The 57671-nt window shown below is 62.2% G+C and carries 47 protein-coding genes, 1 pseudogene and 1 riboswitch (2 of these 49 only partly in view); of the genes and pseudogenes, 21 read left to right on the top strand and 27 right to left on the bottom strand.

What is annotated here, in order from left to right; genetic code table 11:
- Together IEY49_RS05295 and IEY49_RS05290 are read left to right on the top strand one after the other, a co-directional pair.
- Positions 1–140: the end of a hypothetical protein gene (locus IEY49_RS05295; RefSeq protein WP_189005231.1), read on the top strand. Its footprint begins 352 nt before the window's first position; 140 of the gene's 492 nt are visible here — the last part of the coding sequence; the start codon falls outside the window, past its left edge; its stop codon occupies positions 138–140.
- 419 nt (positions 141–559) lie between these two features.
- Positions 560–862: a redoxin domain-containing protein gene (locus IEY49_RS05290; RefSeq protein WP_189005229.1), complete on the top strand. Its 303-nt coding sequence runs from the start codon at positions 560–562 to the stop codon at positions 860–862.
- Between the two features lie 199 nt (positions 863–1061).
- Here IEY49_RS05290 and IEY49_RS05285 read toward each other — a convergent pair whose 3' ends face one another.
- Complete coding sequence (locus IEY49_RS05285) at positions 1062–2249, bottom strand: HD domain-containing phosphohydrolase (protein WP_189005227.1); 1188 nt, start codon at positions 2247–2249, stop codon at positions 1062–1064.
- A gap of 393 nt (positions 2250–2642) precedes the next feature.
- Positions 2643–3938 carry a TCR/Tet family MFS transporter gene (locus IEY49_RS05280; protein WP_268239006.1) on the bottom strand — a complete coding sequence of 432 codons (1296 nt, stop codon included), beginning with the start codon at positions 3936–3938 and terminating at the stop codon, positions 2643–2645.
- A gap of 40 nt (positions 3939–3978) precedes the next feature.
- Between IEY49_RS05280 and IEY49_RS05275 the strand changes: the two genes are divergently transcribed.
- Positions 3979–4500: a GNAT family N-acetyltransferase gene (locus IEY49_RS05275; RefSeq protein WP_189005225.1), complete on the top strand. Its 522-nt coding sequence runs from the start codon at positions 3979–3981 to the stop codon at positions 4498–4500.
- A gap of 492 nt (positions 4501–4992) precedes the next feature.
- On the opposite strand, the gene IEY49_RS05270 is transcribed toward IEY49_RS05275, so the two are convergent.
- The 3 genes from IEY49_RS05270 to IEY49_RS05260 form a co-directional block, all read right to left on the bottom strand.
- Positions 4993–6222 (bottom strand): alpha/beta fold hydrolase, encoded by a 1230-nt coding sequence (locus IEY49_RS05270; RefSeq protein WP_189005223.1) that lies wholly within the window; start codon positions 6220–6222, stop codon positions 4993–4995.
- Positions 6223–6498: 276 nt separating this feature from the next.
- On the bottom strand, positions 6499–6690 hold the full coding sequence (locus IEY49_RS05265; RefSeq protein ID WP_189005221.1) for a hypothetical protein: 192 nt from the start codon (positions 6688–6690) through the stop codon (positions 6499–6501).
- Positions 6691–6868: 178 nt separating this feature from the next.
- A riboswitch (cyclic di-GMP riboswitch) is annotated at positions 6869–6951 on the bottom strand.
- A gap of 528 nt (positions 6952–7479) precedes the next feature.
- On the bottom strand, positions 7480–11247 hold the full coding sequence (locus tag IEY49_RS05260) for a diguanylate cyclase (protein WP_229780644.1): 3768 nt from the start codon (positions 11245–11247) through the stop codon (positions 7480–7482).
- Positions 11248–11843: 596 nt separating this feature from the next.
- Between IEY49_RS05260 and IEY49_RS05255 the strand changes: the two genes are divergently transcribed.
- From IEY49_RS05255 to IEY49_RS05245, 3 genes are all read left to right on the top strand, one after another.
- Complete coding sequence (locus IEY49_RS05255; protein WP_189005219.1) at positions 11844–12842, top strand: hypothetical protein; 999 nt, start codon at positions 11844–11846, stop codon at positions 12840–12842.
- An 81-nt stretch (positions 12843–12923) separates the two neighbouring features.
- Positions 12924–13388 (top strand): response regulator, encoded by a 465-nt coding sequence (locus IEY49_RS05250; RefSeq protein ID WP_189005217.1) that lies wholly within the window; start codon positions 12924–12926, stop codon positions 13386–13388.
- A 134-nt stretch (positions 13389–13522) separates the two neighbouring features.
- Positions 13523–13924: a hypothetical protein gene (locus tag IEY49_RS05245; RefSeq protein WP_189005215.1), complete on the top strand. Its 402-nt coding sequence runs from the start codon at positions 13523–13525 to the stop codon at positions 13922–13924.
- Between the two features lie 249 nt (positions 13925–14173).
- Here the strand turns inward: IEY49_RS05245 and IEY49_RS05240 are convergent, their stop codons facing one another.
- Both IEY49_RS05240 and nhaA read right to left on the bottom strand, forming a co-directional pair.
- On the bottom strand, positions 14174–14989 hold the full coding sequence (locus IEY49_RS05240; protein WP_229780643.1) for an ion transporter: 816 nt from the start codon (positions 14987–14989) through the stop codon (positions 14174–14176).
- 305 nt (positions 14990–15294) lie between these two features.
- Positions 15295–16572 (bottom strand): Na+/H+ antiporter NhaA, encoded by a 1278-nt coding sequence (gene nhaA, locus IEY49_RS05235; protein WP_189005213.1) that lies wholly within the window; start codon positions 16570–16572, stop codon positions 15295–15297.
- Between the two features lie 187 nt (positions 16573–16759).
- Between nhaA and IEY49_RS05230 the strand changes: the two genes are divergently transcribed.
- Complete coding sequence (locus IEY49_RS05230; protein WP_189005211.1) at positions 16760–17302, top strand: DUF421 domain-containing protein; 543 nt, start codon at positions 16760–16762, stop codon at positions 17300–17302.
- Positions 17303–17470: 168 nt separating this feature from the next.
- Here the strand turns inward: IEY49_RS05230 and IEY49_RS05225 are convergent, their stop codons facing one another.
- From IEY49_RS05225 to IEY49_RS05210, 4 genes are all read right to left on the bottom strand, one after another.
- Entirely contained in the window at positions 17471–17845 is a 375-nt protein-coding gene (locus IEY49_RS05225) for a hypothetical protein (protein WP_189005209.1), read from the bottom strand.
- Positions 17846–17887: 42 nt separating this feature from the next.
- Positions 17888–18700 carry a hypothetical protein gene (locus IEY49_RS05220; protein ID WP_189005207.1) on the bottom strand — a complete coding sequence of 271 codons (813 nt, stop codon included), beginning with the start codon at positions 18698–18700 and terminating at the stop codon, positions 17888–17890.
- A 203-nt stretch (positions 18701–18903) separates the two neighbouring features.
- On the bottom strand, positions 18904–19407 hold the full coding sequence (locus tag IEY49_RS05215; protein WP_189005205.1) for a hypothetical protein: 504 nt from the start codon (positions 19405–19407) through the stop codon (positions 18904–18906).
- On the bottom strand, positions 19404–20594 hold the full coding sequence (locus tag IEY49_RS05210; RefSeq protein ID WP_189005203.1) for a S1C family serine protease: 1191 nt from the start codon (positions 20592–20594) through the stop codon (positions 19404–19406). Before IEY49_RS05210 ends, IEY49_RS05215 begins: the two co-directional genes overlap by 4 nt.
- 509 nt (positions 20595–21103) lie before the next feature.
- On the opposite strand from IEY49_RS05210, the gene IEY49_RS05205 reads away from it, so the two are divergent.
- Positions 21104–21883, top strand: coding sequence for a DUF1206 domain-containing protein (locus IEY49_RS05205; RefSeq protein WP_189005201.1), 780 nt, complete (start codon positions 21104–21106; stop codon positions 21881–21883).
- A 146-nt stretch (positions 21884–22029) separates the two neighbouring features.
- Here IEY49_RS05205 and IEY49_RS05200 read toward each other — a convergent pair whose 3' ends face one another.
- A complete protein-coding gene (locus IEY49_RS05200; RefSeq protein ID WP_189005199.1) occupies positions 22030–23469 on the bottom strand; it encodes a sensor histidine kinase in 1440 nt (479 codons plus the stop codon).
- Positions 23459–24133 (bottom strand): response regulator transcription factor, encoded by a 675-nt coding sequence (locus IEY49_RS05195; RefSeq protein ID WP_189005198.1) that lies wholly within the window; start codon positions 24131–24133, stop codon positions 23459–23461. Before IEY49_RS05195 ends, IEY49_RS05200 begins: the two co-directional genes overlap by 11 nt.
- Before the next feature lie 421 nt (positions 24134–24554).
- On the opposite strand from IEY49_RS05195, the gene IEY49_RS05190 reads away from it, so the two are divergent.
- Positions 24555–25409, top strand: a complete 855-nt coding sequence (locus IEY49_RS05190; RefSeq protein ID WP_189005196.1) for a hypothetical protein — start codon at positions 24555–24557, stop codon at positions 25407–25409.
- A gap of 257 nt (positions 25410–25666) precedes the next feature.
- Here IEY49_RS05190 and IEY49_RS05185 read toward each other — a convergent pair whose 3' ends face one another.
- The 7 genes from IEY49_RS05185 to IEY49_RS05155 all read right to left on the bottom strand — a co-directional run bounded on the left by IEY49_RS05185 (position 25667) and on the right by IEY49_RS05155 (position 35538).
- Entirely contained in the window at positions 25667–26941 is a 1275-nt protein-coding gene (locus IEY49_RS05185) for a DUF2254 domain-containing protein (protein ID WP_189005194.1), read from the bottom strand.
- On the bottom strand, positions 26938–27909 hold the full coding sequence (locus tag IEY49_RS05180) for a mechanosensitive ion channel family protein (RefSeq protein WP_189005193.1): 972 nt from the start codon (positions 27907–27909) through the stop codon (positions 26938–26940). Before IEY49_RS05180 ends, IEY49_RS05185 begins: the two co-directional genes overlap by 4 nt.
- 221 nt (positions 27910–28130) lie before the next feature.
- Positions 28131–29309 (bottom strand): hypothetical protein, encoded by a 1179-nt coding sequence (locus tag IEY49_RS05175; protein ID WP_189005192.1) that lies wholly within the window; start codon positions 29307–29309, stop codon positions 28131–28133.
- Positions 29310–29924: 615 nt separating this feature from the next.
- The gene (locus IEY49_RS05170; RefSeq protein WP_189005191.1) at positions 29925–30506 is read right to left on the bottom strand and encodes a family 1 glycosylhydrolase; all 582 of its coding nucleotides are present in this window, start codon (positions 30504–30506) and stop codon (positions 29925–29927) included.
- 430 nt (positions 30507–30936) lie between these two features.
- Positions 30937–31956, bottom strand: coding sequence for a cysteine hydrolase family protein (locus tag IEY49_RS05165; RefSeq protein ID WP_189005190.1), 1020 nt, complete (start codon positions 31954–31956; stop codon positions 30937–30939).
- Positions 31957–32007: 51 nt separating this feature from the next.
- On the bottom strand, positions 32008–33513 hold the full coding sequence (locus tag IEY49_RS05160) for a PQQ-dependent sugar dehydrogenase (protein ID WP_189005189.1): 1506 nt from the start codon (positions 33511–33513) through the stop codon (positions 32008–32010).
- A gap of 591 nt (positions 33514–34104) precedes the next feature.
- Positions 34105–35538 carry a mercuric reductase gene (locus tag IEY49_RS05155; RefSeq protein ID WP_189005188.1) on the bottom strand — a complete coding sequence of 478 codons (1434 nt, stop codon included), beginning with the start codon at positions 35536–35538 and terminating at the stop codon, positions 34105–34107.
- 424 nt (positions 35539–35962) lie between these two features.
- On the opposite strand from IEY49_RS05155, the gene IEY49_RS05150 reads away from it, so the two are divergent.
- From IEY49_RS05150 to IEY49_RS05130, 5 genes are all read left to right on the top strand, one after another.
- A complete protein-coding gene (locus tag IEY49_RS05150; RefSeq protein WP_189005187.1) occupies positions 35963–36370 on the top strand; it encodes a MerR family DNA-binding protein in 408 nt (135 codons plus the stop codon).
- 383 nt (positions 36371–36753) lie between these two features.
- A complete protein-coding gene (locus IEY49_RS05145) occupies positions 36754–37485 on the top strand; it encodes a DUF4396 domain-containing protein (protein WP_189005186.1) in 732 nt (243 codons plus the stop codon).
- 714 nt (positions 37486–38199) lie between these two features.
- Entirely contained in the window at positions 38200–38580 is a 381-nt protein-coding gene (locus IEY49_RS05140; RefSeq protein ID WP_189005184.1) for a response regulator transcription factor, read from the top strand.
- On the top strand, positions 38577–39815 hold the full coding sequence (locus IEY49_RS05135; RefSeq protein ID WP_189005182.1) for a HEAT repeat domain-containing protein: 1239 nt from the start codon (positions 38577–38579) through the stop codon (positions 39813–39815). The genes IEY49_RS05140 and IEY49_RS05135 overlap by 4 nt, the downstream gene beginning before the upstream one ends.
- A complete protein-coding gene (locus IEY49_RS05130; protein WP_189005180.1) occupies positions 39812–41218 on the top strand; it encodes a glycosyltransferase family 2 protein in 1407 nt (468 codons plus the stop codon). The genes IEY49_RS05135 and IEY49_RS05130 overlap by 4 nt, the downstream gene beginning before the upstream one ends.
- An 81-nt stretch (positions 41219–41299) precedes the next feature.
- Here the strand turns inward: IEY49_RS05130 and IEY49_RS05125 are convergent, their stop codons facing one another.
- Entirely contained in the window at positions 41300–41998 is a 699-nt protein-coding gene (locus IEY49_RS05125) for a response regulator transcription factor (RefSeq protein ID WP_189005178.1), read from the bottom strand.
- 480 nt (positions 41999–42478) lie between these two features.
- On the opposite strand from IEY49_RS05125, the pseudogene IEY49_RS05120 reads away from it, so the two are divergent.
- Positions 42479–43318 (top strand): annotated as a pseudogene (locus IEY49_RS05120) (extracellular solute-binding protein); the annotation flags it as partial.
- Positions 43319–43637: 319 nt separating this feature from the next.
- Here IEY49_RS05120 and IEY49_RS05115 read toward each other — a convergent pair.
- Entirely contained in the window at positions 43638–44903 is a 1266-nt protein-coding gene (locus tag IEY49_RS05115; RefSeq protein ID WP_189005177.1) for a glycerate kinase type-2 family protein, read from the bottom strand.
- A gap of 427 nt (positions 44904–45330) precedes the next feature.
- On the bottom strand, positions 45331–45597 hold the full coding sequence (locus tag IEY49_RS05110) for a TfoX/Sxy family protein (RefSeq protein WP_189005176.1): 267 nt from the start codon (positions 45595–45597) through the stop codon (positions 45331–45333).
- Positions 45598–46197: 600 nt separating this feature from the next.
- Here IEY49_RS05110 and IEY49_RS05105 point away from each other — a divergent pair.
- From IEY49_RS05105 to IEY49_RS05085, 5 genes are all read left to right on the top strand, one after another.
- Complete coding sequence (locus IEY49_RS05105; RefSeq protein WP_189005175.1) at positions 46198–46938, top strand: glycerophosphodiester phosphodiesterase family protein; 741 nt, start codon at positions 46198–46200, stop codon at positions 46936–46938.
- A 685-nt stretch (positions 46939–47623) separates the two neighbouring features.
- Positions 47624–47944 carry an ArsR/SmtB family transcription factor gene (locus tag IEY49_RS05100; RefSeq protein WP_189005174.1) on the top strand — a complete coding sequence of 107 codons (321 nt, stop codon included), beginning with the start codon at positions 47624–47626 and terminating at the stop codon, positions 47942–47944.
- 4 nt (positions 47945–47948) lie between these two features.
- Positions 47949–48413: an arsenate reductase/protein-tyrosine-phosphatase family protein gene (locus tag IEY49_RS05095; protein WP_189005173.1), complete on the top strand. Its 465-nt coding sequence runs from the start codon at positions 47949–47951 to the stop codon at positions 48411–48413.
- A gap of 1 nt (position 48414) precedes the next feature.
- Entirely contained in the window at positions 48415–49113 is a 699-nt protein-coding gene (locus tag IEY49_RS05090; protein WP_189005172.1) for an MIP/aquaporin family protein, read from the top strand.
- 415 nt (positions 49114–49528) lie between these two features.
- Positions 49529–50254: a metallophosphoesterase family protein gene (locus tag IEY49_RS05085; protein ID WP_189005171.1), complete on the top strand. Its 726-nt coding sequence runs from the start codon at positions 49529–49531 to the stop codon at positions 50252–50254.
- Between the two features lie 387 nt (positions 50255–50641).
- On the opposite strand, the gene IEY49_RS05080 is transcribed toward IEY49_RS05085, so the two are convergent.
- The 4 genes from IEY49_RS05080 to IEY49_RS05065 all read right to left on the bottom strand — a co-directional run bounded on the left by IEY49_RS05080 (position 50642) and on the right by IEY49_RS05065 (position 56120).
- A complete protein-coding gene (locus IEY49_RS05080; RefSeq protein ID WP_189005169.1) occupies positions 50642–50821 on the bottom strand; it encodes a hypothetical protein in 180 nt (59 codons plus the stop codon).
- Positions 50822–51027: 206 nt separating this feature from the next.
- Positions 51028–51960, bottom strand: coding sequence for a hypothetical protein (locus tag IEY49_RS05075; RefSeq protein WP_189005167.1), 933 nt, complete (start codon positions 51958–51960; stop codon positions 51028–51030).
- A 71-nt stretch (positions 51961–52031) separates the two neighbouring features.
- Positions 52032–52913, bottom strand: coding sequence for a PRC and DUF2382 domain-containing protein (locus IEY49_RS05070; protein WP_189005166.1), 882 nt, complete (start codon positions 52911–52913; stop codon positions 52032–52034).
- Positions 52914–53387: 474 nt separating this feature from the next.
- A complete protein-coding gene (locus tag IEY49_RS05065) occupies positions 53388–56120 on the bottom strand; it encodes a prealbumin-like fold domain-containing protein (RefSeq protein ID WP_189005165.1) in 2733 nt (910 codons plus the stop codon).
- Positions 56121–57009: 889 nt separating this feature from the next.
- Here IEY49_RS05065 and IEY49_RS05060 point away from each other — a divergent pair.
- A protein-coding gene (locus IEY49_RS05060; protein ID WP_229780642.1) for a LacI family DNA-binding transcriptional regulator crosses the window boundary here: on the top strand, positions 57010–57671 show its 5' portion. Its footprint extends 346 nt past the window's final position; only the first 662 of its 1008 coding nucleotides appear in the window; it begins with the start codon at positions 57010–57012; its stop codon lies off the right edge, out of view.

Genomic DNA, 57671 nt, shown 5'->3' with positions numbered 1-57671 from the left:
CACCCCTGGCCCTGGCGAATCTTCACGGCGTGTATGGGATGCGCCTGGACTCGGGCGTGACAGTTGAAGGCATGGTTCGCCTGCGGCCGGCGAGCGAGGGGGTAAGTGTGACCGCTCGCATCAGCTTCCCCCTGCGCTGAGGGCTGAACGCCCCTTCCCTGGCTGTCCTGATCAGAGGTTAGGCGTAGGCCGGGCTACCCCCTTCATATCAGGCCAGGCATGGCCTCCGTGGCGCTCTACTTCGGGAAATCCGGGTCACCGTGTTGACCTCACAAGGCCCGGGTCTGGGAGAATTCTGCCCACACCGCCGTTGCCGGACCGCTCATTGCCCACGAACGGCGCGAACGGGCCACAGGCCTCCAGGATGTGCGGAATACGGGTCCATTCACACTGCGCTGTATGGCCTTGCTTCCCGGTCATTCCGTGCCGCCGCTTTCAGCCACGCAGGACAGCGGCGCGCCCTTTGATCTCAGGCGCGGCACCTGGCGGGTACTGTTCTTCTTTCCGAATGTCGCTGCAACCCACTGTCAACTGCCGGCCAGACGGTATCAGGCACTCCATGGAGATTTTCCGTTCTCTGGGCGTCGATGTGGTGGGCGTGAACGGGGATTTGCGAAAGCAGCAGGTGGTCTTCCGCAACCTGTGCACGCTGAACTTTCCGATTGTTGCGGACAAGCGCCTCGCGCTCAGTGAAGTGTTTGGCGTGGTTGAAGAGCCAGGGCCTGGCGAAGACACGGCCCGTCCGCGAAGGGAGACTTTTCTGGTGGACCCTGAAGGCGTGATTGTCCGCCATTGGACCACCGTGGACCCCGGAAAGGATGCACAGACGGTGCTGGAGGAAGTCCGGCGACTCCTGGCGTGAGGCGGCAGACCACCGGGGCAGCCTTCAGGAGCCGGTAGAACGGAGGTCACGTTCTGGTGGTCGGGACCACATCAAGCGCGGGAATGCGCTACCCGACGTGTCGGCCCTCCACGTAGAAATGCTCTTCACTGCCGTCTCTTCTGAGGGGGATTTCCTGGGTTCCGGAGGGCCTGAAAGCCTCCATCGCCGGGGCCGACCTTCACCCGCCGGCTGGCAGGTCCGCACTGCTCAGGTGATCTGACCTGTCGCCTGGGAACCAGGGCTGGTCAGGCCCCATGGAATCGTCGAGCATGCCGAGGAATTCGTGCACCAGTTCAGGGTCGAAATGGTGTCCAGCCTGCGCCAGCAGTTCGGCCCGGGCGTCCGTGACCGTCCAGGCCTGTTTGTACGGGCGTTCGCTGGTCAGGGCGTCATAGACATCACACAAGGCAAAGATCCTGCCCGCCATGCTGATCTGAGCACCAGCCTTGCGGGCAGGATACCCTTCCCCATTCCAGCGCTCGTGGTGATCGACAATCACCTCCATGGCCTGCGCCGGCAGAAAGCGCAGTGCCTGTGCGAAACGCTGCCCTTCCTGAACATGTGACCGCATTACATCCCACTCCTGAGGCGTGAGCCGGCCGGGTTTGAGCAGGATGGCGTCAGGAATAGCGATCTTCCCGATGTCATGCAGGTATGCCCCCCATTGAAGCGATTCCCGGTCCCGGGCAGACAGTTTCAGTCGGTCTGCCATCTTCAGGGCCAGCGCCGTGACCCGGTCGGTATGGCCCTGTGTTTCACCGTCGCGGGCCTCCAGCGCCAGACCTAGGGCACGCAGCGCCGATTCGCGGGCCAGATGCGCGGCTTCTTCTGCTGCCAGCCGCCCCGCCAGCGCCGCGATCGTTCCTGAGACCAGACTGAACAGCGCAGCCTCCTCTGCGGCCCAGGTGTGGGGTTTGAACGTGTGCATAAGGAACGCCCCGATAAGTTGACCATTGGCCCGCCGGACAGGCGCGGCAGCCAGGCTCGTCACGCCAAGTGGGGAGAATCCCTCGGTCTCCGGGGCCGCCTGCGTGTCGTCAAAAAACAGGGGCACGTGGCTGCTCTCCAACGCGCGCATCAGGGGCATATCTGCGGGAAGTCCGTGGGCAGCGATAGCCTGCATGCCGGGGTTCTGGGGCATCTCGCCCGAGGCAGCGCGGACGTGGTAGGACAGTACCCGCTGTGTATCGGCCTGAAAGTAGGCCGAGCCGACCGCGGCGGTGTGTTGCACCAGGTGGTGCAGGGTCGGCGTCACTCCGGAAGGAAGATCTGGGGCTACCAGGGCAAGCTGGGTCAGGGTCAGAACCGACTCGGCCACCGGGGCTCGCGACCCGGTCAGGCCGGGCAGCCCCTGCTTTGGAGTCATGGACGGCGCTGCGGTCATAATTAAGACTAGATGGCTGTCTCTAGCAGAATTCTCACTTCAGGGAAGTGGTTTGATTAATATTTAGACTGTTGTTAATAACATGGGCTGGGCAAGGAGCTTCGTGAACGCACGAGTCTTTTGCACAACTGTATGTCCGGACCGTTTCGCTACAGTTTGTCTCTCGTGAACCAAGGGTAGAACAGGGCAGCATCAATCCTCTGGTCAAACGGGCAGGTCAGTCGACGCGTTTGCCGGCGGGGCCATGGCAGGTGAGTCCGCGACGTACCTTCCTGTAGCGGTTGAACGCGAGTGCAGTGTTCTGCCGACTGGAGACAGGACCGTGAAGATGGTTCAAAGAGACCATTCCGGCTCCACCTGGACGGTGCATACGCTTCATGCCCGCGCTTCCACCCGCCCGGTGCCGGGAATGCTGCGGAGCACACCGAGAATCAGCAGCGTGCCGCCGACCGAGAGCACCGCGGCCATCAGGTAAGCCGCGCCGGGGAATCCCCGGCTGAGTCCGGCGGCGTACACGGTCGTCGCGAGAATGGGACCGACGACTGCCACAAGGCTGTTCAGGCTGGTCAGGGCCCCCTGGACCCGACCCTGCTCGGTCTCGCTGACCTGCCGCGAGATCAGGCCCTGAATGGCGGGATTCGCGAGGCCTCCAAGCGCCCCGACGACCAGCGAGGCGTACAGCAGCGCACCGCTGCGGGCCACGCTCAGCACCAGGAATTCCAGGATGGACGCCACCAGACCGGTCATGATGGTGCGCCGGTCGCCGAAGCGCGCGATGAACGGCCCGATCAGGCCGCCCTGAACGGCCGCAGTGAGCAGCCCGAAAAACGCCAGCGCCAGGCCGTTTTGCCCGGGGCTCCAGCTCAGGACTTTCTCGGTGTACAGCACCCAGGTGCTGAAAATGACCTGCCCGGCCAACCCCAGCAGCACGAAGGTCAGCGCGAGGCTGCGAAGGATCGGGTACTTGCCCAGTGCCCGCAGGGGCAGCAGTGGATTAAGGTCACTGCGCTTCATGCCCTTGCCACGGGCACTGGCAGGCAGGGACTCGGGCAGCACAAAGAGACCGTACAGCACGTTCAGGCCAGTCAGGGCCGCCGCCACCAGGAATGGCACCCGCAGCCCGTACTCGCCCAGCAGGCCTCCAAGCGCTGGCCCCAGGATGAAGCCCACGCCGAAGGTGGCCCCCAGCAGCCCGAAGTTTTTCGCGCGCTGCTCGGGCGGCGACACGTCGGCGATGTACGCGTTGGCCACCGTCAGGCTTGCCCCCGTGATGCCGGCCAGAACACGTCCCACAAACAGCCACGTCAGGTTCGGGGCAAACGCCAGCAGCAGGTAGTCGAGCCCCATGCCGGTCAGGGCAAACAGCAGCACCGGCCGCCGGCCGAAGCGGTCGCTCAGGGCCCCCAGGATCGGCGCGAAAATAAACTGCATCACCGCGTATGCCGCCGTCAGCAGCCCGATGGTGCGCGCGCCCGCCACCTCCGACCCTGCGAGTTCCTTGACCAGCCCCGGCAGCACTGGAATGATCAATCCGATGCCGATAATGTCGATCAGGGCGGTCAGCAGGATGAAAACCATGGCAGCAGGACGGGAACGCATCAGGCCCACAGTGTAGTTCGCGTGCTTCAGGCTGCCCGACCGCCTCCCGCCCTGCTCAGGGCTGCTGGCCATCCCCGGGTTCCGTACACTCCACCGAAAGCAGAAGGAAGCCATGAACCCACCCTTCGATCTTCAACCCACGCTATCCGGGCCCCGTGTGATGCTGCGGCCCCTTCAGGCGCAGGACTTCAATCTGCTGTACGCTGCGGCTTCCGACCCGCTGATCTGGACCCAGCACCCGGACAACCGGCATGAACCGGCGGTCTTCCGCACGTTTTTCGAGGGCACCCTGGCGTCTGGTGGTGCGCTGCTGGCCACCGAGACCGGCACCGGCGCGGTTATCGGCACCTCGCGCTTCCACTGGAGAGACTCCCATCCGCACAGTCTCGAGATCGGCTGGACCTTCCTGGCCCGGCCGTACTGGGGCGGGGCATACAACGGCGAGATGAAGCGCCTGATGCTCACCCACGCCTTTGGCCACGTCGATCACGTGGTGTTCCTGGTTGCTCCCGGCAACCTGCGGTCTCAACGGGCCGTTCAGAAGATCGGAGGCAAGTTGCAGGAGCGCCTCTCCGACGGGCGGGACCAGGGCTATCTGGTCTTCAGAATAGACCGCTTCAGCTGGGCAGAGTGACCCACGGAATGTGACATGACGACCTGGACTACGCAGGGCCGCGACGGTTCTCTGGCGAGGCTTGACACGGCCGGCAGCACCTTCAGGGGTTGATGCACGCTGCCGGCCCTTCAGGTCGACCGGCGAATGAAGGCGATAGGACCTGGTCATACTCACGGGTGGCTGTCGCCGAGCTCCTCCTGCGGTGGGAGAGGCTCCATCCAGACCTGAGCGAAATTGACGGCTCCTGTCTCCGAAGTCAGATCGGATGTTCCCAAAGTGACATATACCGTCACCGGCTGGCCAGATGCATCCAGACTCACGCCAGGTGTTAATCCTTTCAGCGCCACCTGCCCGGCCGGCACCGTGGTCGTATGGACCGCTCCGGGAACACCTGGAACTGCACAGCCTGGTCGATGGAATCCACACCCCCTGCCACCACAAGCGAGAGGGACGAGGCGCCCAGTTCCAGAAGCGGGAGGCAGCCATGTATGCCTCACGGTAGGAGGGCAGTCAGATCCGTCCGCGGGCCATGTCGATCAGGCGGCCCAGCACGCGCCGGCCGTCTACCCGCAGCCCATCGTGTTCGAACTCGTTGGTCAGCCACACCCGGGCTCCCTGAATCAGGCTGGCCGTCTCCTCGGAAAAGCGGCGCTCGACGTACATGTCCTCGGCGTACACGGCGGCCGCCACCGGAACAGTGTTCCGCCGAAGCTGGTCCATGTCATACAGTGCGCCCCACGGCTCGGCCGCAAGCCGATCGGCGGCGTCACGCAGAGGCGAGAGCGCTGCGTATTCCTCGAACATCCAGGGATACACCATTTCGCCGGTGAGCATTTCCGGAGCCGCAAACTCCGTGGGGAAGGTCCGCTTCGCCGACCAGTTCGTGGTGTGTCCATCGGCCCAGCAGGCTTCGTGCAAAACCGCATACAGCGGGTTGCGGGCGAAGCTGAGGGCACCGGTCACGTCGTGCAGGAAGGCCGGAGAGTCGCTCGGGAGGTCGATCAGGTAATGCAGCTTCTCCAGACCGCTGCTCATGCCCAGCAGGTGCCCCAGCTGCCGGAAGCGCCGCGGGGTCAGCCGGTCGCCTGTAGGCAGCCGGACGTCATGTTCGTCCAGCCGCCGGAGCAGCGCGCGGACCCGCTCCAGATCCTGAGGATAGCGGGCATAAAAGCGTTGGTTTCTCTCCAGTACCCGGGCATACGTCGCGGCATAAACTTCATCTGGATGCCGGCCGACTGCTGGAAGGCCGCCGGTGATGAAGGCTTCCGCGAGGCTGTCCGGCGCCAGGCTCAGGTAGGTTGTGACGCAGAAGCCGCCGAAACTCTGCCCCAGTACACTCCAGCGCTCGACACCCAGGGCCTTGCGCACGGCCTCGGCGTCACGCACGATCGCCTCGGCCCGGAAGTGCTTCAGGTAAGCGGTCTGCTCGTCAGGCGTCAGGTGGTCCAGCGTCCCGACTGGGGCTGAGCGGCCGGTGCCGCGCTGGTCGAGCAGCAGTACCCGGTAGTCCTCCAGGGCCCGGGCCAGCCATCCGGGCTGCTGCGGCGAGAGCGGCCGGGGCGCTTCGGACCCCGGACCGCCCTGGAAGTACACCAGGAATGGCCGCGTCTGGCCTTCGGGGAGGGCAACCTCCCGCGCAAATACCGTTACGGACGCCCCCTGCGGACGGTCATGGTCCAGGGGAAGCTGGAATTCATGGTCGGTGACACTCAGGCCAGGCGTAGGGTAGGTCAAGGACACCCGTCGATTATCCATCTGGACATGGGCGAGTGTGCACTTCAACAGAGGGAACCGCAGGCCCGAGCGGTGTCATCCGGCACTGCCAGCCCGATCGGCAAAAACTCAGGCGGATGGGCGCCAGCAGGGGCTTCCAGTAGGAGAGATGAAGCTGTAGAGGCATTGACCGTCTGGCACAGGGCACGAATGTTTCATGCATGCTGCAGTAAAACGCCGACGGAGGCTCCCGTCGGCGTCTTGCTGGACAGCGGACTTCTGAATGCCCGCTTGGTCAGACTCTCAGTTGACCCAGGCCCCGAAGGAGCCCTCGACCGTGATGGGATCGGGGTCAGAATTCACCCAGGCACCAAATGAACCCTGGGCCGTGACCGGGTCGGGTGTGGCATTGACCCAGGCTCCGAAGGAACCGGCGCTGGCCCCGGGGGCAGCGAGCAGGGCGAAGGCGAGGACGGCAGCGATGAAGTGGCGCATGGTGGGCTCCTTGAAGGTCTGGTGGGCCCCGGAGTACAGACGATTTGCCCTGGAGAGCGTTGTTCTGGCTCGTCTGAACCAACGGGAAGACGATCTCTATCAGGCGCGGAAGCCTGATAAAGCTTGTACCTTTTGCCGGAAAAGGTCCCTGCTTCACCCGTCAGCAAAACATGACCGACGTGTGAAACGTCGGTCGCACCACTAGCTCCATGTTCGATAGGTGCCCGGTTACATCGAACATTTCATTGCTTCGTGCTCATAGTCTTAACGATATACCCACGTTCGTCAATGCCATATATACTTTATCAAGCCTTAATGTTTAAACGTGCCCGGATAATGATTCCGCTCGGAGAGGCAGGGGTCGCCGACCTGAATCTGTATGCATTGTTGGAGAAGAGGAAGTGCTCCTGGTGGACATATTCTGCTCATAGTGGCCGCTTTCACAGCATTCCCGGTGAGACTGATCGTTCAAGTGGACGTGCCCTGTACGCGGCCCGGAGTGGTCCACTCCTTTAATGCTTTCTCATAGGTGCAACATGGTGAATTGGTGCCAAAATAAAAATGTTGAAGGCGAGGCGGTTGATGCAGCAGACCTTCGCGCCGCGTCGGCCATAAAGGTGCGGAGGCACCAGCGCGCCAGTGGACGTCAACGAGGGGCGACCTGACTTGCCGGCGGGCTGGCGAGACACGGTCATGCTGCCACTCCATTCCTGAAGAAAGCTATTGGCAAGCCAGGATGGTCTGGTGCTTTAAAAGCATTCGGCGGCAATCACGTCAGCTGACGCGACATCAGGACGCGACGCAATTGCGACCAGCGTGCTTGGCCTCATACAGCTTTTCATCGACCAGAGATAGTAGGCGTTCGTGATTGGCGAAATCCATCCGCCCGCAGACACCCAGAGAGAGCGTCACGCGCAGTTTCGGATGGATCTCCCGCCAGGGATAGTCCTCGACGAGGCGCCGGATGCGCTCGGCCACTTCTGTGGCCTGCTGTACGGTCGTGTCCGGCAGGACGATCAGGAACTCCTCGCCACCGTAGCGGCCCACCAGGTCATCGGCGCGGCAGGTCGTCTTGAACAGCTTGGCAACTCGCCGCAGCACCTCGTCGCCAACCGGGTGGGAGAACTGATCGTTCACGGCCTTGAAGTGGTCGATATCGATCATGATCAGGGAGAGCGGCCGGTGCGTCTGTCGGTGCCTCGAGTGTTCGGCCGCCAGCACCTCCTCGATGTGCCGACGGTTGTACACGCCAGTCAGGCCGTCCTCGCGGGACTGGCGCTCCAAAACCTTGGTCTGTTCCTGCAGCGCCGCGAGCAGCGCGGTCTTCTCCTGGTTGGCCTGTTCCAGCGCCACGTTGGTGGTGGCCAGTTCCACGCTGCGGCTGTGGAAGGAATCGGACTCGGCGCGAACCCGGTCCGAGTGGTGCCCGATGGTGAGGGCCAGAGCCCGCCGGCCGTTGTCCTGCCGGAACTGTTCCACCTCCAGGGCATGTGCCTGCTCCTGAAACGCCAGGGCCAGCTCCGCATCTCCCCGCGCCCTGTACAGCCCGATGTGTTCCCGGCAGACCTGTTCCGCTATGTCTTTCAGGTCGTGCTGGTGGGCGAGCTTCAGGGTGTGCGCCAGCAGGCGTTCGCCCTCATCAGGCTCGCCATGCCGCAGCAGACCGCGGGCGAAGTACAGACCGGTCCACGCGACCTGCTCGGCCATGTGCGGTTCCCTGGGTTCTCCTGTGTCCCAGGCCGCCTGATACAGGGCCCTGGCGCTGCTCCAGTCCCCCAGCGCCTCCAGGGCCCGGGCCGTCACGGTCAGGGCCTGCACCTGCACGGGGGCCGTTCCACCACCCGCAGCCAGTGCGAGGGCCTGGCGCCCCTCGAAGGCCGCTTCCTCGAGATGGCCCAGTCCGAAATGCAGCTGCGCAAGCGCGACCCGGCACGACGCCGCCGCGTTCAGGTCGCTCAGGCCATCGAACAGCGTGGCTGCGCCCCTGATCGAGTCCAGTGCCTGTTCCTCCCGCCCTTCCAGGGTGGTGTACACCCGGCCCACGTCGAGAAGCGCCTGCGCTTCGCCAGCCTGATCCTGCAGCGCCCTGGAGACCTCGAGGCTCAGCAGGGCATACGACAGCGCACGGTCAGGATCAAGCAGGTGCGCGTAGATCCGGCTCAACTGCGCCGCACAGTCTCTCTTGAGCAGCTTGTCCGACAGCTGTTCGGCGCACATCCGCGCCTTGGTCAGCAGGTCCACGGCTTCGGAGTACTGCTGCTGTTCGGCGTGCGCGTACGCGAGGTTGCGTTGCGCGTATCCGACGCCTGGCGCATACCCGTACTGATGGGCCAGCTCCAGCGCCTGCTGGCTTGGCCCGGTCAGCGCCTCGGGGCCCTCGTCGCGCACCTGCCAGGCTCCTTTGATTAGCGCCTCGATATAAGGGATGACATTCTCGAACGCCGGATTGTGGGTCTCGGGAGCAGGGCCGGTCTCCGCAAGATGCAGCGGTGATCTGTCCGGGGCAGCCTCCGTCCGGGGGGGCATCCGGTCGTCAAGCCGCTCCAGGTCGCCGTTTTCCGCCAGCTGCACCAGCGCCTCGACAATCGCCGGATCAAACTGCCGGCCAGCCTGGGCCCGGAGTTCGGCCAGAGCCTCTGTGGCGTCCCACGCGCCCTTGTAGGGCCGCTCGCTGGTCAGCGCGTCCCACACGTCCGCCACGGCAACCAGACGGCCCGCCAGCGGAATGTCCTGGCCAGAGAGCCGCCGGGGATAGCCCTGGCCGTCCCAGCGTTCGTGATGGGTCAGCGCGATCTGCTCGGCGAGGTGCATCAGCTCGGTGCGTCCACCCTGCAACACCCGCGCGCCAATGGTGGTGTGGTGTTTCATGACCTCGTACTCTTCCGGCGTGAACTTACCGGGTTTGAGCAGTATCGTGTCCGGTATCCCGATTTTGCCCACGTCGTGCAGACGGGCCGCCAGCCGGATCAGGTCGACCTGCGCCTGAGGCAACCCCAGTGCCTCGGCCAGCAGCGCCGCGATATTGCCTACCCGGTAGGTGTGCACGCCGGTCTTGTCGTCGCGGTATTCGGCCGCCAGACCCAGACGGTTGACGATCTCCAGCTGCGCGCGTTCAAGCTCGGCAGTGCGGGCCTGCACTTCCTTCTCAGCTTCCTGGCGCGCTTTGAGCGAGACGTCGTTGAGCTGACGGTAGACGTCAGCCTGATAGCGGGCCTTTTCCAGTTCAAGCTGACCGGTGAGGTTGCGCAGCCGGCGCTCGTTGTCACTGCGGAACAGGTCTCGCTGCAACTCGGTGACCACCAGCAGGTGCGACGCGGCTTCCGTGGCCTGACCGGCGCCCATCAGGGCCCGCGCGAGTTGCTCGTGAGCTTCGAGCGCCGGGCGTCTGAGCGCCATGGCATCGGCGAACTTCAGGGCCCGGCGCAGCAAAGGAATGGCCTGCTGGTACTGCTCGCCCTTGGCATACAGCGAACCGAGGTGAGTCAGCACGCTGGCCTGACAGGACGTGTCGTCGGCCGCCAGCGACAGTTGCAGCGCCTGATTGAGCGCCTTGAAGGCCTGGTCCGTTTCGCCCATCAGCGCGTACGTCTGGCCGATGTTGTCGAGCACCTCCGCCTCTTCGTGCAGGGCCCCGCCACTCTTGGCCACCTTCTCGAGCCGCATGCCCTCGCTGCGCGTCACGTGCAGGGCCTGCATGAACGCATCCAGCGCTTCCTGGAACTGCCGTCGTTCGCGGTGAATCAACCCGAGTTCCGAGTGGCCGGCAGCAAGGCTCACGTAAACACCCGTCTGGTCGAGGTGCCGGGCCTGCTCGGCAATTTCCACACCCCGGGTCAGGGAGTCGACCGCGTTGTCGGTTTCTCCCAGTTCCCGGTAGACCTTCCCGACATTGACGAGGCAGGCGCTGAGCAGGCCGTTCATGGCGATGTCGTTGGTACGCAGGAACTCCAGACAGCGCATGAAGCTGTTCAGGGCCTGCGCGAAGTCACCGGCCGCCTCATAGATCAGCCCGATGTTGTTCAGGCACTTGGCATGGCCCGCCTTGTCGCCGAGCAGCAACCGCACCTCGCCGCTGTGCTGCAGGCTGCTGCTGGCCTCCGCATGCCGGCCCTGGCGGAACAGCACCATGGCTTTGGTAAGCAGGGCCTCGGCCAGGGTGGTTGTGGGCTCGTCCTGCGCAGTGCGGTCGATGATGTCGTTGCACAGGCTCAGGGCTTCTTCGGGACGGTTGCCTGAAAGCGCGAACTTGGTACGCAGAAGCTGCACCTCGCAGTACCCGGGTGTCTCAGCGGCCAGTGTATAGCGCTCGGCAGCCAGTTCCGCGAGGGACTGCGACTGCTCCTGGTCGCCCGCTTCCATCCGGCTGAGGGCCTGCGTGTGAAGGGCGCTGGCCTGGGCGCTTACATCGCCCAGTTCCTCCGCCTGCTGAAGTAGCCCTGCCGCCTCCTGCCAGGCCTTCTGTGGATCGTCTTTCACGAGAGACCGGGCCGCAGCATTCAGGCCCTGCAACTCCTCTGAGCGACTGTTTCCAGCGAGGGTTTTCAGAGGGTCAGTCATACTGCCTGGATCGCTACACGAATCGGTCGTCATGAAACCTCGAAAGGAGCTACAGCAGCCCAGAGAAGACAAAGAACATCACGGCACTTTCCATGGTGTGATTTTCATGATAAATACTAGCACCTGATGAAGGCACAGGGTCACGGTGCACCGTCCGCAGACTGTGGCACTTATCATCCCCCCCACCAGCTAACGGATCTCTGACGGGTACGCCTGCATCCCGGCTGGCGGCCAAAAATCAGGACGGCCCTGCCGGCGGTCACTGAATATCCGGGTGGGACCCCGTCCATAGTGGGCAGTTCCATGTGGTGACCAGAGGTCAGGATGCCTGTAGGTGGTTGTGACGCTCCATATCCGTCCATATCCGTGGCGCTGTGCAGGTTCAGGCAGGCGCTCGGGAAAGCAGAATTCCTGGTCGAATTCACAGGCCGCCGTTCAGCGAGGCTTCAGCCTGAAGACAGTCACGCTTCAGGGCTGTCCACTATCGTCCAGACGGTTGACCAGCAGCAGGCCATGCTCTTGGTAGCGCCTTACTGAGGAGCCTTCGCGCGCTTCCTCCTTGCCTGCGCCCTGGGTCATCCAAAAAGGGGTCCCTCATGCAAGCACCACTGAATTACCCTCCAGCCCGCACCTCGACAGCTCCCCGATCGGTGGCCCTCACCGGTGGTGCCCTGATCGGCAGTCTCTCAGCGCTCCTCCTGAGCCGCCAGGACAACCGTCAGTGTCTGTCCCAGGCCTTTGGCCGAACCTTCCGGGACCTGCGCGGCACGCTGGTCAGTGCAGGCCGGGTGACCGCCGACAACGCACAGAGTGTGGCCGCCGGGGTTCAGCACGGAGCGGCGAACGTCATGGAGACGGTGACTGACATGGCCAGACCTCTTCCGGGTGCACTGGCGGGAGGCGTCGGTACCGTTATGCAGACCCTTGGCTCGACCGAGGACATGATGCAGGAAGACATCCATGATGCACGGCAGAAGAACCGTGCGTCTGGGCGTCACTCCCCGGATCCAGCGCGGCTTCGTGCCCTGGTGCAGACGGAAGTCAAAGACCAGCTCGGCCGCCATCATCGCCTGCTGGAACAACGTATACACGAGCATTTCGACCAGCAGGACGCGGTGATACGGAGCCTGACGACCAGTGTGAATCACATGACGGTGGACGCGCGCACGCGGCGGGGCGGCAGGCCCTGGTTCCTGCTGCTCGTGGCCGGGGGCGGCTACTACCTGGCGCGTCAACCCCAGATTCAAGAGAAGCTGAGAACCTACCTTGAGAAACTCAGCCCGGATACCCGTGAGCACCTCCGGCAGGCAGGCGAGTCGGTGCGGGAAGGCGTCGATCACGTCTGGAAAGGCGAAGACCCTCGCCCAGCCCTGCTTGACGCAGTGCAGGAAACCCAGCAGGCGGTGGAGCAGGTGGTGAGCCGGGTCAAGGAAAACGCCACTTCAGGCCAGCCGACTGAGCAGGCCGACCTTCACGGCGCCGCTGCTGACCCGAGCCCGGAGCTGTCCAAAGATTCGACCCGTTCACCGGGGTCACAACCAGGCATCCAGGAACGGACCATCTCAAATCCCCAGGACCTGAAAATGCGCATGTAGTTCGCTGCTGACTCACGGTGGTGCGCAGTCGGTTTCTGGCCCTAGTTCAACCACCGGCCGCCATAGGAAGGGGGGAGGCACATGCTGCAGCGCTCCGTGAGGACGTTGGTGTTACTGGTCGAGGACAACCCACTTGACCTGGAGCTTGCACAGATCGCGTTGAAAGCCAGCGACATCTGCTGCGAGGTGCAGGTCGCTCAGGATGGCGTGGAGGCGCTCGATGTGCTCCAGCAGCAGCGGGTCCGGCCAACCCTGGTGCTGCTCGACCTGAACATGCCCAGGGTCAACGGTCTGGAGGTTCTGCGCGCCATGCAGGAGGACATGGAGCTGCGTCAGGTACCGGTCGTGGTGTTCACCACCTCAGCTCAACCGGTGGACCTGGCCGCCTGCCTGTCTGCGGGGGCTGCTGATTACCTGGTCAAACCGGTTGACCTGGACGACCTAGTCGTGATCCTGAACCGTTTGCACCGGCGGTGGTTGAGTCCGGTTGCGGGTGTAGCGCCCGCGAACTGCTCGGTCCAGATGGGGCAAAAGTCAGATACCTGAACCGTCCGGGCGTGTCGGTGACCAGTATTCGCCTCATGGACTTCTTTCGCCAGGCAGGAATTTATTCCCTGCTGGCACCTGCCGCTCCTCGCCCTCCGTTTTTTCCTCACCTTTCCCCTTCAGGAAGCACCACGATGACCACCATCAAAAAGCTTACGCTCGCTCTATCCCTCATTGTTCTCCCGCTCTCCGCCACCGCACAGACAGATGCAACGCCCCTCACCGAGAACGATACGGTGACCACGCCCGCTGAGAGTGACACGATCCCCGGCAACGAGGGAGGCGAGCTCACCGATCCGGATGCTATTGAGAATGATGCAGTGACCACTGCAGCTGAGGACGATGGAATTGCCGGGAACGAAGTGGATACTCCCGTGGATGGAGCCATCGTTGAAAGCGTTGACCGGGATGATGCAGACTTTCCCTGGGGCCTCCTGGGCCTTCTCGGTCTGACCCGTCTGGCCGGGCGTCGTCGCCGGCATGAAGTGAAAACGGCGGTAAAACTGGGTGGACCTACCGACGGTCCACGCCAGTGACACGTGCCGTGCGGGCGTCCTGGACTGTGACCCGCCCAGCCTGGGATCGGCGCGTCGGACGGCTCGCCGGGTCAAGACGGACTCAGGCCCGAGGGTGGGAAGCCCGCTGGGCGGGTCCTTGCCGCCGTGTTCCCATGAGGGACGCCCCGTAACCCGGTGGTGTCCGGGCAGCAGAGGCTGTTTGTTATCGCACCTGTTGACTTTTTCTGAGGACACTTCACGACCGGCCGGGACCCGCGAAAGCCATGTTTATGGGTCTTGCTGGCCTGTCCGCTCTGCCCGCAGGGCGTTTAACTCCTGCCGGATGGCTCGAAGCTCGGTTTCCAGACTGGATGGGTTGCTGCCGCCCAGCGGTGCCTGCTTCCTGTCCTGGTCAATGAACAGACTGGCGATGGCCGCCGTGATGTACCCGAAGACCGCCAGGGCGTACAGCGCAAGCAGGAAGGTGAGCAGCCGCCCCTCCAGGCTGACCGGCCAGTAGTCTGATCCCAGTGAGGTCATGAGCATCGCTGTCCACCACAGCGCTTCCGGGTAGGTATTCAGCCCGGGACCGCCTGGCGTCTGTGAGCGCTCGAAGGCCAGCATACCAGCCGCCCCTCCGAGCGTCAGGATCGTCGTCAGCAGAACCACGTAGCCCAGCCCCCGTTGCCGCACCGCCCCGCCAACGGCCTTGAGGCCCCGGTTGAGCGAGGTCAGGAGTCGCAACAGGTTGATCGAGCGGGTTGCCCGCAACAGGCGCAGCGCCCGGAACGCCCGGAAGATCTTCAGAATGCGCAGGGCAGGCAAAAGCAAGGAGAAGGCGGTCAGGAGGTTGGCGCGCAGGTAACGTGTCCGGTCAGGAGCCACCAGCAGGGCCAGGAGAAAGTCCAGGATGGACAGCACCCAGATCAGGTTACTGACGGTCTGCCAGAAGGACGAGAGACCAGCCGTCAGGTCCACGATCAGGAGGGCGAGCCAGACGAACGCCAGCAAAGTCATCGGCAGGTTGGTCAGGCGGTCGAGACGCCGCAGAAGTTCCCAGCGTTGATGCTGCTGCTGCTCGTGCTCCGAGGGGGGGACGCTCACGCCAGCAGCTTAACGGCCCTGACCACTGGCCTTTGCCGATGAGGTGACCGGGCGGGGTTCTCCAGGGTGATCGTTCACTGCTGGCGAGCCAGAGAGGGGACAGTACCCGGAGTGGTCTTCCGCGTCAATCGGCGGCTGGCCAGGACCCCATGGCCATCAAACGTCCGTTTCGACGAGGGATAAAAACTCCTGATACCTTCCAGCCGCCTCTGAGCCTGCTGTACGCCCGTCATCCGCTGATCACTCGGCGTGAAAGCACCGAGGCTCAGGACCTCCGAATCCGGAAGGACTCCACCGGACGGCCCTTACAGCGCTGAGTCTGAATCGCTGGAGTTTTTTCTCGATGTCAGGACCAACCACCCCGCCCCCAGCAGCGCCGCGAGGACCGAGGCCATCAGCACGCCCAGCTTCGCCTGTGTCAGGAGGTCCGCGTCATCGAAAGCCAGGTTCGAGACGAACAGGCTCATGGTGAAACCGATTCCGGACAGAATCCCAGCTCCCACCATATGCGCCCATGTGACCCGCCGGGGCAGGGACGCTACACCCGCACGGACCGCCAACCAGGCGCCTCCGACCACCCCGAGGGGCTTCCCGAGCAGCAGGCCTAACATCACGCCGAACGAGACGACTCCCACGCCGCCAGCAGTCACCGCAACCCCGGCATTGACCAGCGCGAATACCGGAAGGACCGCAAAGGTCACGAACGGGTGCAGGGCATGCTCCATGCGGTGAAGCGGGCTTTGGGCCCGTTCGAGCAGGTCTTCCAGGTCCCGCAGGCGTGCGCCGACCACCTCGCCCCGTCCGGGCCGTGCGGCGTCTGCCAGGGAAGCCAGGTACTGCCCTGGATCGGGCTTGCGGATCGGCACCGTGAACGCGAGCAGCACCCCTGCGATGGTGGCGTGCAGACCGGACCTCAGGACGAAGTACCACAGCACAGCCCCCAGCACGGCGTACACCTTCATGCTGAATGCGCCTCTCAGGCCGGCCAGGAGGGCAGCCCCCCAGGTGAGTGCTGCGAGCGCCAGGAAGGTAAGGTTGACGCTCTCGGTATAGAACAAGGCAATGACCAGGACGGCGCCAAGATCATCCACGATGGCCAGGGCCGTCAGGAAGACCTTCAGTCCGAGGGGAATACGGGAGCCCAGCAGGGCCAGGACGCCAAGCGCGAAAGCGATGTCGGTGGCCATCGGTACGCCCCAGCCGGACGCTCCGGGTCCACCGGCGTTCAGGAGGTAGTACAGCGCACCGGGCAGGACCATGCCTCCGGCTGCTGCCGCGACCGCCAGGGTTGCGCGGCGCCGGGAGGCCAGCTCACCGATCAGCAGTTCCCGCTTGATCTCGAGCCCGACCAGAAGGAAGAACACCGCCATCAGGCCGTCGTTGACCCAGTGCTCGATGGACAGCTTCAGCTCTGAGGTGCCCAGGGACAGTCCCAGGTACGTGTGCTGCATGGTGGTGTACGTTTCACGCCAGGGCGAGTTGGCCCACAGGAACGCAATGATGGCGGTGACGACCAGCAGGAGCCCGGCGAAGGATTCACTATGAACGAAGCGCGCAAAGGGGGATTGGGGCTGGGACGCCATGGAGCCTCCGGGGAAAAGACAAGGCGGAGCCGATTGTGCGGGCTCCACCAGGTCAGCGTATAGCCACTGTGACCTGCCGCTGACGCGGCGTTTTGTGTGGCCACAGTAGCACGAGGCTGCTCAGGGATGGAGAGGGTGTACCCTGCTCCACGAATCTGTTCAGGCTGGTCGTGCGGTAGGGTGACTCATGGACACGTGGCTCTCGGTCTTGCAAGCCCTCCTGACGCCGCAGGGCGGCTGGTCAGTCGAGTTCTTCGTGCGCGTCATCCTCTCGGTGGCCCTGCTCTACATACTGGTGATTTTTATCGCGCGCGGCTTTGGCGCGCGCACATTCGCGTCCTTCACTTCCTTCGACTTCCTGATCAACGTCGCGGCGGGCTCGCTGGTCGCCAGTTCGATCATGGGCCGGAACCTCACTGAGGGCGTACTCGCCCTGCTGTGCCTGGCGCTGCTGCAGTGGGCCACCTCCTTCCTGAGCGCCCGCTCCCAGCGTTTTCACGACGTGGTGGACAATCCCCCGGTGGTCCTGATCGAGTACGGCCAGTACCGTGAGGCGGTGATGCGCCGGGCACGCGTCTCCAGACAGTCCCTGGAACAGCAGCTGCGCAGCCAGGGGATCAGCGATGTGGCGCAGGTGCGGCTGGCCGTCCTAGAGTCGGGTGGCAGTGTTTCCGTGGTCCAGGGCACAGAAACGGGACACCCGGGCACCTATCCACGCCGGGCGGATTGACCTGCCGTCCATTTACCCTCCTGAACCGTCTGCGCGGGCGCAATGATTTTTGACATCGAAAGCCCCCACGAGAGCAGCTGGTCACCGAGACCGGCTCCGGATGGGTGTGACCGCCGGAAATCCTGAAATGCCAGGAGCTTGCCCCGGTACGCCAGCGCAGACGATAAATCAGCTTTCTACGGCCTGCTTGACATAGTCGAACACGGCAGCCACGCCCTCTGTCTGGTTGCTGACGACAACGGCCGTGTCCGGATTCCCTACTACAATTTCGTTGCCTGCTTCAGGCAACTCCCGGCCACCCACCTGCAATTCCATATCAGAGATACCGATATCAGCAGGGAACGACAACGTGTAGTGGTTGAATGCATGGAGGCCGTTGTAGCTCCAGTTCTCGGAGTCGGTCAGGACGCCTCCACTGTGTTCAATCTGCTCGCACGCATGAATCATGACGTCGCGGACGTAGTTTTTCGCCTGCTCGCTCTGCTGGACCTTTTGCAGGTGCCGGAGGCGTGCCTCATTCACCAGATCGGCAAAATTTGCCATTTTTCAACCTCTGAGCGAAGGACATCCTGCTGTGGCAACCTGTCACCGCTGGAACCGGAGGTCTACTCGGGCGCGATTGGTTGATTTCCTTGCCTGCAGCTCTACTGTCAGCCGTTCATTGCCCCTTGCGAACAGGTGGGTCGCCTCGGTGGCTGCTTCTTGCGAGTCGCCGATTTCGATGAATCCCTGCGAGACAAAGAAAGGAAGATAAAAGGCCCTGAGCTGCACCAGGGAAAAGTCGCCGTAGAACTGCAGGCTCACCACGCCGTCGCGGTAACTAGCGAGATCGAGGGGCACCTCCCCTGGAGGAGTAAGAAGGACACGTCCGCGTTCTGTCTGCATGGTTTTCAAGTCAACCGGTCTGGCGTATACCTCCAGGTATGGCGGTAACTCTTTGACCATCAGGCGTTCCGGAAGGTCCCCGTCTCTAAATCGGTACAACGCCTGGGTCACCTGCTCAGCACCACGAATGATGCGGATCTCGACAAGGCGTTCACCCCGCCGCAAGAGTGCCTGCGCCTGACCCACGGCAGGCCAGGCTCTGAAAGTCAACTCAAAACCTTGGCGCTGGAGTTGATCAACCGCTAACTCCAGCGCCGCGCGAGCATTCAAGTCGTGACGGTAGGACAGTAACGCGGACTGAGTGCCCGGGTCATACCGAGTTCCAAGCACCTTTGCTCCAGAGGGCGCACTGAGCCGCAGCCGTGAATTGTTCACTTGCGTACTGGTCGTGGTGCCAGCATACAGCCCCCATGGCAGCCCGAGCGTGGTGCCTGACAGCAGGCGCTCGTCGTTCATCTGGGCATAGGCTGCACCGGGCAACAGACTTAAAATCAACAGAGCGAGCCGGATCATATAAACCTCCTGGTGTTCACTGGGCGTTCCGCGCACCTGTAACTGAAGCCGAGTTCTAAAGCGCATTGAAGGTGAAATGGTAGCAGTCAGCTCACTAGAGCAGATAGATTCATTGGAGTTCGCTGGCACTGTATGCTTCGGCCGAGTTCTGTATGAATTGGTAACAGGCAATAACGTCAATAATAAAACTGAACCATAAATATTTACGGTAATCTATCAACGAGCTTGTCATAGGCGTATTTTGCTGCATCATCCTGTTGCTGCCACAAGTTAAACAGAGTGAACTGCTCTTTCAACAAGAATCGCTGTCCGCTTCTTCGCTCAAATATCAGCTTCAGACCCAGTTTCCCCCACGGAAGCAGACGCTGAGGGGCTTCGATTACCGGAGTCACCCTGATCACGTTCCTGTCTTCCATTGTCGTGACCACTGCTGCTTTGGGATAACGGCGTTTCAACGATCCAGCCAGATCATGACGCATGGACTTGAGTACGATTTTGCGTTGATGTGCGGTGAGGCCTTCGGGATTCCCTTCAATTTGCGGGGGAAGAATGATGTAACGGGCACTCGCCATGGTCAAGGCACTCCACAGCTCCCCTTCCTGTACCGCGAGCGCACCTGCCGGTCCTGGCCCCATGCTGAGCATCACGACCACACAGAAGAACCGGGACAAGACGCTTCGCCTCTCGGGTACTGAAGCAGAGGTCATTCGACTTCTCCAGTCGAAAGGTTCAGCACGAGTTCACGCGTTTCGCCCTGGCGCTGGATCATAAGCTTCACCGTTCCTCCAGCCTGCTGGGTTACAAGCGCCGTCTGGATGTCCTGAAGGGTGGTCACCGGTTGACCAGCAATTCTCGTAATGACGTCACCGCCCATCAGGAGCGCGGCCTCACCCAGTTCGATACGCCGCAGGCCGCCCACGAGTCCGGCACCTGCCGCTGGGCTTGCTGGGGAGACCTCCTGCACCAGCACGCCGTCGTCCGGAAGATTGAACTCCTCACGGACCTCGCCTGGCAGCAACGCGACTGGTATTCCCGTGACGCCAATTCTGGGTACGTTGACTGTTTCGCCTGCTTTTAAGCGCGGCAGGATCGCCTTGGCTGTATTGATCGGGATGGCGAATCCAACCCCGGCATTCTGACCTGTACCGGAGGCCGCCGTCCCTGGGGAAAGGATCATTGTATTGATTCCGATCACTTCAGCGGCACTGTTCAGTAGCGGGCCGCCCGAATTGCCGGGATTGATGGCCGCATCGGTCTGAATGCTGTTCTGCGGGATTCCATTGATGCCGGTCGGAACCACCCGGTTCTTGGCTGAAACGATGCCCTGAGTGACGGAGAACTCCAGGCCGAAGGGGGATCCCATGGCGATGGCTTTTGCACCCACACGCACCTGATCACTGTCGCCCAGCTCCAAAGGGTCGTACAGGTCGGCGGGGATGTCCGTGGTCTGCAGGAGCGCCAGGTCATACTCCGGAGCCACGCCCACAACCTGGGCCGGGAATTCGCGTTTCCGCCCGGGAAGGTGCACGGTCAGTTGTTGGGCCCCTTCCACGACATGGAAGTTCGTCAGGATGAACCCCTCGTCGTCGACAAAAAATCCGGAACCTGTTCCGGTGACGTCCTGATCTGACGAGCCCTGACTTGGTTCACTGGCTTCAGGTGCCGTGTCGGGCATCTGGCCACGACGCGTGATGAACACCACTCCGGTCTGGCTCTCGTCGGTGACGGAGATCGTGTTCTCCTCGTACTCCAGAGCTGCCAACTCAGCGGTTGGTGACTCAGCGGCTGCTGCAGAGGAGGAAGTGGTCAGAGGCGCGCGTTGACTGGTCTGTTGTTCGCAGGCACTCAGGAGGACCGTTATTGAGAGCAGACCTGGCGTAAGGATACGTAGCATAATCCACCTCCTAAAGTGAACGTGGTTGTAACGAGTCTGGCGATCTTATTTGTTCCTGAAAAGAAATATGATAAATGGCCATGCACTTCCGGTTGGCATGAGCCACTACAGCCATCCGCGCAACACTTCACGAACTGAACTTCTTGTAACAAGATTCCGATCTGACATTCGGTCGATTCGTCGTGGCACACCGAAGACTACCAACCAGAAATGACCACCGAAAACGAGTTGAATGTTGCCTTCCAGAGCCGGGATTCAGCTGAGGTTCAGCTCATCATCTGATTCAGTTCAACCAGTCGACGTAGGCCTGTCGTAACCTGCAAAATACTTTCTGTCGATACGCTGCTGCCCACGCGTTTATAGCCATGTGACTGGTAAAAGTGACCAGGCATCTATAGGTAACCACATTTAATCGACAACATCTGCTGTACCTCTGCATTTAGGTTGAACTGATGGAAATCTCTGGGGACAAGAAAGGTGCTCAACCTGATCCCACCTCATGGATGACAGTGTTGGCACGCCTCGGCTATTTCGTCAAAGGGATGGTCTACATCACGCTTGGCGTGCTGACCGCCAAGGCCGCCGTCCTGGCGACGATCCACCCCCCAGGGACCCGTGGAGTTCTAGAAATGATTGGTGAGGACCTTTTCGGCCAGGTGACCCTGGCCGTCACATCCATGGGGCTGTTCGGGTATGCCCTCTGGCAAGGCTACCGGGCCGTGATCAACCCCGAGCGGTACCCCCGCACCCTGCAGGGGTTCGCCAAGCGCGTCGGGCTGTTCCTGAGCGGGAGTGCCTATGCCAGTCTGGCCTTCTTTTCAACCGCCCTGGTGCTCTTCGACGGTCCAGACCGTCAGAATCTGAATGCCGAGGATGACTGGACCAGATGGTTGCTGTCACTGCCCTTAGGCCAGCTTCTCGTGGGGTTGGGTGGCCTCGTTGTTGTGGCGGTCGCGCTGAACCTGTGCTATGTCGCGTACTCCGGCATGTTCATGAAGCGCCTGGAGCTGGAAGACGGCCATGAAACGCAGCGGCGCATCATCACGACCATTGGCCGTGTTGGCATCGCTGCGCGAGGACTGATCATCGGGATAGTTGGTGTCTTTTTTGTTCAGGCAGCGTGGGATTTCAGCCCTGAAAAAGCAGGAGGTCTCAGAGAGGCCCTGCGGGCAGTGGAGAACGGCCCGTACGGGCAGTGGCTCCTGAGCTTCATGGCAGCTGGGCTCGTCGCCTTTGGCGCCTATGAACTGCTTCGCAGCCGTTACCGAACGATTCCAGTGAATAAGTAAGTTTTCTTATGGCTGGCTCTGTTCCCTGAAGCTATGCGACGCCATGGCCTCACCAGCCGAAGAAGCTCAGGGCTAAAGTAAAGAATAGGGCTGGGACTGAATTCCACGCCGTCCCTGGTAGTCATCGTTTCGATGTTGGGCTGGGCTTAGCCGCCGCGCTTCAGGGTGACCTCGACCCGTGTCCCATGGCCTTCTTCGCTCTTCAATTCGATGCTGCCCTGATGCTGCTCCACAATCCACGCCGCGATGGGAAGGCCTAGACCGGTTCCTCCGGGATCGCGGGCCCGTCCAGGATCTGCCCGATAGAACCGTTCAAAGACGTGCGCTTGGTCCGCTGCCGGGATGCCTGGACCCTCATCCTGGACCACCAGCAGGACACGTTCTTGGTCTTCCGTGACGATGAGGCCGACAGACCGTCCCGCAGGCGTGAACTTCAGAGCATTGTCCAGCAGGATCAGAATGAGTTGATGGAGCCGGTCAGGATCACCGCAGACACGAACCCCTGGTTGGACCGCGTGCTTCAGGACCTGCCCTCCCGCCAGGCGTTGGGCATTCCGGAAGGCTTCAAGAGCAATCCGCGAAACGTCCAGGGGCGCTGAGCGAAAGGGCACCCCCGCATCCCGCCGGGCCAGGAGGAGCATGTCTGAGACGAGCCTGGCGAGCCTGGTGGTTTCCTTTTCGACATCGCTGAGCATGTCGTGCTTTTCCTGAGTTTCCATATCGGGATGCAATCTCAGGAGCTCCAGATTGCCCTGCATGATGGTGAGAGGCGCGCGGAGTTCGTGTGAAGCGTCGGCCAGAAATCTCTGCTGCACTTGAGACGACGCCTGCAAACTGCCGAGCATCTCGTTAAACGTCATGGCGAGACGTCCGAGTTCATCTGGGTGCTCCACCGGACCGACCCGGCGGGACAGGTCGCCAGACTGAGCAATGTCCCCGGCCGTGCTGGTCAGGCGAGCGATAGGAGCCAGGGCCCGCCTTGCAATGCTTCCACCCAGGCCGATGACAGCGACCAGAGAAATAGCCGCGAGGGAGAACAGCAGATTTTTCAGGTCGCTGACCGCACGGTCGAGCGGACCAAGAGGTGTGAGCGCTTCCACATACCCGAGAAAGCGGCCGTTTTTCTCTAAGGGAAGAACATACTGGCGCCAGCGCTCTCCCCTGATAATGAGGATTCCAAACGCGTTTTTTGTGGACTGGACCGGATCTACCCGAAGTGCAGGCACCATGGCCGCTGCTTGATCGTAAGCGGGTCCGGCGGGGGAGACTATGGTCGCTCGAGGAGACGCTGGAGGCACCTGCTCGGCGCCAGGTGTGGCCTGCACCAGACGTTCGTTGCCGTTATAAAGCCTGAGCACAATGTTGGCACTTTCTGGCTTCGTATCCAGGATGTAAGACCGACCAGCCCCGAGGACGCCTGCAGCCACATGTCTGGCACTCAGTCGGAGCACCTGATCCTGGGCGACGTACTGGCTCCGGGCAAACAGTGCGTAGCTCAGGAAAGCCATGATGAACAGGGCGATGGCGCTGAGGACGCCGTACCAGAGGGCCAGACGCAGGCGGATCGAGACAGCCTTACTGGGCACGCAGCACGTAACCCGCTCCGCGGATGGTGTGAATCACGCGGGATTCCCCGTTCACCTCCAGCTTCTGGCGGAGCTGCTTGACGTACACCTCCACGATATTGTCATCCCCGTCGTAATCGGGGTCCCACGCCCGGCTCAGGAGCATCGATTTGTTCATCACGCGTTCCGGCTGCTCAAAAAATACACGCAGGACTTTGAATTCCTGTGCAGTCAGAATCACTTCCCGTTCGCCCTGCCAGACCTGATGCTTCGTGACGTCCAGAACGATATTGCCGAACGACAGCACGTCCGCCGTTTCGCCTTCTGAGCGGCGCAGCAGGGCACGAATCCGGGCGCGCAGGATTTCGAAGGTAAAAGGCTTGACCACGTAATCATCTGCCCCGGCTTCGAGCCCCCCGACCTGATCGGCCGCTGCATCCCTCGCGGTAAGCAGGATCACGCACAGGTGCGGGTCTTCGGCACGCAGGCGCCATAGAACCTGCAGGCCGTCCATGTTGGGCATCATGACATCAAGGACAACCAGGTGAGGAGGATGCGCGCGCGCAAGTTCGAGGGCTTCTTCTCCTGACCCGGCGACATCCACCATGTAGCCGTCATAGGTGAGCCCCCGGCGCAGCATATTCGTAACGCCTGGATCATCATCGACCACCAGGATTCGCTGCATCAGGTGAACCCTCCAAGGTATCTGGTGACCACTTTACTGCGTTCACCAGGACACCATGAACGATTCAGCGGGGCCTCAACCCGACAACAGTCGAACTTCAGGGCACGGAACTATTGTTGCCGTGGTCTTCGGGAGCAGACTGCACCCGCAGCCGCAGTCTGCCCACGTCAGTGCCGATATGCCTCTTTGAACAAACAGGACTTGTTCGGAAACGCATGCGACCACTCACCTGATGCCACGACGGCGACAGTGTGTTTCCTGGAGACCAGGGGCAAGCACGGTCCGGGACCGGACAGCACGGGAACCCGGCCGAATGACGCCGAAGACCTTTGGAAGGGGGATCTTTCTGAGCGCCGGCTAGGGCCACCGTGCAAAGCTTGCGCCACCCACGATCTGTAAGTTCACGCTAGAGGAGACCAATATGAACACCATTCGTATCCTGACATCCGCTCTCGCTCTGCTCGCCCCACTTGCCGTAACGGCACAGGCTCAAACGCAACGAGCAGTCTTGTCCGGTTCGACCCTGGACATGCCCTGGACTGTCTATGGCCCAGGTTTTCTCCAGGGCCTCAGTGAAAATGCTGTCAATCTCCGGCTCGCCTCGCCACCAAACAGCCAGATACTGGGTGTGAAATACGGCAACCGGACCATTACCCTCGCCGCGCGTACCATGGCCAATCTGAATTCCATCTACACGCACCACGACATTCAGCTGCGTGAGCAGGGATTTGAGCGGGTTTCGGTCAGCGTAGACGGCGACGTGTACCGCTCGGTGTACAGCAGAGCCAACGATACCGTGGAGATGCGCGTTGCGAAATCACCGGGCAATTCATACCGTGCTACGTTCAACCTGAGTGGGGTCCAGGCCGGCACTCAGGGCAATACGTCACTTCTCCTCAGGGACAGTACCCCAGGCCAGCTTGGCTACGTCCTGTATGGCCCGGTGATGATCACGGATCAGCTGCGCAACGATCCCGCGAGAATCCAGCTGTCGGTGCCGGCTGGAGCGGTCGTCGATGACGTAGATCAGGAGAACGAGGACTTTACGGTCAAGGTCCGCTCCGGCCTGACCCTCGCGCAGATGAATGAATTTTACCGGGAGCAGTTCGCAAAGCAGGGCTTCAACCGTACTTCAGGTGGCGCGCTGGAGCGCGACAAGGTAGCGGCTGTCTATGAGCGTGGGCAGAACCGCCTGGAATGGAGCGCCGAGCGAGAGGGAAATGACACCTACGAAATCCTGTTTAATTTCGAGGGGGCTCGCGACGGGAACAATTGAGATCTGCGGCTCCTTCCGGGGAAAAACCGCTCTTCAGAAGATGAGCTCGACTGACTGCGAGCGCGCCCACAGTAACCTTATGTGTGGGTGCGCTCGCATACCGCGTGACGGCGGGATAGGACCAGAACAAAGTTAGTGATGGACAGTTTTCTATTGATGGTAAAGAGGGTTCAAAGGTTCCGCCGGCGAGCGGTTCGGCCTGACCTGCCTTTCCCCCAGAGGGCACTTGCCAGCCCGGAGAAGGCAGAGGCGACGACTCACCGTGCAACCACCACGTGAAAACGGCGATACCGCTCCTGGAGGTCAGCACGGTCAGCGGGATTGGCTGTATTTGCCAGCGCATCGTGGTAAGCGAGATCGGCATGGCGCGTGAGTTCGCTGAGTTCAACCGCACCATGAAGGCAGCCTGCAGCAGCGGTGATCACCTCCAGCAGCCTCAACATGACGGCCGGGCTGCCTTTCCCGTACTGACGAATCATATGAAACATGCCGTCGGTCAAGCCGGCGAAGTCGGTGACCGGGTGAACCAGGCGCAGTTGGGCATCGTCGCCGTAATGGACGCCGTCCGGCCAGGTACGGCCCTGAAGCCGGCATAAGGCGTCTCCGAAGCGGTCCAGAATGTCTATGGCAGTGACAGGATCGTTCACCCCTGGACTCAGTGCGCGGACAGCCACGTCCGCCAGCTGGCGGACGGCGTACTCTGCATCCTGATCGGTCGTTCGGTAACGCCCGACCGCGAGAAACCGCAGCAGGTCTGGCGGTAGCGTGGGCACTGCGCAGGCGATCACAGTATTGGGAAAAATGTAATCGCCTGGCCTGACCAGCAGACGGACGGACACCTGATGCTCCGTCGCCCACTGAACAACGGCGGAAACATCCACAAGCTGGAGATAACCTCCAAAAGGAGCCTGGATTTCTTCGGCGTTCGCCCAGAACGCCAGAGGTGGCGGTTGATGTCGGGTGCGGGGTTCTTTCCAGGTGAGACGGTCCAGGGAGACGGCCAGGTCGTCGCGCAGCAGGTTAATGACGTGCGTGATGTTGATGGTGCTCGTGACATGAAAGATGAAGTACACCAGCGCCGCTGTACTCGCCAGCGCGAGGAGAAGCGCAGCTGTCACGTTGTAGTGCGGAACGAAGGGTTGCTCATCGACACCCCGCACCACTCTCAGGCTGTACAGACTGAAGGCGAACGTCGCGATAAACACGCCGAGAGTGACCTGATTGCCGCGGTCACGAGTGAAATTGTCCAGCAATCTGGGGCCCATGGTTCCCGCTGCGAATGACAGTGCTGCAATGGTAATGGAAAATACGGTGCCTGCGACACCAATGGCGCTTCCGGCGACAGCCATCAGGACGCTGCGCGCACCTGCCTCTCCTCCTCCGTAAACAAATTCCAGCCAGTCGGGCACCCCCCATCGCTCTTCAAGCGAGATGCCCTGGTGGGCCAGGAGGAGGGACACGACCGTCATCACCGTCGGAATAAACCAGAAACGACGGGTGTATTCCCGGAGTCGCAGCAGCAGGCGTTTCAAGGCTGAGCCTGGTCCCCAGACTGATGGAGTGACGCTTCTCTCAGGAGCGCCTGTCGCGAGCGTGGGTTCTGCGTCCGGGCGGGCCAGCCCTCACGCTGCTGCTCGCGGTCTCCATCGGTCTCCTCCGTCTGGTCATGGAAGAGCACCTGCTGGGTGGGGAATGGAAGATCAATGCCGGCATCCAGCAGGGCCGGCTTGAGTGCCTCCAGAACCTGGTCCTCCGCTTCGATGACTTCACGCCGGACGGGGGGGTCGATCCAGAAGCGAACTTCGAGGTTCACGGCGGATTCTCCGTATTCGCGGATGAACACAGCCGGCGCCGGGTCCTGACGGACGAGGTCCAGACCACGCAAGGTATTCAGGATGATGCCTTTGGCCTGCCGGATGTCGTCCCCGAATCCAATGCCGACCACAACCGCGAGGCGGCGCCTGTCATAGGCGGTATTGACAACCACACGGTTGGTGTACAGCTCGCTGTTGGGAATCACCACCTGCCGGTTGTCATAGGTCCGCAGCAGGGTGGCGCGGACCTGGATGTCCTCGACGGTGCCTTCGTGGGCGCCACTGACAATCTGATCCCCGATGCGAAACGGCCTGGTCACCAGAATCAGAATGCCAGCCAGGAGGTTCTGGAAAATGTCCTTGAAGGCAAATCCGATGGCCACCCCACTCACTCCGAGGGCCCCAAACAGGGAGCCCGCGTTGAGGCTCGGAATCATGATGATGAGAGAGATCAGCCCGCCAACAACCAGGACACCCCACGCAGCAATGCGTGAGAAGACCAGCGCGATCCCACGGGCCTGACCTGTGCGAAGGGCCACACTCTGGACGGCAGCGGCGACTGTTCGGGACAGGAACAGGAACAGCATGAAGACGGCCAGGCCAATCACTATGTTAGGAAGTGCTGCGATGAGTCCCTGGAGCATGCTTTGCAGACGCGTCCAAGCCACTTCAATGTTCAGATTCATAACTGCAGCCTACGCGAATGGCTTTCTTTCTTCGGGGCTTGATCGGCGCGGTGGACGCGTGAGAGGGCCCTCAGTCGAAGTGAGGCTGACGCGAGGGACTCAAGTGGTGGATGGGTCATACGAGTGCACGGGGAATCGGGGTATCAGGCTCTCCCAGGCTCTCACCTTTTACGAGCCTCATTTTTACCTTCTCGTGCGCTGGAGTTGAGAACACCTTGAATTCACCAGGCTTCCCGGGCCAGCACGTACATGCGTCCGCTGGCATCGCCCACGACGACATGGGTCCGCGTGTACACCACATTGCTGCTCACTGCTGCCTCCAGAGCCCACTCATGTAGCACCGAACACGCGGCGACACACCGCAGAACCACGAGCCGGGTCTGGTCCTGGGACGGCACCAGCAGCAGCCCGGGTGCGAGCCGCACGCCGGTCAGTGTGCGGCTGCCGATCACGTGATTGGACACGCCGGACCACTGTTTCGTAGGGGTCAGGGAGTTGCCTTTTTCCTGGTACCTGTGCAGCACGCCACCGATATGTGGGGTATGCACGGCCCAGATCTCATTCTCTGCAATGATCGGGGCGAGCCAGCGGTGTGTCTGGCCGAAGGCGGGTCCAACCGACCGAATCCGGAGGCGCTCCCTGACCTGCTCGATCGGGGCCAACGCCGCGCCAGCGCCCGGTGTGGCGTGCACCAGCACCAGCCCCATACGGCCATCAGGCAATTCCACTGGCCTGGCTTCCAGATCCTCGAAGACCATCGGGGCTCTCAGGTCCAGTCGGCTCAGCTGTTTCAAGCTCTGGTGGTGAAAGACGGCGACGCCGGTCGCTTCTTCTGCGTCCCCCAGAACGCCGTGCTGATAGCGCGTGCTTGACGGCCCGGTCAGCGCGGCAACATGCGGCTCACCTGATCCCTTCAGGTCAACCAGGGTGAGGCGGGCGTCGCGCATCACGTTGGCGCGCGTGCGACGGTGCTCGCGCCAGGCGGCGCCCTCCTGCCTGTACCGGATGAGGTCCCCGGTCTTGCTGACCGCGACTGCTCCTTCCGGAACGCAGACGGGCCGGGAGAGCGGCGAGAGACCGGCCCGCTGGGTCGTGACAAGGCGGCCGGATACCCACATTCTCAGCTCACCAGCGGCGCTGACACCAGCTACGCCTGAGTGACAGGTTGTCAGCGGACTGACGGTAAACCCCTTCTGGAGAATCCGTGGCCTGCCCCTATTCAGGGTAAACAGGTCACCGAACTGCGTGACCCCGTAGACGTGCGTTCCATTGATCACCAGGCTGGTGGCTGGAGCAGTCAGCCTGTGCGTTCCCGATTGAGGTGAGTTCGCCCCGGCTGCAGCAGCGCACAGGGCCACCAGGGCTGTCATCACCTGAGAGGTGCGGCTGAGGTTCAACATTCGCCCCTCACAGGGGCCTGCAGGGAGCGGACACCAGCATAGACGCCGTTTATTCTTCGGCGCCAGTAGAGCAGGTCCAGCCCGGTGGGTGCATCCGTCGGGCCTGAAGGGGAGAGGGGCGTCATGTTCCCACGCTACGCGGGCCGCGGTGCGGCGCGTGTCGCCGGGCAGACGTACCCTTGAGCATTGCCCCATGTGGTCGCCTGATTGACACAGCCTGGCAGCGCGGCGCTCTGGTCTGGCAGCCAGACGGAGGTCACCATGGCGAGTCAACAGCAAAGACCAGAGGCCGGTCTGCAGCCCGCAGCCCAGCCCAGCTCACCCGGTGCGGATCCAGGAACTGGGCCTCCTGAGTCGGACTCGGCCATTCTGGAGTCTTGTCTTTGTGGGGACCACGGTGAGCTGATGATTACGGACTTTCTGCCGTCCCAGGCCACGGGATACCGGTGGTGCGTTGAACCAGGAACATTACCTTTAACAGCCATGGTTCGGGACTGGAAAAGCACTGAGGATTACTACGCGCTGATGGTGGACGGCAAGAATAACCCTGACGCAGTGTTAAACGACCCCGAGTCCAAGATGCCGCCAAGAGTCTCCAGGACCGAGTGGGCTTTGCTAGGTCGAGATTGTGCCTGATTGAGGCGCCCACAGCCCATCCTGCCCGCTGCCTTTGGCAGTCACGTAAATTTCATTCACTGGCGTGTAGTGCCGCACCCACGGGTAGCGCCGTGCGACCTCGCCCGCGTAGGCTTCGAAGTGAACCGGCAATTCCGGGTTCTGGAAGTTACCCAGCCAGTCAGGAACGCCGAAGTGCAGCAGATCCAGGATGGGAACAATCCTGAGCCGGCGCATTTCGGACATCACCAGGTCGGCGAAATCCCAGTCGTAACGGTCCGGTCCCACGTGCGTAAGGTGATAGGGCAAGCCATACCGCAAGTACCTGATCCCAAGTTCCTTGACCAGCTGCAGATCCCCGCGCCATTGATCGTAATGACCACACTCCGCGAGCTGGTCCCGCCGGACACGGCCGTGACCAATGGTGGGGTAAGAGCACTCGATGCCGGTGGCGAACATAAAGTTACCCGGTTGCGTCGTGGGTAGCCCGGAACCGTTCTTGCTGCGTGTACTGCGCCCGTCTCCGTCCTGCCCTACGTCACCACAGTGACGCCTGATGATTTCCAGAAACGTCTCACTCATGCAGCCGCACCTCCCTCAAGATGGAACTGCGAGATTCTTCCCGTACGAGCTTGCCTGCTTGACCAGACGACGCTGGTCGCGACTGCGGGTCGCAGGCTGAGTCCTGTACGTCTCCCTCCGGCAGATGCCTTTAAGCACGTCAACGCTCCTGCGAATCACCGTCCAATTCGTATCGTGCGCTTTGCCCGGGTCCAGGATGTTCAGACAGTGGTCCATAAAAATTTGCCGAGCAGATGCCAGTGGCTGAGCGAGCAGGTGTGGTCGCGGGAATCCATGCACTGACCCCCTCTGAAAGTGGCTGCATCTGGGCGCACTGTTCTTGCTTGCCTTTGTGCTGTGGTGAGGAAAGCAGGAGAAGAAAAACCGATTTGGGGAGGCCCACACCTGCTGGCCTCCCCGGGATGCGCTCGCCTTTATGCACCAGCGGCGCTCAGGACACGCCAGAAGGATCCACGGAGCCGTAGACCTTGTCGACGTCCTGCGCCTTCGGGCCCAGGTGCTCACGGCGTTCACGGCATGCGGGCGGCCCGGACCACGGCATGTTTCCCACGATCAGCTTCGGTACGTTGATGAACACCGTCGCCCCCGCCCTCTGGACCACCGCGTCCAGAGGAATGAACATGTCATGTTTGACGATCAGTCCTCTGGGAACGATCAGGTGGGCGTCCACATCCGCACTGGCTGCGACGACCTCCTTCACAGTCCCGATTTCGCCGTGGTCCGAGCCGAGGACCTTGTCTCCGGGCTGCACGCTGCCCCCCTCTCCGGCCGTACCCTGCAGCGCGGCCAGAAACTCGTCGACAGTCATAGTGGCGTTGCCGACCAGCGGAAAGTTGACCTTGATGGACGCTTCGTATGCCGGAACGCTTTCGGCCCCGATGGCATTGGTCAGGTACGTCACGTCGTACCCGAGTTCGGCTGCGCGCCGTCCGGTGCTTTCCACGCACAGGTTGGCGGTCATGCCCGCGATCACCAGATGGGTGGTTCCCAGACGCTCCAGGTGCCCGGGCAGGTCGGTTTCGAACACGTCGGTGCCCTTGTGCGGCCTGAGGATGATGTCGCTGTGCTGCGGCTGAAGTTCAGGGTGGAAGTCTGCACCCCAGCTGCCGGCCAGGAACATCTTGTGTTCAAACATTACCCGGTTGATCCCGGTGCGGCGCTGCAGGTGGTGGTCGGCGTAGTCCTCCTCCGTATAGGCCATGGGTCCCAGCAGGACCGGCAGGCCATAGACGCGTGCGCCGTGAATGGCCTGCTTGAGGTTCTCCACCACCCCCACGGACTGCACCGTGGATTTGGTCATTTCCCAGGCGGCGCCACCCTCACTGAGAAAGTCGTTGACCGGGTCAATGATCAGCAAGGCCGTGCGGTCGAGGGGGAAGCCGAAGTCGTGCTCCCTGCCGGGCTTGTACTTCACTTCCGTGCTGTTGAACTTTTCAGACTGCTTGGTCATGGGCGCCTCTCCTGGCGGTGTGACAGTACACACCCTTCTTCCAGACAGTAGTTACTGCGCGGTGCGGGTGATCTTCCAGACTACACCAGTTTTGGGGGGGAACTCGTACGGGGGCTTTCCCTCCTTGATACGGGCCGGGTTCACCCGTGCCACACCGTAATCCACGATGTACATCGCGCCGCTGTGGAACTTCAGGTCAAAGGGACGCTCTATCCCCTGACCCATCGCACCCTGCAGGGAGGCGGGGCCAGGTTCGGCATTGCGGGCAAACGGCACGGCGCGTCTCGTGGCCGGATCGATCCGGCTGATCTGGAACCCTGCTGGTTTGTCTCGCAGGGGGTTGGTGGCAGGCGTCAGGTCGCCCCATTCGGCCACAAAAAGCTGGTTACCAAAGGGCCCCCAGCCGTCCGGCGAGAAATGTAGTCCTGAGGGAGACGAGTTCCAGTCATGCAGTCCTGCGACAAGGCTCCGGTCGGGTGGAGTCAGTTTGCTGGCGGCATGGTCGATAAGGAAATTCAGCTTCGGAGGCTGCGCCACGCCGCCTTTCATAATGGGGGCAAGCTGCGATCCGGGCGGGGTGAATTTAGGGTCAGTGAGGGGTTCGAGCGTGGCAGAGAAATCGGGCCAACCGTACCACGCGCCCGGTTTGACGCGGTAGGTAGCGTCCCATTGGTCTTTCACGCTCCGCGAGCCACGAATATCGTATCCGTTCACGGCAACGAACATCGTTCCCTGATTATTCCAGGCCATGTCGATGGCGTTGCGCAGACCAGACACATAGGGACGAAGGGTACCTTCCGCATTCTTCGGATCGAAGCTCAGGATAGACCCACCGCATTTATTGGTTCCCTTGATGACCTGGCCAGCCTTGGTTGCCGTGCCAAACGGAACAAAAGCGCCGGTGAGCGCGGTGTCACTCTGGTTGTCTGTCCTGAAGTCTGGGGTCATGAAGTTGTATCCGGTTAGGACGATGTCCTGGCAGGGACGGGGGTGCACTTTGGGGCTGCGGGCCACGAAGGGCCCGAGATCCAGTCCCACCACACCAGAGTTAGAGGCTGGCCCGACAGCTACGTACATCCTTCCGTTCGGGCCGACCTCGATGCCGTTGATCTGGTGTTCGGACTGGCTGTCAACGATGCCCTTGAACACCTGCGTGACTCTGCCGTCCAGCGTGACCCGGGAGACGGCGCCTGTGCGGTCCTTGCCGTCGCGGTGGGTGATGTAGAAGGCCCCGTCATGCCAGACCAGACCTACGGCGGACGCTCCGATGCCTTTAGTCTGGAGGTTTACCACTTCTACAGCTCGGCCATTTTCTATCCGCATCAGGCGGGCGGGTACTGGTTCTTCCACGAAAGCGCCGCCAGCCTCGAGAACATACATGCGGCCCTGACCGTCCCATGCCACTGAGGTGGCGTAGGTCAGACCATCGACCACTTTCTCGATCCTGTACCCCTGGGGAAGCTGGATCACAGGGAAGTTTCTTGCGCCCTGGCTTCCACCTGCAGATGCCGCCATGGTGCCAGCGATGACGAGGGAGAACCACAGAAGTTTGCGCATACTGACCTCCAATGATGTGAGACAGCCCCGCAGGAGTGGATGGGACGCTTTGCCTCGGGAACGTGGACGAGGAGCTGCCTACAACAGGGCCAATACACCTGTCATCCCTTGCAAACTGAACGAGGCGAGCGTCAGTGAATGCGCTGACATCTTCCATGATGAATGACAAATATCTCGTGATGTGTCGTTAAGACGACATGGGTATGATCACTTCAAGAGGATGTACAGGACTTCATTGACCGCTCCTATATGAGGCTGAATTGGCTGCGTACCCGAGCGGACGATCAGAAAAAAATGAGCATGAGGCTGCGGCGGTGCCTGTCGCCGGTTCACCGGCAGGCGCCGCCGCAGGTCGTCAAGATGATCGGGGCTCATCCGGAACACCGACATCGTGCGGTGTCCGCGCTTCTTGCCCTTCGCCAGCTTCCGGGTCTTCCTTCTAGAAACGTCACCACCACACACAATCAGAGCATGCCTGCAACCGCCGGGTACGCTGAGCACCTGTTTCCCACCGAGCCTCTGCTGACACGGTACCGTGCAGTGCACCCCCTGCGACGCCATGGCCGGAGAGGGTCGTTCTTTTTTCCAGATTTAGCCCGACACGACTTCGCGACCTACCGACACTGGCGTACTCATGAACAGGTTGTTCAGGGACTCGCTCAGGGTGGGGTGTGCAAAGACACCGTCGCGTAGAGCACTCGCCCTCACACCGCCCATCATGGCCATCTGAAGCACACTCAGCACCTCGCCGCCCTCTACACCCAGGACCGTGGCTCCAATAATCTGGTCGGTTTCTTCGTCCACAAGGGCTTTCATCAGGCCCCGGGTTTCATTGGTCTCAATGGCCCTGGCAACATGCGACATAGGCAGGGTATAGACCTGCGCCCGGAGCCCCTGTGCTCGTGCCTGGGTCTCATTCAGGCCGATGCGCGCAAGCTGCGGGTCGGTAAACACCGTGTAGGGTACGGGCCGATCCTGGGTCGACCGGAATCGGCCGTGCAGTAAGGCGTCACGAACAATACGGTAGTCGTCATAGGCAATATGCGTGAACGCCGGCCCGCCCTTCACATCTCCCAGAGCATAGATCCCTTCAACATTGGTCCGCAGGTGCTCGTCCACCACGATGTTTCCATGATGATCAACCTTTACGCCGGCGGCTTCCAGGTTTAGCCCGTCTGTATTTGCAGTTCGTCCGGCCGCCACCAGTAGGTGAGTCCCTGCGAGAACCTGTTCCCCCTGGGGCCCGGCAATGGTCAATTCGGCGCCTACTGGAGACCCGCCCGCCCGGACCGCTTTCTGGCCGAACAGGAACTCGACGCCGTCTTCACGCAGGGCGGCTGTGAGTGCCGCCACTACGTCCGGATCCTCCTTCATGGCCAGGCGTTCGGCCTGCTCGACAATGGTCACGCGGCTTCCGAAACGTGCAAACGCCTGACCGAACTCCAGACCGATGTATCCACCGCCGAGGATAAGCAGGTGTTCCGGTTTCTGGTCGACCTTGAGGAGTCCGGTCGAATCCAGCGCTCCGGCATCCCGCAACCCAGGAATGTCCGGCCAGCGGGGCCGCGTGCCAGTGTTGATGAACACCAGAGGAGCTTCAAGTTCATGAAGGCTGCCGTCTTCGTCCGTCACGGTCACGCTGTGCGGGCCAGAAAAGCGCGCGTGCCCCATGATGACCTCAACCCCGGCACGCTGCAGGCCAGTGGCACTTCCAGACCGGAAGCTCTCGACTACGGTGTCTTTGCGGGCCTGGACGCGCTGGAAATCTACCGTCACGGCGCTGGTGGTCACACCATACTCCCCGGCATGGCGAGCCAGATGGGCCACCCGTGCACTGGCAATCATCGTCTTTGTGGGGGTGCAGCCTTCGTTGACGCAGGTGCCACCTATATGCACCTTCTCAATCAAGGTGACATGTCGACCGCTTTTTACTAGCGAACCGGCGAGTGGTCCGCCTGCCTGTCCTGCACCAATCACGATGGCGTCGCGGTGAGCGTGCTTCGGGATGGCCGGGTTGTGTGTCATGCCTTGACCTTAAGGGGGAAGGTCCGGCTCCAGTGTCGGGCAGACGACACGCGGGGCTCCTTGAGACGCGCCGCTGCGTAGGGGTACTGTCGACCACTTCGTTTCCTGATGCCATCGGACAGTTGCTGCGGCGCCACTCAGGCTAAAGAGGCCAGGGAGTGAAGCTAAACCCTGCTTGCCGAACAGAGACCATCAGAATCATTCCCGTCATGGCCACCATGCCGAAGACGCCCGCTGGTGCGAATGCCTGCCTCGCGATTGCTGCATTCACGCCTGGTTTTCCACGGTCAGCTGATTCCTGAAGGCAGCCCGTTAAGTCAAGTGAACAACATGACCCCCCATCCACCGTCTCGATAATGTCCTCCATGGTCTCCCATGAACAGTCGGTCACCATGGTGACCTCGTGCCCGTGCAGGATCAGAAGATGACATGCCCCCCCAGTGTGCCCATCGGTCAACTTGCTGTGCTGACCGGAGAGACGGCCAAGGTCATCCGGTATTGGACGGATATCGGCTTACTGACCGCAGAGCGGCGCTCCAACAGGTACCGTGCCTACCCTGATGAGGCTGCCGGGCAGGTTCGCTTCATCCGCTCGGCCCAGCGGGCAGGCTTCAGCCTTGAGGAGATCCGCCGCATCCTCACTATTCGCCGGGCCGGCCGTAAACCCTGTACTCACGTGAAAGCTGACCTCGAAAGTCACCTGGCCAACGTGCGGGATCAGCTTGCGCAGCTTCAGGCCCTCGAAGTGCAGTTGCAGGCGAAAGTTACGTGGGCGAACAGTCACCCTGACCCGGACTGCGATTCCGCCGGGTGCGTCTACCTGGAGCCTTGACTCTCCCCCTGACAGGAGACTGTACTTTTGTAAAGGGTCCTGGCTTCCAACAGGACCTGGGCGCCACCACACCCGTGGGTCAATACCATAGCTACCTACGTGACGACCTTGAGGTACCCACGAGGGAAGGACGCGTGGACGCCGTTCTGACCACAAATCAGCCCCACATCGATGCCGCACAAGGTGGGTACGAAGCGAACAGCCCCAAAGCAGCAGCGGCCTGGGGAACGTCAATGGCACTTTGATTCCCCTGTGAGAGACTTGCCCCTGCACGCCAACCAGGCCGCTGGACGGCGCGGCGAGAGGTTATCGAACATGCCGCGTTGAACCTTCAGCCCACACATATTGACGCCTTCTCAGGAACAAAAGGACGAGGAAAAGTTATGGACATGGATATGGGCATGATGAATATGCTGCCGGCCTGGTGGACACCCGCGGCATGGATTTACCTGATCACCAGTGGAATTTCGGCAAGCTTTCTGGCATATGACATCTACGGGCGCCGGCAACATCCACAGATACCGGCGATGAAACCGGTGTGGCCCGTCAGCGCGCTGTTCCTGGGGCCGCTCGCCATCCTGCTGTACGCTCGCTGGGGCCGCGAACGCCGCCCGGCAGAAGGCCCCGCACGTCATAGCTCGATGACCCGGATCCTGCTGGCCCTGCTTCCTGGCGCCGCTGCTTCAACCGTCGCCCACCTGATCGGGGTGCCTCTGGTCTTCAGCGCCGGATGGACCATCGCCGGCGAGGCGTTGTGGGCAGTCGCCCTGTTCATCCTGATTCTTGCAACCTTGATGCTGTTTATGTTCGAAGCCGCGGCGGCCTCTGGCGAGCGTGCCCACCGCCTGGCGACGTTGTTCCTGGGTGCCTTCGTCACAGTGCTGGCCTTTGATGTCGGCATGGTCGGGTGGATGCTGTACCTGCACGGCACCGGCCTGATGCAGCCGATTACGGACGTGGTGTTCACGGCTCAGATGCAGGTCGGCATGCTGCTGGGCATGCTCACTGCCTTTCCTGTCGCCAGCTGGCTCATTCCAAAACCCGCCACATCCAGCAATGCGGCGCTCGGCTCCGCAGCGGGGACGGAGCCCACAGTTCCACCCGGACGGCGCTGAGCCATGTGGAAAACGGCCATTGGTGCTGTTCGGTTGCCGGACAGCCACCAACTTGGGTAGTTCAGTGTGGCCTCATAACGTCGCCAAAGACCAGACTGAGGATGACGTGCACCATGACCCCAGTAACGAGGTCGCCCAGTAACAAGGTCGTCGTGGCGGACCACGCGCACGATCATCGGGAATATGCCGACGACATACATGATGAACTCCTGCTCACTTCGTCCGTGAGGTACCTCCGTGGTGGGACACGATGGGAAGACAGGCACGTCCAGCCAAGGAAAGACACGAGGGGCAGATGGTTGGGAGCCCGGTGGCACCTGTCTTCATGGTTGCCCCTGTGCAGGCCATCAGCGCCGGGCGCCTATGGAAGAGCCGCGGAGTGAAAGGCAGCACAGGCTCAGCGGGCTGACGGAAGGCACCGTGAGCAGGGTCAAACTGATCAGGCGTCCGATGTATGGGTGTGGGTCATATGGACCCCTGCGCAAGTGTGTGCTGCTCGCCAGCTGCTCTCCAGCACCTATTCAGAAGAACCACAAGATCGGCGGAGGTCCAGTTTTCCTTGCCAAGTGTTGAACAGGCAAAGTACTCGTCTGATTCACCTTTTATGTCTTGGACCTTCATTCATGTAACAAAAATGAAATAGCTCACAAAGTATTCATAAGGTGGAAGCCATCCAATTACCCTGGTTCACGGTACGCACCGTGGGGAGTCGTCATGAGGACACCACCGAGCCCACCTACTGTTCTGCTCGTCGAAGATCACATCGCGGTTCGAACCCTGCAGCGCTTCCTGTTGCAGCGCGTGGGCATGACGGTGGTCGAGTGCGATGACCTTGCTGATGGCGAGCGTCTGCTGCGGGAATTCACGCCGGACATGGTAGTCCTGGATGTGAACCTGCCTTCGGGGCATGGCCTGAGCCTGCTGCCGCTGATTGACCGAACCAGCACGCGCGTGCTGGTCATGAGCGGAATGAACCAGGCGCATCTGGCCCGGCTGAGCCTTCGCGGGGCCGACGCCTTCATGCCCAAACCATTTGAACCCTCGGCCTTTCTCACTCAGATCCAGGAACTGCTTCCCTGGCCCGCCGCGCAATGAAGGGGCATCACCTGCTGCTGGGCTTCGGGATTCTGTCGCTGGGCATCAGCCTGTCGCTCACGGTTCTGATTCTGGCGACTGTCGTGACCCTGCTTGGGGGGTACGCCTCAACGGAGGCCCAGAGTGTGGCGACCGTGCTGGGGTTTACCTGTGTGGCCGGCGGTCTATGCTGCGCGGTGCTCAGTGGTCTGCAGTTCGCTCAGCTGTCGGCCCAGGAGCGCGGCGAGCGGAACGGCCAGCTGCGTGAAGCCCAGTGGAGTGAGGCCTTGCTGGCCTGGGCGTACCATGATACGCCGTTGCCACAACCGCTCGATCAGGCGGGCGCGGAGACCCTTCTCAAACTCCGGGACACCATCACCGGTGAACACTCGGATAAACTTCAGGATCTGTACGCACAGGAAGGCTGGCTTGCGCGTGACCTGACTGCCCTCGCCCGCCCCTACCTGTCGGTCGTGGCGCGGGCCCAGATCATTGAACGACTCGCCCTCCTGCGCGAGGCCCGCGCCCTGGACGCCCTGAGCCACGAGCTGACGCATCCACACCGCGAGATCCGCGCCCTGGCCCTTCTGGCGCTTTCCCGCTCGGTCGGCCGGTTGAATCTGGGCCACGACGACCGGCAGACCCGGACCCTCGCCCTGCACACGGCCATCATCCGCGGTCAGTTCAGTGTCGGCCAGGTGCAGGAAGCCCTGACACTGCTGGGCGACGCCGGACACCCGCTGGCACGCAACCTCCTCACGACCGGGACTCTGGCGCTCCGGGTCGCGACGCTGGAGGTCCTGTCGCGTCAGCGTTCCTCGGCGCTCCACGACGACGTGACCGGCCTTCTGTATGCCGGCCAGGACGAACTGCGCGCCGGGGCACTCAAGGTCTTTGTGCGGAGTGGTCAGGTGCCGGCCGAAGCGGCGGCGGTCGTGCTTGCCCTTACGGCCGATCCCACCAGTTTTGTCCGGCTCCAGGCCACCAGGGCGGCGGCCCACCTGACCCCCTGTCCTCTGGAGCGGCTGTGGGTGCTCATGGGCGACGGGCACTGGTGGGTGCGGCGGGCAGCGGCCCAGGGGCTGAGCCAGACGCCGGCGGGCCAGAACCTGCTGCACCGTGCGCGCAGCAGTCACCCGGACCGCTTCGCCCGTGACGCCGCTACGGAAGCCCTCTCCGCCAGCACCGAACACACCGGCACAGCGGTGCCTTCGACGGTCCATGTCCGTACTCCATGGGTGGCGGGTCAGGCATGAGCATCCCGTACGTGGGCCTTTTTGAAGTGCTGATTCTGGGGTACTTCACCATCCTGAACTCGTTTTACGCGGTGGCCGTCTATGTGGCGACGCGCGAGCTCAGCCGCCATATCCGGCGCCGGCAAAGTGTCGCCTTATCTGAACTGCTCAGCCGGGAGTTCTACAAACCGGTATCGATTCTGGTTCCGGCCTACGGCGAGGAGGAGACCATCCGCGCCTCGGTCGATTCCTTTCTCGCGCTGCACTACCCGGAATTCGAGGTCATCGTCATTAACGACGGCAGCCAGGACAGCACGCTGCAGGTGCTCAAGGACGCCTATGACCTGGAACCTGTCGAGCGTAACCCCTCACGCGTGCTGAAAACCAGGCCTGTCCTGGGAGCCTACCGCAGCCGCCGGGTACCGAACCTGCTGGTCGTGGACAAGGAGAACGGGGGCAAGGCCGACGCGCTGAACGTGGGGCTGACCTATGCCACCTTTCCGCTGTTCTGCGCGGTGGATGCCGACAGCCTCCTGGACGCCGAGGCGCTGCTCAGGCTGGCGCGGCGATTTATCGAGAATGACCGTCTGCTCGCGGCGGGTGGCAGCGTCCGGATCATGAACGGCAGCCACATGCGTGACGGGCGCGTAAGTGAGCTCCGGCTGCCGGGCACCTGGGTCGAGCGCGTTCAGATCGTCGAGTACGCCCGGGCCTTTCTTGCGGGACGTACTACATTCAGCTCGCTGGGGCTGCTGCTGATCATTTCAGGTGCGTTCGGCCTTTTCAGGCGCGCCGATGTGATGGAAGCAGGGGGCTTCCTGGACGGGACGGTAGGGGAGGACATGGAGCTGGTCCTGCGGCTGCACCGCCACATGCGTGAACAGAAGCGCCCCTACGACGTGGAATTCGACATGGATCCGGTGTGCTGGACGCAATGCCCGGATTCGTTTTCATTGCTGCGGGTGCAGCGTGACCGCTGGCAGCGCGGGCTGTGGGAGGCGCTCTGGGCCCACCGCAAGATGTGGTTCAATCCCCGTTATGGCCGTATCGGGGTGGTGGCCCTCCCATATTTCCTGTTGTTCGAGGCGCTGGCACCCATTATCGAGGTGTTCAGTTACGCGTTCGTAATCGTGCTTGCCCTGACAGGACAGCTGGACCTGAGGTTTCTGGCGCTCTTTCTTCTGGTAGCGCTGCTGTATGGAGCTGTGGTGAGCGTGACGGCACTGTCGATCGAACTGTTTATGCGCGTGCACTTCCGTCGGCCGGTTGACCGCATCGCCCTGCTGCTCACAGCGCTGGGTGAGAACTTCGGATTCCGGCAGTGGCATGCGTGGGTGCGTTTCCTGGCCATTTTCAGGCTGGGCCGGCGCAGGGGGCAGTGGGGCAGCATGACCCGGCGGAAAATCAGAGCACGCGGCTTCTGAGCAGTTCTCCCGCGCCCGATTTTCACCTCCAGATTCAGGTGGTTATCACCCGGTGGTCCTGGCGCCTGACTGCGGTGCGTTTCACGGGACTTTGAGGCAATACCCGATTCCCCGGACCGTCCGGATGAGGCCGAAGCCACCCCGTTTCCGGAGCTTCCCTCGCAGGTTCGAGATATGCACGTCCACTAGATTGCTGCCGGCTGACGTGCCGTCCAACAGGCGCTGGGAAATTTCTGCCCGGGTGTAGACCCGCCCTGGATGCGTGGCCAGCAGGTTCACGAGGTCAAATTCCTTTTCGGACAGGCCCACTTCATGGCCTTCGTAGTAGCACCGCCGCTCGGCGGGGGAGACCGATAGCGGCCCGACTGACGTGACCTGAGCCACCTGCCTGGGGCGCAGCAACGCGTGGACCCGGGCCACGAGTTCCTCAGCATGAAAGGGTTTCGTCAGATGGTCGTCGGCCCCCGCTGCGAACACGCTGACTTTCCGGTCCACCTCGTCGCTTGCTGTCAATACCAGGAGAGGCACCCGGCTGGTGCCCCGAAGCCCCCGGATCAGCTGCTCACCTTCATCATCAGGTATTCCCAGATCCACGATGATCATGCCCGGGTGATGGTCCCGGGCACCGGAGTGGCCTGCTGCGCCGTCTGGGAAAGTGAGCGCCTGAAAGCCTGCCTCTTCAAGAACCTGTGTGACCACCCGGGTACTGCCGGGACTGTCCTCGATGACCAGGATCTTCGGGAGCCGGGAGCCGGCTGGAGCAGCGCCATGAGTCGGCATCCGCCAATACTAGGGGGCTTTGATGGGTGTAAACCACGACGTAGCTTGACGAGCTTCGACCGGTAATCCCAGAGGTCTGCAGGTTGTCCTGGCTTGCTTAGGACGACGGCTGGCGTGGTAGAGGGTCTGAGACCAACTCTTCGGCCGGCAGTTGCACCTGCTGAAGGCCACGAATCCGGCGACCCCAAACATGGGTGGACCATTGGCCGTTAGCGACTCTGCGCCACAGGATCCGTGGTCAGGACGTCTCGTGCTGGCAGGAGCGTGGCGTTCAGATTGCAGGTGATGGCATTGTGGGCTGGTTGTACGACTATGGTTTTTCATGACATCTCGGGAACTCACGGTAAACGGATCATTGACGGAGCATTTGAGTCCTGTCCTACAGCCGTTACCAGCCGGCTGCACCCTGGTCCGGCACGGGTTGACCCTGCTTTCCTTACCTCACTAACCGGATCACCAGCCGGTTGAACAGACTGATATGCAATGACCTACAAGGGACGGCTGTTCAGCATTCCGATGTTCGCCGAGTCGGTCGCGCTGATCTACAACAGAAGCTGGTGCCCACGGCGCCGACCACCTGGGCGGCCTTTATGAGCGCGGCGCAGAAAAACACCGGTAACGGCCGGTTCGGCTTTCTAACAGACCTCAGCGACGCGTACGCCAACTACGGCGTTATCAGTGCGTATGGCGGCTACATCTTCAAGAACAACGGCGGTACGTTGAACATCAACGACGTGGGCATCGCCAACGCCGGAGCCCAGAAGGCGGCGGCGCTTCTCAATGACCTGCGCTACAAGGACAAGCTGATTCCCGGGGGCGTGTCCTTCGACGCGGCCAAGGGCACCTCCATGGACGGGCGGCTGCCATGCTGGTGACTGGACCGTGGGACATGGGGACATCAAGAAGGCCGGCATCAACTTCGGGATCACGACCATCCCGACTCCTCCGGGCGCGAGTGGCCGGTGGAGCCCCTTCGTGGGGGTGCAGGGCGTGGTGATCAACGCCTACAGCAAGAACAGGGTGGCGGCGTCGATGCTGGCCAGGTCGCTGGCCACCAGTGCGTCGCAGGTCTCGTTCGCGCGGGCCGGAGGACGGATTCCGGTGAGCTTCGCAGCGTGGACGACCCTGAAGGCCGATCCGGTGATTTCCGGGTTCAGCAAGGCAATTTCAGTGGGCACGCCGATGCCAAACGTTCCGCAGATGGGCGCGGTGTGGGAGCCATGGGGCAATGCGGTGGCCCAGAGCGTGCAGAAGGCCAGCCCCAACTACAAGACCATCCACGACGTGGCGCTGAAGGAAATTACCTCCAGCATCAAGTAACCGGGGCCGGCATCTCCACTCGGCGGGCCCCCGGTTCTGCAGAGAAGTACGTTCCGCCACAGGAACCAGAGCGGACCGACAGCCCGCCCACTGTCCGCCTCGGATACCTCCTCAACCACATCGACCAGGTGAAGTCGGAACCCTGCTCCCAGCGCGACTGGGGGCTTTTTCTACACCGTCAGTTGGTTGCCGGATCAGGGCAGCAAAGTCCATGTGCCCTTCTGCACGCCTGATTGCCGGCCCTGTCTATCAGAACAGGGTGCTGGAGAACCTGGCTGGACCAGCTGCCGCAGCTGCTGCTGGGACATGATCTCCGCGCTCAGGAACCCGCAGAAGCCCGCAGGATGCACCGGAAATCGTTGACGTTCGTCCCGGTGGGGCCCGTAAATACCAGGTCGCCGAGACGCTCGAAGAACGTGTGAGCGTCGCTGCGGTCAAGGTACTTGCGGGCGTCCAGGCCCAGGCTCCAGGCACGCTCGAGCGTATCTGGCGTGATAACCGCTCCCGCAGCCGGACTGCTGCCGTCTGTTCCGTCGGTGTCTGCGGCCAGGGCATAGATTCCTGGCGCTTCCAGCGCGAGGCTCAGAAGAAATTCCAGGTTCCGTCCGCCCAGCCCGCCGTCCCGCCGGACCACCGTAGTCGTTTCACCCCCACTCAGCAGCGCCGCGCCGGGGGGTAGGTCGGAGGCGGCGTGCGCATGGTCGGCGGCGGCTCGCCGCGCATCCCCCGTCACGCCCTCCTGCCAGATTTGCGTCTGCCAGCCCTGCGCTTGAAGGTCGCCTGCCGCCGCACGCAGGGCAGCCGACCCTCCCGCAATTACCCGGTTTTCAACATGCTCGAAGATCGGGTCGCCGGGCTTGGGGGTCTCCGGCCACTCGCCCTGGTGGCCCCGCTCCAGGTGTATACGGACTTCCGGGGCCACGATGCCGTACCGGTCGAGCACCTCCAGCGCATCCCCATACGTACTCGGGTCCGGCGCTGTGGGGCCACTGGCAATTACGGACAGGTCGTCTCCGACCACGTCCGACACGATCAGCGAGACCACCCGTGCTGGAAAGGCCCGGGCGGCAAGCCGGCCACCTTTCAGGTGCGAAAGGTGTTTGCGAACCGCGTTGATCTCGTGGATGGTGGCCCCGCAGCGCAACAGTTTTTCCGTCAGGTGAACCTTGTGCTTCAGCGTCACGCCCCAGGGCGCGCACATCAGGGACGAGGCTCCTCCAGAAATCAGGCACAGCAGCAGATCGTCGGGGCCAAGGTCCTGCACGGCGTAGAGCGCCGCTTTCCCTGCCTGCACGCTGGCTTGCCCCGGAACTGGGTGGGTACTTCCCAGAACCGTCAGGTCCTGGATAGATTGAGGCAACTCTGATTGCCGCGCTATCACCACGCCGCTGACCGGCCCTTCGACCCGGGCGCGCACCATCTGTGCCATACCGATGGCCGCCTTTCCGGCGCTCAGAATGACAGTGCGTCCGCCGCATACAGGCAGGACGGCACCCTGCAGCGCCCGGGCCGGATGCCCGCCCTGTACAGCAGTATGGAAGGCGCGCAGTAAGACGGATCGAGGAGATGGGATGATGGTGGTCATATGAACCGTCCGTCGGTATCAGGGCGGTCGGCCTGTTCCTGGGTCCGCAGCGTCAATTCACTGGCGAGACAGGATGGGTCAGGAGGAAGGGGGGCCTGTGTCCAGTCCGCGCCGCTCGGCTCCTGCGTGCCGGTCTGGTTCACCAGCAACAGGCGGCTGATGCCTGGCGGCCGAGCGTTGTTAGTGAATGTGCGCAGTTGCATGTCCTCTTCGGTTCCCGATGTTGCCACCCGGTGAGCCCGGGACAGACACAGCAGGCTGCGCCGGGTGCGCGCCAACTGTCTGGCGCGCACCCGGCAATGAGGTTTGCCTTGCTGCTCCATATGCCGGGTCAGCGGGGTGGGTACTGGGCCACCTGGCGCCGCGCACCCGTACGCCCCCATCATCTGTACGCTGCCAGGTGCTGAGCAGAGCGGTGTGGCAGAAATCATTCCTCACGAAGCTGCGCCCTGAGCTCCTGTTTTTCGTAATCGGTAAGGTGGAGCCAGTGCTCGCCGCGCATCCCGGCAACCATGGCCCACAGCAACACCAGCGAGGGCTGCTCACCGATGACCAGCAGGCGGCGGTACGCTTCGACCGGACCGATCTGGCGCAAATCTCCGACCGTCAGAATGCCGGCATGCCTCAGCAGCCGGGCACTCTTATCTCCCAGGTTCGGGAGGAGGCCAACCTGAGCCGTGTCGGGAGGAAACATACCTTCAGCGTAACGGAGTCACAGAGGCCTGAACACTGCCGCCTCTGCCCTTCCTCGGCCCTGGTTCAGCTCGAATGGTCGGCCATGCGCGATAGACGAAAGGATACATGCGCGACAGAACAAGGGGGGGCCTGAACCATGACCTGGCGCCAGACACCTGCCCCTTACCTATACGGCCCTTATCGAACCGCATCAGGTCCCCGATGCAAGTGGTCCGCCCGCGAAAAGTCACTCGAAGGCGGCTGCGGGACAGCCAGAACCTGAAAGGCTCAGCAACTGCGCCAGGTTACTGATCACGGTGGAGGATTCGTTCAATGGCTGAGCTGGCCGGCATCACGTGCCGGAAGGGACACGGGCGCTGCTTCACTCATGAAGCCCAGTGAGGCCGCTAGCCCTATGCTGGCGCATCCAGGGCCGAACCTTGAAGTTTTTCAGCCGGATGCCTGTTACAGGCGCAGTGGGGGAGATTGAACATTACGATCCCGGCTCCGCTTGTCGTGAGCCCATGTACCTGCCCTTACAGGATGATCGGGAGCCATCCGGGGTGAAAACCCACTGCCGGGTCCAACTTCCGGGCAGCATGCATGCCACAGTCATCGCATGAGTCTGATTATCGGGCACCGCGGGTCACGTCACCTCTGGCCCGAGAACACCCTCGAAGGCTTTCGCGGACTCCTGGCAGCTGGCGCTGACGGGGTCGAGTTTGACGTCCATCTGACTGCGGATAATCAGGTAGTCGTGATTCATGACCCCACGCTGGAGCGAACGACTTATGGGACTGGCCCGGTCACTCAGCGAACCCTCGCGCAACTTCAGTCCATCCGCCTGCACGACAGCGCCGAAAGCCTGCCAGGCCTCGAGCAGGTACTGAAGGTGTTTCAGAACAGCTCCCTGGAAGTCCACATCGAGCTCAAGTCGGACCACGCGGGCCACCCGTATCCTGGCCTGGAAGCGCGGGTGCTGAGCGCCGTCCACCAGTACGGGCTCGGGCAGCGGGCGATCCTGACGTCCTTCGATTTTGCAGTGCTGGAGAATGTGCGGCGGCTTGACCGTTCTGCCAGGGTCCTGTTCTCGGTCGATCACCGCACCCTGGACCGGGCCGGCGGGTTTAAGCCGGCCATGAGGCAGGTGGAAATGCTCCCTGACGTCTACGTAGCCGTTGAGCATTCGCTGCTGAAGGGGAATCTGCAGCAGTTCGTCCTGGGGTGCGGAACTGACCGGATTGGGGTGTGGGTGGTAAACGGCGAGGCCGACCTCACATACTGGCTGACCATGAACATCCGCCAGATCACGACCGACCGAGTGGATCTGGCCACGAAGCTTCGGAATCTGGATCTGTAGTGCGTGCGTGCAGTGCCAGAGGGGGCGCAGCCTGGAGCACCCCGAGGTGTTGCACAGGGCGAGCCAGGAGCGATTCTGAACGCTGGTCTGTTGCGCGAAGTGTTCGGCCTGAAGGCACATTTTCTGATCGACCCCGACACTGGCAAACCACACGTCAATCCTTACGCTTTGGCAAGATAGCTCCTGGGTTCAGGTCAGCGCGTCCCACAACGGGCAGGGCGAACAGGATTTCGGTGGCAGGGCAGGGCCACCTGCTGGATCCAGCATGAGTACCCGGTTCCCACGCTGGGTCTCCATCCACCCTGGACATGCCGACCGACCTTCGACGACCAGAAAGGTGCGAGGAGGATGGCAGAAGATCAGTCGGAATGAGTAGGCGCACCCTCCGCACCGGGCCGGTCCATCTCACACGCGGGGCAGCAGCTGTGCACCCGGAATGCCCAGACGGGCCGAGGTCCTGGATACCGGCGAGGAACTGGCATGCTGGCGGCCAACTGCGTTCTGGATGACCTGGAAACCTACCTCGGAAAAGGATGACGCCCGGGTGCACCGGCGGCCTCCCCGCTGGGAGTGGGGCTGGAATGTCCGACGTGGATGGGCGTCCACAGTGCGTCAGTCGTGAAGAGGGTTCTTCGGCACTCACTTTTCACTTGCGGGGTTAGTACGACTGCAATAGAATTGATAGATGGCCACCCTGGCACCACCGAAAGTCTTTGATCAAGTGCGGGCCCTGGCCCATGAGATCCGCTTCGACCTGGTGCGTCACCTCGCGCAGGGGGAGCGCTGCGTCTGTGACCTTGAGGATCTGCTCGACCTGCCGCAGTCAAAGGTGTCGTACCACCTGAACATCCTGCGGGAAACAGGACTGATTCATTCCGAGCAGCGTGGAAAGAATGTGTACTACCGACTCGAACCCCGGGCCCTGTACCAGCTTGGCGGAGTGTTGCTCACCGAGATTTTTGAGTCTGACCGGGCATTGACCCATCAAACCAAACGGATATGCTAACGGCATGAGCCCCCGCGTCCTGATCCTCTGCACCCACAACAGCGCCCGGTCACAGATGGCCGAAGCGCTCACCCGGGAGGCCGCCCGCAAAGCTGGGCTGGACCTTGAAGTCCACTCCGCCGGCACTGAATCGACCCACGTCAAGGACGATGCCAGAACTGTCATTGCCGAACTTGGTCTAAGTCTGGACGGCCACACCAGCAAGACGCTGTTCGACGTGCCCGACCGACAGAATTTCGATTACGTGGTGACCGTGTGCGACAGTGCTGCCGAAGCCTGCCCGGTCTACCCGGGCAAGACAGAGCGCCGGCATTACCCGTTCGTTGACCCCAGTGGCGGCGGCCTCGACCGCTGGCGGGCTGTGCGCGACCAACTCCGGACGCAGTTTGAAGCGTTTGTCCTGGCGCTCAAAAACGGTCAGCCCGTCCCAGACTCGTACCCGGACAGCCCTCAGATCACGGTCGCCTGACGTGCCGCTGTCCAGTCCTGTCCCCCTGCCCCGGGCCCTGGCTGCCGAGGGGATCGGTACTTTCGCGCTGGTGTTTTTCGGCCCAGGTGCGGCTGTCGTGCAGGCGCAGACGGGAGCGCTCGGACACCTGGGGGTTGCCCTCGTGTTCGGCCTGACGGTCACGGCCGTGATCGCCGCACTCGCTCCCATCAGTGGGGCGCACATCAACCCCGCCGCCACCGTCGCCCTCACACTGGCCGGCAAATTTCCCCGGTCACGTGTTCTGCCTTACGTCCTGGTGCAACTGATCGGCGCGGCGCTCGCCGGCTTCGTTCTGCTGGCCCTGTTCGGCATGAAAGGCAACCTGGGCGTCACCGTTCCGGCTGGCACTGTCCTTCAGGCCTTCGTGCTGGAGACCGTGCTGACCTTCTTCCTGCTGCTGGTCGCTCTGCGCTCGGGGTTGCCCTGGGTGGTGGGGGGCGTGGTGGCCCTGGAAGCAGCGATGGGCGGGCCCATCACCGGCGCGAGCATGAACCCGGCGCGGTCGTTCGGCCCGTCTCTGGCCAGCGGCATCTGGACGGCGCACTGGCTGTACTGGGCCGCGCCACTGCTGGGTGCCGCGCTGGCGGCGGTGGTCAATCATTTTCTCTCTCCAGGTGAACCGGTGGAAGCCCAGCCCCGCAGGGCGCAGGAATTCGTGCTTACACGAGAATCCATATGACGTCCCCAGCCCGCGTTCAGTTCAGCTGTGCCAGAAATACAGCCCGCTCGCCGTTGGCCGAGGTGCCGCTGGCACATCACGGCGGATGCCGCTCCGACCTCATCTCGGTCGGTTCAGCACCAGCGGAGGTAAACCCCTTGACCTCCCAGGTGCTGCACGGGTGCCGTCTGAACACCGATCACCTGCGTGTCAAGGGCACGGCCCCGCCACTGAAGCCGCACTTCTCGTATGTGATCACGAGGTGTGACTGTGCGCAGCTGAACTATCCGAGTCTTCCGTTCGCCATCCGCCGTGGGTCCTGGTGGTCTGAGGACCCGGCCGGTTCAACCGGCGCCGACGAGGACCGCCACGCAGTCTTTTGGCGCGTCAGCGGCCAGATCGAGAGCCGTATCATGCAGTGGGTGGGGGATCAGTCATGAAAATCGCGGTGTTCGGAGATGTGCACGGCAACCGCTTCGCGCTGGACGCGGTGATACAGGATATAGAACGTCACCAGCCGGACGCCTGGGTGAACCTCGGGGACCAGCTGTTCGGTGGGGCGGACCCTGCGGGAGCGTGGCAGGTCCAGCAGGAACTCAAGGCGAAATATGGTGTGCTGGAAGTGCGCGGCAATACCGATGAACGCCTGGGCCAGGAGCTGACCGAAAAGACCGAAAAACGCGAGATGCTTTCCTGGTTGCACGGGGTTCTCCCGGAAGGCACCGGGGCGTACGTCGCTGGACTGCCGACCAGCGTCATCCTGGCAAACGGCGAGGTGATCGCTGCCCATGGTACGCCGGACAGTGCCTGGACATACCTGCTGCTCGATGGGAAAGCATGGGCAGGTGACGACCTGGTGCGCCAGCGCCTGGGCGGGATCGGCAGCGCGCGGGTGGTGCTCGTCGGTCACTCCCATCAGGAGCACGTCCGGCAGATCGGCTCCGTTACTATCGTCAATGCGGGTGCGGTCAGTCGGCAGAAGGATGGCAGCCCCCTGGCGCGCTGGGTGCTGCTCGAAGGTGGAGACGGGTCCTGGAACGTCGCCTTCCGGCGGGTGGCCTACGATGTGGAAGCAGCTGCCCGGTGGGCGGAACAATACGCCCATAAAGGCGCTCAGGAAGCGGCGCAGCTGAGATCCGGATTGTCTCATGGAAAGTCTTGAGGCCGTTGGGAAGGCAGACAGTCAAAACTAAACATGAGCGACCCTGGTTTCCGCGCTTCGCCTGGAATCGTCCAACCGGAACAGGCCACCCTTCCATGAAAGATCACCCCCAGCTACCTGAAGAAGAGAACGTGTGTCAGGCCTGTCAGATTCCACGAATTTTAAACTAAGCCTGATTAGTGCCAAAACTGAACGCGAATCTTGCAGGGGACTTACACTCGGGAACACGGAGCGTAAGCCTATTCTGAGCGGTTCTGGGCCCAGATCGTTTTTTATCGTCTAGCACGCATTCCTGCGTATTTGTCTGATGGGGCAGGTTAGGAAAGTGGATCTGGAGGTATACGGGGCAGAACTCATCGGGCTACAAAGGTTCTACAGGGCCAGCTGTCACGGATCAGCGTGGGAGTCGACCCGTGACACTATGATGTTTTCCCCGACAATAGTGTGGGTCAGCAGATGGTTGGCGTGATGACTGCCCCCCATCACCGCATCCCGGTACAGCCGTTCAGATTCAAAGCCCCAGAACGTGCCGCCCCCACCCGTCACGTCCAGAACGAGGTTCGGCACCTGCTTCGCCCGATACACCGCCCGGGAGTTCGCAACCCCAATCCAGGCGGCCCGCAGCCCCCATGGTTTACCCCATTTGACCCGTTGCTCGCCACCGGGTCGATCTGCGCCTGCAGCGGCCTCAGATCCCTCCGTCAGCACAACCGGCACCCCACTGAGGTGCCGGCTGCTGTCTGCCTGGGAATTTGCTGATGGCTTTGCGCAGGTTACATTCGCACCGGACGGTCAGTTCCGGTGTCCAGCGTGCCGTCCTTGGGTAGGTCCGCCCCTTTGCCACCGCCCAGCGTGGCTGCACCCAGGATCAGGCCCAGGGCCAGCAGGAAGCCCCACGCCGCCGTGCTCGCGGTCTTGCGGGCAATGCGCTCGGTGGCGGCTGCCGTCTCTTCCGCCTGCTTGCGGACCTCAGTGGCCCGGGCACTGATTGCCTGTGCCGTCGTCTGCGCTTCGGCCTCACTCAAACCCTGGCGTTGCAGACGGGTCACGAACTGCTCCCCGCTCAGTGCATTGGTGATGCTATCGAGGCGGTTGGTCACGAACTCGTCCAGGCTGCTGACATTGTTCAGGTTGCGGCCCAGATCCCGGCTGGCGCGCTGCACGATCCCGCTCACCACGCGTGTGGCAGCGGTGGCCTGCTCCTCACTCAGTTCGGGCGCGCTTTCGCCGATGATCTGCCCGATCTCCTGCTCGTCCAGGCCGTTGAGTACGTTCTGCACCGGATCGCTCTGGCCTGCGGGGCTGTTCGCTGCGGCGCCACCCGCCTGACCTGCGGCGTTCGCGGCGCTGCCCAGAATGTTACTGGCGGTCCGGAAACCGGCGGTCAGGGCATTGCTCAGCACCAGGGTGGTCAGCAGGGCCAGCAGCGTGCCGGTGATCAGGCCGTTGAACCGGCCCTGCGCAGGCGTGAGGTACCCCGAGGCCCGCGCGGCGGTCAGCCCGGCCAGGAAGGCGGAAATCAGCAGGCTCAGGCCCAGCCAGATGACGGTGCCGATGGCTAGGCCACGGGCGGTGTCGGCGCCGGCTCCAAAAGCCACCCCGAGCGCGCTTAGGGCAAGCTGGGTGACGATGCCTACCGCGACGCCGGCAATCACGCCGGTCCAGTTGATGCGGGTCAGAAAGTTACCGTGATCGACTAAGGTCATTGTTGCTCCTGGGAGAAGTAGGCGGCTTTCCGCGTTTATCGGAAGGCCTGGGCGAGGAGGTACTCGGCCGCTCAGCGGCGGTCGATCTTGCCTTCCAGGGGCTCTGCTGCATCCTGAATCGCATCTACACTTCGCTGCGCCAGATGCACGCTTCCCGCCGGCTGCCTGCTGCCGACGGCACCGGTTTCGACGACGTCCAGAACCTCCCGGCCCACATCCGCTGTGAACGTCTCAGTGTCGGTGACAGTCCGCTTGCCGACGCTGACCTCCTCGGTGACGAAAGCCTGTTTGCCGATGTCGGCGCGCTCGGCTTCCAGCTCGACCCGCAGGATGACGCTGGCGTCGCCCAGCTGGACCTCGCCGGTTACTGGACGGGTCTCACGGACGACGTGGCGGTCAATCACGATCTCTTCGCGCTGGAGGGGCACTTCGACCCGCTGCGTGACGGTTTGGACTTGTTTGCCGATCTCCACGCTTCCGGCAACCAAGCGGTCCTTGTTGACCACCAGGCGCTCTTCAAGCAACTGCAGTCGGCCCGGCGCTGTGAACAGCGTATCGGTGTCGTCCTCGTCACGGTAGTTGAAGGCCGTCCCGGTCTGGAGCGGGCTGTCCACCGCACGCAGCACGCGCTCGTCGGCGACCTGGTTCTGGTACACCGTGTCCTGCCCCGGCCCGTAGGCGGACAGCTCTCCGGCATGCTCGCGGGTCAGTTCGTCGAAGTACACAGCGTCGTCGGTAATGCGGGCCATGCCGACCGGGACCATGATTTCCTTGGCCACGAACCAGCTGCTGGCGTCCACCACCAGATAGCGGATGCGGCCGGTCTCGTCGGTGAGGGCCTCGCGGATGGTGCCCATCTGGCTGCCACCCATACCATAGGCTTTTTGTCCAACGGGACTGCCCAGGCCACCCAGGTCATGTGCCGATCGTGAAATCGGAAATAGTCTCGCCATCCAAGGTCTCCTTGGGGTCGGAGTGAGTGAGCCACCCGAACTGAGGAAGTCTGACGGATGGGTCAGCCCGCTTTTTGCGAGACGGATAAAGGGCAACGCCATTCATCTTAGAAATGAAGAGGTACGGAAGATTCCTTCTGGAAGCGACCAAGGCGGGCGCCGAGAAGCCCCCGCGCCCCGGCCCCAGACCGTCCTTGACTGACAGGTGAGTACAGACAGGGTTGCCATCCCACTCTATTTGGAGTTCTTTGCGTGATGGGGCTGGACGGTACAGAGGCATTTCTCCTCTGGGGCCACGCAACAAATGGGTGCGGGATATCCGGCGTGATGGATTTTCCTGCCCGTCCGAGGCAGGCCGCCTACTGATGGAACAAAGTGTTATCCACCGAACTTCATGGCCTTGTCGCGGTGCACCGGATCAGCAGCCGGAAGGGCCCTGTCGGCAGGGCCCTTCCGGCTGCTGGACCAGGGCTGTCAGGGCAGCGTGTTCCAGCGGACGGAGTTGGCGATGCTGCGGGCGAAACGGCTGTCAGCTGAGGTGCCAGGGGTGAAGGTGCCGCTGTCACCCGTTTCGTTGAAGTTGGCAGCCTGACGCTGGGCATCCTTGATCGCGTTGGCGTTCGTTCCGCAGAAGGCGGCTTCCCATGTCAAGAACATGGTCATTCCCCCGGCAGGAACACTACCAAAAGCGGAGGCGTTTAGTTCGGCGGCGATCATCTGCTGCAGAAGCTGCATGCGGGCCTGATCCAGTGCACTGCGTTTTGCTCCAGAGGTGGTCTTCGAGATGTCACTCCAGAACCCGCCCATCAGATCCGAGGATCCAGGGGTGCCAAGGGAACCGGCGTTAATGACCTTGCCGCACAGGGTGGTGTCGCCCAGGACACTGGTCACTCCCGGGAAGGTATTTCCGAAAGCAGAGCCGCCAGTCCAGGCGACGAGCGCCAGTTGTGGGTGGGTCTGCCAGAATCCCTGGGTGCGCGTCACGCCACGGCCCGTGTTCTCGAACATGCACGTGACCGTTTCGCCCATCTTCAGGTTGATGGTGGCGGTCTGCGTGGCCAGGTCACCCAGGCCGGTGCTGCTTCCGGTCGACAGGCAGGCGTATGGGGTGTTCGGGTCGGCGCTGCCACCGATGCCGGTCAGGGTCCAGCCCAACTGGGTGCTTTCCCTGACGGTGTACGTGCCGGCTGCGAGCCCCGTCTGGGTGTTCACGTTGGCGCCGTTGGCTGTGGCGCCCTGCAGCGTGAAGCCAGAGTAGTTCGTCCCGGTTGTCGTGAACGCGAAGCTGCCATTGGCTGGCAGGGCGTTCTTGATAACAACGATGGTGCCGGGCGAATCGCTGTTCACAATGGTGCAGGTCTTGTTGTCGTTCAGGTCGAGGGTCACGTTCCCGGTTGCGTCACAGTCACCCGTGATGCTGTCCATGGTGTAGCCGGGGGGCAGAGTGCCTTCGCCGACCTTGTACTGTCCAGGTGCATAGGTGCCGGGGACGCCACTCTCGACGGCTGCGCCACTGACGTTCAGCGGGAAGTCGCTGACGGTCTTGGTGCCTCCGAAATCGTTCTGGACTACCTTGATGACGGTCAGCTTCGGCAGGCGATTGTTGTTGAAGGTCACGGCTCCGGCGCAGTCCGGCAGGTTGATGCCTGCCTGTTGTGCGGCGACTGCGGCCCATCCGGCGGCCGGCGTTTCCTCAGCGGAGTACGTGCCGGGCTCCAGGTTACCGACGACCACATTGCCTCGAGTCTGACCGGCCGGGATCGTGATGGACGGGGTACCAACAGAGGCTCCTGCGCCGTTCTTGACCGTGAAGCTAAAGGTCTGATCGGTCGACTGAGCGCTGGGAATGGTCTTATTGATGGTCAGGCTGACGGACGCAGACGAGCTGATGTTGACGGCTGCACTGGCAGTGGCGCTGGCGCCGTCGGAGCCGGTCAGTGTGGCTGCGTCACTCAGGACGCCGCTGGTCACCCGCTTGGTATCCAGGCGGACAGTCTTGTCGAAGGTGACCGAGCCTGCAGCGGTCTGCCCGGTGACGGCCCAGTTAACGGGTCCAGTCACGAACGTGCCGGCGGTGTAGCCACTGAACGCGCCGATGCTGGGCGTCGCCACGGCGAAGGTCAGGCCCGTGCCGGTGATGGACTCACTGTCTGCCACGTCGGCCGTCGCGTTGGTGGTCGTGCCTGTCGTCACGGTGGCCTGCGCCCGTGCCTCCGTCGTCCCAGGAACCGCCACACCTGTCACCAGGTCAGTGTAGGTCGCCGTGGCTACGTCGTTGAACACGGTATTCGCAAGGTCGGAGGTGGTGGCCAGGCTGTACGAGTGCGTCAATACCAGGACGTTCGCTGTATTGGCCGGAACATTCACCGGACCAGACGACCTGGTATCGATCAGGGTGCTCTGGTCGCTGCCCTGATACATCCTGTCCGTCACGTTGACCGTGATGGTGCGCGCTGCTGGATTTGTCGCGTACACATTCGTGAGCAGCGTCACGTTTCCCGGAACGACCGTCTTGATTTCCCAGGCGACGCGGATCTGCACCCCCAGGTCCGAAACGGCGCCAGGAGCGCACACGTCCCCAAAGTTCAGGGTCGCGGGTGTGGGTTGCTTTCTGACGTCCCAGACCTGATCGCGTCCCTGGGAGGCGGTCATGGTCTTGCTAAGCTCCTGGGGCTTGATTTCACGCACGGGGAGCGGAATGGTGCGTTTGCCAGTGCTGAAGTCCGTTTTTTCGAACATGTACGCCTGCAGGGACGACCCGGGGTATTGCGCGGCGCCCAGGGCCAGACGCAGGGTATAGTCGACAACACAGGGCTTCCCCTTATCCAGGGTGACATTCATGATGGTGTAGACCACCTGGTCAGCCCCGCCCGTGACCGATCCCCCAACCCTCTGGATGTCCACGTCAATCTGACAGGACGGGTCCGACTTGGCGGCATTGATGACTGGCACCGTGACGACGTCATAGCCGGTCTTGCCGCTGGTTTTGTGGTCGGCAGCAAGAACGACGCTGAACGACGTGGTGGCATTGGCCTGGTTTCCGACGGACATGGTCAGGCGGTGAGGCACCAGATCCAACTCGTTCCAGCCTTTGCCGAGGTTCCCCGAAGTGTAAGCGCTGTCCGGACAGATAAAGTCACCGCTGCTGTTGGGCAGGGTGATGACCGGCGATCCATCATTCCGGCAGCCTTCCAGGGTGAAATTCACCTGGTTAGACGTGGGAGCCGGCGTGGAAAATGCCTGAGCCGCCAGGGTTCCAGCGGATGGTGCTGGGCTGGCCGAGACCGTTTCGGGCGTTTGGACTGATGTGTTTCCGCAGGCGGTGATGAGGGCGAACAATGAGGCGGTAAGCAGGCGCCTAACGACCTGCCCCCGGCCTGACAGGGCCGTGGTTGACATGAACACCTCTGGCAAAGAAGTGAAAATACGACTGACTCAGGATCCGGAATACTGTCCTACGTCACCTGTCCATAAGAACCACCTGACACGGCGTCCGGCCGTGCCCACAAGAGGTTTCTGCTTTGCAGGAGTACTATCTTCGCGTATGGTGGCCGACTGCAGCCGTCCTGACGTCTCGTTCCTCCACGAGATGAGGGCGTATGAAAAATTTAACATTCGTAAGACATAGATGCAAGAAATTTCACCAAAAACGGACCTACGGTCAGAATGAGTAGCAGATTGCAGAAGTTTTAACGCGGGAAGTGTTCAACGGCTGGTGGAGGATGGGTCTGGCGCGATAACAGGCGGTAGGAAGTCTTACTGCACCGGTGCTATGGGGTAATGCATGGGCTGCTGGCACCCCCTGGGGGTCACTTTGGCGACTTCAGCGAGTGACATTGTTTGCCTTATCGCGAGAACGGGGTCTTCTCATCTTCCCTTAATCACAGGTCGGAAAGCGGGCAGAGCACATCAGCGCCAGGGGATCGCCGCTCACTCCATAGCAAGTACATCACGCTCTTGACAACGTTTTCATACATAGAGTAAGCTCGCCCGACAAGCACAATTCGCTGGCTTCCTGGCTGCAGCAGGCCACCTGCACAGGCTATTCTTTCCACCTCTTCTCCTGAAGCGGGGCGACCTAGAGATGAACAGAAACGTGACGATCAAAGACATCGCCAAGGCTGCGGATGTGTCCATCAGCACCGTGTCGCGCACCCTGAACGGATCGTCCATGGTGGCCCCGGATAAGCAGCAGCGCGTCCTGGAGGCGGCCTCCCGCCTGGGGTACGAGCCCAACGCTGCGGCGCAGGGCCTGGTGCGCGGCCGGTCTATGACCATCGGTGTGCTGACGCAGGATATCGCCAGCCCGTTTTACAACGAAGTCGCGCGAGGAATCGATGCGGGCTTCGTCGGCACCGGCTACCAGCCGATCTTCGTTAATGGTCACTGGGAAGTGCAGGACGAGTCCGCCGCCATATCCGCGCTGACACGGCGGCAGGTCGATGGCCTGATCATTCTGGGAGGACGGCTGGCCGACGAGCAGTTGCATGCCCTAGCCGCGCGCTTCCCGCTGGTGCTCGTCGGGCGGCGGGTCGCCGGCCTGGAGCGGCGCGGCCTTACCGTGGACAACGTTCATGGGGCGTGGCTGGCCACGACCCACCTGATTCAGATGGGACACCGGCGCATTGGTCACATCACCGGGATGGCGTCGCACCGGGACGCACTCGACCGTCTGGAGGGGTACCGGCTGGCCCTGGCCGAGGCCGGCCTTCCGTTTGATCCACAACTCATCTTCGAAGGGGATTTCCACGAGCCTTC

Origin of the sequence: Deinococcus malanensis (assembly GCF_014647655.1) — a bacterium.
Taxonomy (GTDB): Bacteria; Deinococcota; Deinococci; order Deinococcales; family Deinococcaceae; genus Deinococcus; species Deinococcus malanensis.
The sequence above is the reverse complement of the archived record's forward strand: the minus strand, read 5'-3'. Positions and strand labels throughout refer to the sequence as shown.

Bases quoted from the DNA above. Each gene is read 5' to 3' on its own strand.
- IEY49_RS05290 (WP_189005229.1), top strand. From the start codon at position 560: ATGGAGATTTTCCGTTCTCTGGGCGTCGATGTGGTGGGCGTGAACGGG.
- IEY49_RS05285 (WP_189005227.1), bottom strand. From the start codon at position 2,249: ATGACTCCAAAGCAGGGGCTGCCCGGCCTGACCGGGTCGCGAGCCCCG.
- IEY49_RS05280 (WP_268239006.1), bottom strand. From the start codon at position 3,938: ATGGCCAGCAGCCCTGAGCAGGGCGGGAGGCGGTCGGGCAGCCTGAAG.
- IEY49_RS05275 (WP_189005225.1), top strand. From the start codon at position 3,979: ATGAACCCACCCTTCGATCTTCAACCCACGCTATCCGGGCCCCGTGTG.
- IEY49_RS05265 (WP_189005221.1), bottom strand. From the start codon at position 6,690: ATGCGCCACTTCATCGCTGCCGTCCTCGCCTTCGCCCTGCTCGCTGCC.
- IEY49_RS05260 (WP_229780644.1), bottom strand. From the start codon at position 11,247: ATGACTGACCCTCTGAAAACCCTCGCTGGAAACAGTCGCTCAGAGGAG.
- IEY49_RS05255 (WP_189005219.1), top strand. From the start codon at position 11,844: ATGCAAGCACCACTGAATTACCCTCCAGCCCGCACCTCGACAGCTCCC.
- IEY49_RS05250 (WP_189005217.1), top strand. From the start codon at position 12,924: ATGCTGCAGCGCTCCGTGAGGACGTTGGTGTTACTGGTCGAGGACAAC.
- IEY49_RS05245 (WP_189005215.1), top strand. From the start codon at position 13,523: ATGACCACCATCAAAAAGCTTACGCTCGCTCTATCCCTCATTGTTCTC.
- nhaA (WP_189005213.1), bottom strand. From the start codon at position 16,572: ATGGCGTCCCAGCCCCAATCCCCCTTTGCGCGCTTCGTTCATAGTGAA.
- IEY49_RS05230 (WP_189005211.1), top strand. From the start codon at position 16,760: ATGGACACGTGGCTCTCGGTCTTGCAAGCCCTCCTGACGCCGCAGGGC.
- IEY49_RS05225 (WP_189005209.1), bottom strand. From the start codon at position 17,845: ATGGCAAATTTTGCCGATCTGGTGAATGAGGCACGCCTCCGGCACCTG.
- IEY49_RS05220 (WP_189005207.1), bottom strand. From the start codon at position 18,700: ATGATCCGGCTCGCTCTGTTGATTTTAAGTCTGTTGCCCGGTGCAGCC.
- IEY49_RS05215 (WP_189005205.1), bottom strand. From the start codon at position 19,407: ATGACCTCTGCTTCAGTACCCGAGAGGCGAAGCGTCTTGTCCCGGTTC.
- IEY49_RS05210 (WP_189005203.1), bottom strand. From the start codon at position 20,594: ATGCTACGTATCCTTACGCCAGGTCTGCTCTCAATAACGGTCCTCCTG.
- IEY49_RS05195 (WP_189005198.1), bottom strand. From the start codon at position 24,133: ATGCAGCGAATCCTGGTGGTCGATGATGATCCAGGCGTTACGAATATG.
- IEY49_RS05190 (WP_189005196.1), top strand. From the start codon at position 24,555: ATGAACACCATTCGTATCCTGACATCCGCTCTCGCTCTGCTCGCCCCA.
- IEY49_RS05180 (WP_189005193.1), bottom strand. From the start codon at position 27,909: ATGAATCTGAACATTGAAGTGGCTTGGACGCGTCTGCAAAGCATGCTC.
- IEY49_RS05175 (WP_189005192.1), bottom strand. From the start codon at position 29,309: ATGTTGAACCTCAGCCGCACCTCTCAGGTGATGACAGCCCTGGTGGCC.
- IEY49_RS05170 (WP_189005191.1), bottom strand. From the start codon at position 30,506: ATGAGTGAGACGTTTCTGGAAATCATCAGGCGTCACTGTGGTGACGTA.
- IEY49_RS05165 (WP_189005190.1), bottom strand. From the start codon at position 31,956: ATGACCAAGCAGTCTGAAAAGTTCAACAGCACGGAAGTGAAGTACAAG.
- IEY49_RS05160 (WP_189005189.1), bottom strand. From the start codon at position 33,513: ATGCGCAAACTTCTGTGGTTCTCCCTCGTCATCGCTGGCACCATGGCG.
- IEY49_RS05155 (WP_189005188.1), bottom strand. From the start codon at position 35,538: ATGACACACAACCCGGCCATCCCGAAGCACGCTCACCGCGACGCCATC.
- IEY49_RS05150 (WP_189005187.1), top strand. From the start codon at position 35,963: ATGACATGCCCCCCCAGTGTGCCCATCGGTCAACTTGCTGTGCTGACC.
- IEY49_RS05145 (WP_189005186.1), top strand. From the start codon at position 36,754: ATGGACATGGATATGGGCATGATGAATATGCTGCCGGCCTGGTGGACA.
- IEY49_RS05140 (WP_189005184.1), top strand. From the start codon at position 38,200: ATGAGGACACCACCGAGCCCACCTACTGTTCTGCTCGTCGAAGATCAC.
- IEY49_RS05135 (WP_189005182.1), top strand. From the start codon at position 38,577: ATGAAGGGGCATCACCTGCTGCTGGGCTTCGGGATTCTGTCGCTGGGC.
- IEY49_RS05130 (WP_189005180.1), top strand. From the start codon at position 39,812: ATGAGCATCCCGTACGTGGGCCTTTTTGAAGTGCTGATTCTGGGGTAC.
- IEY49_RS05125 (WP_189005178.1), bottom strand. From the start codon at position 41,998: ATGCCGACTCATGGCGCTGCTCCAGCCGGCTCCCGGCTCCCGAAGATC.
- IEY49_RS05115 (WP_189005177.1), bottom strand. From the start codon at position 44,903: ATGACCACCATCATCCCATCTCCTCGATCCGTCTTACTGCGCGCCTTC.
- IEY49_RS05110 (WP_189005176.1), bottom strand. From the start codon at position 45,597: ATGTTTCCTCCCGACACGGCTCAGGTTGGCCTCCTCCCGAACCTGGGA.
- IEY49_RS05105 (WP_189005175.1), top strand. From the start codon at position 46,198: ATGAGTCTGATTATCGGGCACCGCGGGTCACGTCACCTCTGGCCCGAG.
- IEY49_RS05100 (WP_189005174.1), top strand. From the start codon at position 47,624: ATGGCCACCCTGGCACCACCGAAAGTCTTTGATCAAGTGCGGGCCCTG.
- IEY49_RS05095 (WP_189005173.1), top strand. From the start codon at position 47,949: ATGAGCCCCCGCGTCCTGATCCTCTGCACCCACAACAGCGCCCGGTCA.
- IEY49_RS05085 (WP_189005171.1), top strand. From the start codon at position 49,529: ATGAAAATCGCGGTGTTCGGAGATGTGCACGGCAACCGCTTCGCGCTG.
- IEY49_RS05075 (WP_189005167.1), bottom strand. From the start codon at position 51,960: ATGACCTTAGTCGATCACGGTAACTTTCTGACCCGCATCAACTGGACC.
- IEY49_RS05070 (WP_189005166.1), bottom strand. From the start codon at position 52,913: ATGGCGAGACTATTTCCGATTTCACGATCGGCACATGACCTGGGTGGC.